The 53,540-nt window shown below is 60.3% G+C and carries 59 protein-coding genes (2 of these 59 cut by a window edge); 38 read left to right on the plus strand and 21 right to left on the minus strand.

Going from position 1 to position 53,540, the window contains the following annotated elements; all coding sequences use genetic code 11:
- On the minus strand, positions 1–1,071 hold the 5' portion of the coding sequence (locus SERRSCBI_RS04410; RefSeq protein WP_042783749.1) for an ABC transporter substrate-binding protein. Its footprint begins 531 nt before the window's first position; only the first 1,071 of its 1,602 coding nucleotides appear in the window; its start codon is at positions 1,069–1,071; the stop codon falls past the left edge of the window.
- A 128-nt stretch (positions 1,072–1,199) separates the two neighbouring features.
- Positions 1,200–1,580, minus strand: coding sequence for a helix-turn-helix domain-containing protein (locus SERRSCBI_RS04415; protein ID WP_042783750.1), 381 nt, complete (start codon positions 1,578–1,580; stop codon positions 1,200–1,202).
- Between the two features lie 84 nt (positions 1,581–1,664).
- Between SERRSCBI_RS04415 and SERRSCBI_RS24990 the strand changes: the two genes are divergently transcribed.
- Positions 1,665–1,766 carry an NAD(P)H-dependent oxidoreductase gene (locus SERRSCBI_RS24990; RefSeq protein WP_232230738.1) on the plus strand — a complete coding sequence of 34 codons (102 nt, stop codon included), beginning with the start codon at positions 1,665–1,667 and terminating at the stop codon, positions 1,764–1,766.
- Positions 1,763–2,431 (plus strand): NAD(P)H-dependent oxidoreductase, encoded by a 669-nt coding sequence (locus SERRSCBI_RS04420; protein WP_232230739.1) that lies wholly within the window; start codon positions 1,763–1,765, stop codon positions 2,429–2,431. The genes SERRSCBI_RS24990 and SERRSCBI_RS04420 overlap by 4 nt, the downstream gene beginning before the upstream one ends.
- On the opposite strand, the gene SERRSCBI_RS04425 is transcribed toward SERRSCBI_RS04420, so the two are convergent.
- Entirely contained in the window at positions 2,428–2,676 is a 249-nt protein-coding gene (locus SERRSCBI_RS04425) for a hypothetical protein (protein WP_004940639.1), read from the minus strand. The two genes, SERRSCBI_RS04420 and SERRSCBI_RS04425, sit on opposite strands and share 4 nt — an antisense overlap.
- 192 nt (positions 2,677–2,868) lie before the next feature.
- Between SERRSCBI_RS04425 and SERRSCBI_RS04430 the strand changes: the two genes are divergently transcribed.
- The 3 genes from SERRSCBI_RS04430 to feaR all read left to right on the plus strand — a co-directional run bounded on the left by SERRSCBI_RS04430 (position 2,869) and on the right by feaR (position 5,062).
- Entirely contained in the window at positions 2,869–3,273 is a 405-nt protein-coding gene (locus SERRSCBI_RS04430; protein ID WP_042783751.1) for an Exc2 family lipoprotein, read from the plus strand.
- A gap of 108 nt (positions 3,274–3,381) precedes the next feature.
- Complete coding sequence (locus SERRSCBI_RS04435; RefSeq protein ID WP_033651040.1) at positions 3,382–4,023, plus strand: DsbA family protein; 642 nt, start codon at positions 3,382–3,384, stop codon at positions 4,021–4,023.
- Between the two features lie 139 nt (positions 4,024–4,162).
- A complete protein-coding gene (gene feaR, locus SERRSCBI_RS04440) occupies positions 4,163–5,062 on the plus strand; it encodes a transcriptional regulator FeaR (RefSeq protein ID WP_033651181.1) in 900 nt (299 codons plus the stop codon).
- Between the two features lie 33 nt (positions 5,063–5,095).
- Here the strand turns inward: feaR and SERRSCBI_RS04445 are convergent, their stop codons facing one another.
- Entirely contained in the window at positions 5,096–6,595 is a 1,500-nt protein-coding gene (locus tag SERRSCBI_RS04445; protein ID WP_042783752.1) for an aldehyde dehydrogenase family protein, read from the minus strand.
- Between the two features lie 159 nt (positions 6,596–6,754).
- Complete coding sequence (gene leuE, locus SERRSCBI_RS04450) at positions 6,755–7,393, minus strand: leucine efflux protein LeuE (protein ID WP_033641999.1); 639 nt, start codon at positions 7,391–7,393, stop codon at positions 6,755–6,757.
- A 238-nt stretch (positions 7,394–7,631) separates the two neighbouring features.
- Here leuE and ada point away from each other — a divergent pair, with 238 nt between their 5' ends.
- Positions 7,632–8,687, plus strand: a complete 1,056-nt coding sequence (ada, locus tag SERRSCBI_RS04455; RefSeq protein ID WP_042783753.1) for a bifunctional DNA-binding transcriptional regulator/O6-methylguanine-DNA methyltransferase Ada — start codon at positions 7,632–7,634, stop codon at positions 8,685–8,687.
- The gene (locus SERRSCBI_RS04460) at positions 8,684–9,397 is read left to right on the plus strand and encodes a 2OG-Fe(II) oxygenase (RefSeq protein ID WP_042783754.1); all 714 of its coding nucleotides are present in this window, start codon (positions 8,684–8,686) and stop codon (positions 9,395–9,397) included. The genes ada and SERRSCBI_RS04460 overlap by 4 nt, the downstream gene beginning before the upstream one ends.
- Here the strand turns inward: SERRSCBI_RS04460 and tehB are convergent.
- On the minus strand, positions 9,392–10,255 hold the full coding sequence (gene tehB / locus SERRSCBI_RS04465) for an SAM-dependent methyltransferase TehB (RefSeq protein ID WP_042783755.1): 864 nt from the start codon (positions 10,253–10,255) through the stop codon (positions 9,392–9,394). The genes SERRSCBI_RS04460 and tehB overlap by 6 nt on opposite strands.
- Positions 10,256–10,433: 178 nt before the next feature.
- Between tehB and SERRSCBI_RS04470 the strand changes: the two genes are divergently transcribed.
- Positions 10,434–11,537: a DUF1615 domain-containing protein gene (locus SERRSCBI_RS04470; RefSeq protein ID WP_042783757.1), complete on the plus strand. Its 1,104-nt coding sequence runs from the start codon at positions 10,434–10,436 to the stop codon at positions 11,535–11,537.
- Positions 11,538–11,589: 52 nt separating this feature from the next.
- Here the strand turns inward: SERRSCBI_RS04470 and SERRSCBI_RS04475 are convergent, their stop codons facing one another.
- On the minus strand, positions 11,590–13,269 hold the full coding sequence (locus tag SERRSCBI_RS04475) for an alpha-keto acid decarboxylase family protein (RefSeq protein WP_042783758.1): 1,680 nt from the start codon (positions 13,267–13,269) through the stop codon (positions 11,590–11,592).
- 1,048 nt (positions 13,270–14,317) lie between these two features.
- Between SERRSCBI_RS04475 and pagP the strand changes: the two genes are divergently transcribed.
- The 3 genes from pagP to SERRSCBI_RS04490 all read left to right on the plus strand — a co-directional run bounded on the left by pagP (position 14,318) and on the right by SERRSCBI_RS04490 (position 15,838).
- Positions 14,318–14,908, plus strand: a complete 591-nt coding sequence (gene pagP, locus SERRSCBI_RS04480) for a lipid IV(A) palmitoyltransferase PagP (protein WP_033642007.1) — start codon at positions 14,318–14,320, stop codon at positions 14,906–14,908.
- Positions 14,909–15,034: 126 nt separating this feature from the next.
- Positions 15,035–15,523, plus strand: coding sequence for a DUF2501 domain-containing protein (locus SERRSCBI_RS04485; RefSeq protein WP_033651046.1), 489 nt, complete (start codon positions 15,035–15,037; stop codon positions 15,521–15,523).
- A 51-nt stretch (positions 15,524–15,574) separates the two neighbouring features.
- Positions 15,575–15,838 carry a DUF333 domain-containing protein gene (locus SERRSCBI_RS04490; protein ID WP_019454261.1) on the plus strand — a complete coding sequence of 88 codons (264 nt, stop codon included), beginning with the start codon at positions 15,575–15,577 and terminating at the stop codon, positions 15,836–15,838.
- A 35-nt stretch (positions 15,839–15,873) separates the two neighbouring features.
- Here SERRSCBI_RS04490 and SERRSCBI_RS04495 read toward each other — a convergent pair whose 3' ends face one another.
- Together SERRSCBI_RS04495 and SERRSCBI_RS04500 are read right to left on the minus strand one after the other, a co-directional pair.
- Entirely contained in the window at positions 15,874–16,491 is a 618-nt protein-coding gene (locus tag SERRSCBI_RS04495) for a hypothetical protein (RefSeq protein WP_042783759.1), read from the minus strand.
- Between the two features lie 106 nt (positions 16,492–16,597).
- Positions 16,598–17,287, minus strand: a complete 690-nt coding sequence (locus SERRSCBI_RS04500; protein WP_033651048.1) for a hypothetical protein — start codon at positions 17,285–17,287, stop codon at positions 16,598–16,600.
- Between the two features lie 138 nt (positions 17,288–17,425).
- Here SERRSCBI_RS04500 and SERRSCBI_RS04505 point away from each other — a divergent pair, with 138 nt between their 5' ends.
- Together SERRSCBI_RS04505 and SERRSCBI_RS04510 are read left to right on the plus strand one after the other, a co-directional pair.
- The gene (locus SERRSCBI_RS04505; RefSeq protein WP_033642011.1) at positions 17,426–18,208 is read left to right on the plus strand and encodes a DeoR/GlpR family DNA-binding transcription regulator; all 783 of its coding nucleotides are present in this window, start codon (positions 17,426–17,428) and stop codon (positions 18,206–18,208) included.
- Positions 18,209–18,210: 2 nt separating this feature from the next.
- Positions 18,211–18,594 carry a VOC family protein gene (locus SERRSCBI_RS04510; protein ID WP_033642012.1) on the plus strand — a complete coding sequence of 128 codons (384 nt, stop codon included), beginning with the start codon at positions 18,211–18,213 and terminating at the stop codon, positions 18,592–18,594.
- Here SERRSCBI_RS04510 and SERRSCBI_RS04515 read toward each other — a convergent pair whose 3' ends face one another.
- The gene (locus tag SERRSCBI_RS04515) at positions 18,595–19,503 is read right to left on the minus strand and encodes a LysR family transcriptional regulator (RefSeq protein WP_004940584.1); all 909 of its coding nucleotides are present in this window, start codon (positions 19,501–19,503) and stop codon (positions 18,595–18,597) included. It abuts the gene before it with no gap.
- A gap of 125 nt (positions 19,504–19,628) precedes the next feature.
- Here SERRSCBI_RS04515 and SERRSCBI_RS04520 point away from each other — a divergent pair, with 125 nt between their 5' ends.
- The 6 genes from SERRSCBI_RS04520 to SERRSCBI_RS04545 all read left to right on the plus strand — a co-directional run bounded on the left by SERRSCBI_RS04520 (position 19,629) and on the right by SERRSCBI_RS04545 (position 24,177).
- Positions 19,629–20,510, plus strand: coding sequence for a pirin family protein (locus SERRSCBI_RS04520; RefSeq protein WP_016928920.1), 882 nt, complete (start codon positions 19,629–19,631; stop codon positions 20,508–20,510).
- Between the two features lie 116 nt (positions 20,511–20,626).
- Positions 20,627–21,253: an isochorismate family cysteine hydrolase YcaC gene (gene ycaC / locus SERRSCBI_RS04525; protein WP_004928476.1), complete on the plus strand. Its 627-nt coding sequence runs from the start codon at positions 20,627–20,629 to the stop codon at positions 21,251–21,253.
- A 313-nt stretch (positions 21,254–21,566) separates the two neighbouring features.
- On the plus strand, positions 21,567–22,742 hold the full coding sequence (locus tag SERRSCBI_RS04530) for a type I restriction endonuclease (RefSeq protein ID WP_033651051.1): 1,176 nt from the start codon (positions 21,567–21,569) through the stop codon (positions 22,740–22,742).
- A gap of 239 nt (positions 22,743–22,981) precedes the next feature.
- A complete protein-coding gene (locus SERRSCBI_RS04535) occupies positions 22,982–23,311 on the plus strand; it encodes a hypothetical protein (protein ID WP_042783760.1) in 330 nt (109 codons plus the stop codon).
- A 75-nt stretch (positions 23,312–23,386) separates the two neighbouring features.
- A complete protein-coding gene (locus SERRSCBI_RS04540; RefSeq protein WP_042783761.1) occupies positions 23,387–23,839 on the plus strand; it encodes a thiol-disulfide oxidoreductase DCC family protein in 453 nt (150 codons plus the stop codon).
- An 86-nt stretch (positions 23,840–23,925) separates the two neighbouring features.
- The gene (locus tag SERRSCBI_RS04545) at positions 23,926–24,177 is read left to right on the plus strand and encodes a hypothetical protein (RefSeq protein WP_033642017.1); all 252 of its coding nucleotides are present in this window, start codon (positions 23,926–23,928) and stop codon (positions 24,175–24,177) included.
- Here the strand turns inward: SERRSCBI_RS04545 and SERRSCBI_RS04550 are convergent.
- The 3 genes from SERRSCBI_RS04550 to SERRSCBI_RS04560 all read right to left on the minus strand — a co-directional run bounded on the left by SERRSCBI_RS04550 (position 24,168) and on the right by SERRSCBI_RS04560 (position 26,454).
- Entirely contained in the window at positions 24,168–24,716 is a 549-nt protein-coding gene (locus SERRSCBI_RS04550) for a GNAT family N-acetyltransferase (RefSeq protein ID WP_042783762.1), read from the minus strand. The two genes, SERRSCBI_RS04545 and SERRSCBI_RS04550, sit on opposite strands and share 10 nt — an antisense overlap.
- A gap of 95 nt (positions 24,717–24,811) precedes the next feature.
- A complete protein-coding gene (locus SERRSCBI_RS04555; RefSeq protein WP_033642019.1) occupies positions 24,812–25,543 on the minus strand; it encodes a DUF2076 domain-containing protein in 732 nt (243 codons plus the stop codon).
- Positions 25,544–25,650: 107 nt separating this feature from the next.
- Positions 25,651–26,454, minus strand: a complete 804-nt coding sequence (locus SERRSCBI_RS04560) for a helix-turn-helix transcriptional regulator (RefSeq protein ID WP_042783763.1) — start codon at positions 26,452–26,454, stop codon at positions 25,651–25,653.
- A 117-nt stretch (positions 26,455–26,571) separates the two neighbouring features.
- Here SERRSCBI_RS04560 and SERRSCBI_RS04565 point away from each other — a divergent pair, with 117 nt between their 5' ends.
- On the plus strand, positions 26,572–27,342 hold the full coding sequence (locus tag SERRSCBI_RS04565) for a class I SAM-dependent methyltransferase (RefSeq protein WP_042783764.1): 771 nt from the start codon (positions 26,572–26,574) through the stop codon (positions 27,340–27,342).
- A 57-nt stretch (positions 27,343–27,399) separates the two neighbouring features.
- On the opposite strand, the gene aqpZ is transcribed toward SERRSCBI_RS04565, so the two are convergent.
- Positions 27,400–28,095, minus strand: coding sequence for an aquaporin Z (gene aqpZ / locus SERRSCBI_RS04570; protein ID WP_033642023.1), 696 nt, complete (start codon positions 28,093–28,095; stop codon positions 27,400–27,402).
- A gap of 426 nt (positions 28,096–28,521) precedes the next feature.
- Between aqpZ and SERRSCBI_RS04575 the strand changes: the two genes are divergently transcribed.
- Positions 28,522–29,883 carry an esterase-like activity of phytase family protein gene (locus SERRSCBI_RS04575; RefSeq protein ID WP_042783765.1) on the plus strand — a complete coding sequence of 454 codons (1,362 nt, stop codon included), beginning with the start codon at positions 28,522–28,524 and terminating at the stop codon, positions 29,881–29,883.
- 199 nt (positions 29,884–30,082) lie between these two features.
- On the opposite strand, the gene SERRSCBI_RS04580 is transcribed toward SERRSCBI_RS04575, so the two are convergent.
- Positions 30,083–31,258 carry a low temperature requirement protein A gene (locus SERRSCBI_RS04580; RefSeq protein ID WP_042783766.1) on the minus strand — a complete coding sequence of 392 codons (1,176 nt, stop codon included), beginning with the start codon at positions 31,256–31,258 and terminating at the stop codon, positions 30,083–30,085.
- A 310-nt stretch (positions 31,259–31,568) separates the two neighbouring features.
- Here SERRSCBI_RS04580 and SERRSCBI_RS04585 point away from each other — a divergent pair, with 310 nt between their 5' ends.
- Positions 31,569–31,853, plus strand: a complete 285-nt coding sequence (locus tag SERRSCBI_RS04585) for a YdgH/BhsA/McbA-like domain containing protein (RefSeq protein WP_033634035.1) — start codon at positions 31,569–31,571, stop codon at positions 31,851–31,853.
- 240 nt (positions 31,854–32,093) lie between these two features.
- Positions 32,094–32,651 (plus strand): class I SAM-dependent methyltransferase, encoded by a 558-nt coding sequence (locus tag SERRSCBI_RS04590; protein WP_033642027.1) that lies wholly within the window; start codon positions 32,094–32,096, stop codon positions 32,649–32,651.
- On the opposite strand, the gene SERRSCBI_RS04595 is transcribed toward SERRSCBI_RS04590, so the two are convergent.
- Positions 32,652–33,113, minus strand: coding sequence for a GNAT family N-acetyltransferase (locus tag SERRSCBI_RS04595; RefSeq protein ID WP_033651058.1), 462 nt, complete (start codon positions 33,111–33,113; stop codon positions 32,652–32,654).
- A gap of 216 nt (positions 33,114–33,329) precedes the next feature.
- Here SERRSCBI_RS04595 and SERRSCBI_RS04600 point away from each other — a divergent pair, with 216 nt between their 5' ends.
- The 4 genes from SERRSCBI_RS04600 (at position 33,330) to aroL (ending at position 37,767) form a co-directional block, all read left to right on the plus strand.
- Positions 33,330–34,445, plus strand: coding sequence for an ABC transporter substrate-binding protein (locus SERRSCBI_RS04600; protein ID WP_042783767.1), 1,116 nt, complete (start codon positions 33,330–33,332; stop codon positions 34,443–34,445).
- The gene (locus SERRSCBI_RS04605; RefSeq protein ID WP_042783768.1) at positions 34,438–36,561 is read left to right on the plus strand and encodes a TonB-dependent siderophore receptor; all 2,124 of its coding nucleotides are present in this window, start codon (positions 34,438–34,440) and stop codon (positions 36,559–36,561) included. The genes SERRSCBI_RS04600 and SERRSCBI_RS04605 overlap by 8 nt, the downstream gene beginning before the upstream one ends.
- A gap of 53 nt (positions 36,562–36,614) precedes the next feature.
- Positions 36,615–37,133 carry a GNAT family N-acetyltransferase gene (locus tag SERRSCBI_RS04610; RefSeq protein WP_042783769.1) on the plus strand — a complete coding sequence of 173 codons (519 nt, stop codon included), beginning with the start codon at positions 36,615–36,617 and terminating at the stop codon, positions 37,131–37,133.
- A 109-nt stretch (positions 37,134–37,242) separates the two neighbouring features.
- Positions 37,243–37,767 carry a shikimate kinase AroL gene (gene aroL, locus SERRSCBI_RS04615; RefSeq protein ID WP_042783770.1) on the plus strand — a complete coding sequence of 175 codons (525 nt, stop codon included), beginning with the start codon at positions 37,243–37,245 and terminating at the stop codon, positions 37,765–37,767.
- 36 nt (positions 37,768–37,803) lie between these two features.
- Here the strand turns inward: aroL and SERRSCBI_RS04620 are convergent, their stop codons facing one another.
- On the minus strand, positions 37,804–38,547 hold the full coding sequence (locus SERRSCBI_RS04620; protein ID WP_042783771.1) for an AraC family transcriptional regulator: 744 nt from the start codon (positions 38,545–38,547) through the stop codon (positions 37,804–37,806).
- A gap of 96 nt (positions 38,548–38,643) precedes the next feature.
- Between SERRSCBI_RS04620 and SERRSCBI_RS04625 the strand changes: the two genes are divergently transcribed.
- From SERRSCBI_RS04625 to ppnP, 3 genes are all read left to right on the plus strand, one after another.
- Positions 38,644–39,048, plus strand: a complete 405-nt coding sequence (locus SERRSCBI_RS04625) for a nuclear transport factor 2 family protein (protein WP_033651063.1) — start codon at positions 38,644–38,646, stop codon at positions 39,046–39,048.
- A 47-nt stretch (positions 39,049–39,095) separates the two neighbouring features.
- On the plus strand, positions 39,096–39,296 hold the full coding sequence (locus tag SERRSCBI_RS04630) for a YaiA family protein (RefSeq protein WP_015376810.1): 201 nt from the start codon (positions 39,096–39,098) through the stop codon (positions 39,294–39,296).
- A 273-nt stretch (positions 39,297–39,569) separates the two neighbouring features.
- A complete protein-coding gene (gene ppnP, locus SERRSCBI_RS04640; RefSeq protein WP_004940463.1) occupies positions 39,570–39,860 on the plus strand; it encodes a pyrimidine/purine nucleoside phosphorylase in 291 nt (96 codons plus the stop codon).
- 63 nt (positions 39,861–39,923) lie between these two features.
- Here the strand turns inward: ppnP and rdgC are convergent, their stop codons facing one another.
- On the minus strand, positions 39,924–40,835 hold the full coding sequence (gene rdgC / locus SERRSCBI_RS04645) for a recombination-associated protein RdgC (protein ID WP_004940461.1): 912 nt from the start codon (positions 40,833–40,835) through the stop codon (positions 39,924–39,926).
- Between the two features lie 216 nt (positions 40,836–41,051).
- Here rdgC and mak point away from each other — a divergent pair, with 216 nt between their 5' ends.
- The 3 genes from mak (at position 41,052) to SERRSCBI_RS04660 (ending at position 42,685) form a co-directional block, all read left to right on the plus strand.
- The gene (mak, locus tag SERRSCBI_RS04650) at positions 41,052–41,966 is read left to right on the plus strand and encodes a fructokinase (RefSeq protein WP_042783773.1); all 915 of its coding nucleotides are present in this window, start codon (positions 41,052–41,054) and stop codon (positions 41,964–41,966) included.
- A 102-nt stretch (positions 41,967–42,068) separates the two neighbouring features.
- Positions 42,069–42,302 carry a type II toxin-antitoxin system Phd/YefM family antitoxin gene (locus SERRSCBI_RS04655; protein ID WP_004940455.1) on the plus strand — a complete coding sequence of 78 codons (234 nt, stop codon included), beginning with the start codon at positions 42,069–42,071 and terminating at the stop codon, positions 42,300–42,302.
- Positions 42,299–42,685: a type II toxin-antitoxin system VapC family toxin gene (locus SERRSCBI_RS04660; RefSeq protein ID WP_033651066.1), complete on the plus strand. Its 387-nt coding sequence runs from the start codon at positions 42,299–42,301 to the stop codon at positions 42,683–42,685. Before SERRSCBI_RS04655 ends, SERRSCBI_RS04660 begins: the two co-directional genes overlap by 4 nt.
- On the opposite strand, the gene licT is transcribed toward SERRSCBI_RS04660, so the two are convergent.
- The 3 genes from licT to sbcD form a co-directional block, all read right to left on the minus strand.
- Positions 42,682–43,530 carry a BglG family transcription antiterminator LicT gene (gene licT / locus SERRSCBI_RS04665; RefSeq protein ID WP_042783774.1) on the minus strand — a complete coding sequence of 283 codons (849 nt, stop codon included), beginning with the start codon at positions 43,528–43,530 and terminating at the stop codon, positions 42,682–42,684. The two genes, SERRSCBI_RS04660 and licT, sit on opposite strands and share 4 nt — an antisense overlap.
- A gap of 231 nt (positions 43,531–43,761) precedes the next feature.
- On the minus strand, positions 43,762–47,013 hold the full coding sequence (sbcC, locus tag SERRSCBI_RS04670) for an exonuclease subunit SbcC (protein ID WP_042783775.1): 3,252 nt from the start codon (positions 47,011–47,013) through the stop codon (positions 43,762–43,764).
- Complete coding sequence (gene sbcD / locus SERRSCBI_RS04675; RefSeq protein WP_042783776.1) at positions 47,010–48,242, minus strand: exonuclease subunit SbcD; 1,233 nt, start codon at positions 48,240–48,242, stop codon at positions 47,010–47,012. Before sbcD ends, sbcC begins: the two co-directional genes overlap by 4 nt.
- Positions 48,243–48,457: 215 nt before the next feature.
- Between sbcD and phoB the strand changes: the two genes are divergently transcribed.
- From phoB to proY, 5 genes are all read left to right on the plus strand, one after another.
- On the plus strand, positions 48,458–49,147 hold the full coding sequence (gene phoB, locus SERRSCBI_RS04680) for a phosphate response regulator transcription factor PhoB (RefSeq protein WP_004940438.1): 690 nt from the start codon (positions 48,458–48,460) through the stop codon (positions 49,145–49,147).
- 24 nt (positions 49,148–49,171) lie between these two features.
- On the plus strand, positions 49,172–50,488 hold the full coding sequence (phoR, locus tag SERRSCBI_RS04685; RefSeq protein WP_042783777.1) for a phosphate regulon sensor histidine kinase PhoR: 1,317 nt from the start codon (positions 49,172–49,174) through the stop codon (positions 50,486–50,488).
- Between the two features lie 14 nt (positions 50,489–50,502).
- Positions 50,503–51,465 (plus strand): PstS family phosphate ABC transporter substrate-binding protein, encoded by a 963-nt coding sequence (locus tag SERRSCBI_RS04690; protein ID WP_042783778.1) that lies wholly within the window; start codon positions 50,503–50,505, stop codon positions 51,463–51,465.
- Positions 51,466–51,949: 484 nt separating this feature from the next.
- Positions 51,950–53,266: a branched-chain amino acid transport system II carrier protein gene (brnQ, locus tag SERRSCBI_RS04695; RefSeq protein WP_021504688.1), complete on the plus strand. Its 1,317-nt coding sequence runs from the start codon at positions 51,950–51,952 to the stop codon at positions 53,264–53,266.
- A gap of 73 nt (positions 53,267–53,339) precedes the next feature.
- Positions 53,340–53,540: the 5' portion of a proline-specific permease ProY gene (gene proY, locus SERRSCBI_RS04700; protein ID WP_033651183.1), read on the plus strand. The gene runs 1,206 nt beyond the window's last position; 201 of the gene's 1,407 nt are visible here — the first part of the coding sequence; the start codon lies at positions 53,340–53,342; the stop codon falls past the right edge of the window.

Consider the following 53,540-nt stretch of genomic DNA (forward strand, 5'->3'; position numbering starts at 1 on the left):
CTGCGGATCGTAGGCGTACTCCGGCAGTTTATCGTTGTAGCCCAGCATGCCCGGCGGCAGCAGCGAATTGGCCGGCGTGCCGCTGTCTTTGAACACCGCGGCGACGATCGCTTTCTTGTCCACCGCATAGCTCAACGCCTGGCGCACCAGCAGGTTGTCGAATGGTTTTTTCTGGGTGTTGAACGCCAGATAGCCGACGTTCAGCCCGGTAATGTCGTGCAACTGCAGGTTGCCGTCGGCCTTGATGGCGGCGAACTGTTCCGGCAGCGGCGCGGGGATGATCTGGCATTCGTTGGTTTTCAGCTTGGCCAGCCGGGTCTGCGGATCCGGCGTGATGGAGAAGATGAGGTGCTTGCTGGCCACTTCGCCCTGCCAGTAGTGCGGGTTGGCGATGTAGCGGATCAGCGAATCCTGCTTGTACTGCTGCAGCGCAAACGGCCCGGTGCCGATCGGCCAGTTGTCGACGTATTCCGGCGTGCCCTTTTTCAGCATCGCGTCGGCGTACTCGGCGGACAGGATCGAGGCGAAATCCATCGCCCAGTCGGCGACGAACGCGGCGTTGGGCTGGCTCAGCGTGAAGCGCACGTGGTGTTCGTCCACCGCTTCCACCTTGGTGATCAGCTTATCCAGACCCATGTCGGTGAAGTATTCATAGTTGCCGCCGGAGACCTTGTGATACGGGTTGGCCGGATCCTTCTGCCGCATCACGGTGAACACCACGTCTTCGGCGTTGAAGTCGCGCGTTGGGGTGAAGTATTTGTTGCTGTTGAATTTTACCCCCTGGCGCAGGGTAAAGGTGTAGGTCTTGCCGTCCGGGCTGACGCTCCACTCGGTGGCCAGCGACGGGGCGGGCGTTTTATCGCTTTCGCGCAGCGTCACCAAGCGGTTGTACAGCACCTGCGAGGTGGCGATAAAGGTCGGCCCGGAGCTGGAGAGCTGCGGGTTGAACGATTCCGGCGAGGCAACGGTGCAGTACACCAGCGCATCGGAAGCGGCCAGCGCGCCGCCCGCCGACAGCAGGCCGCAGCCAGCCAGCACCAGCGCGGCGATTGGGTGTTTTAAAAACGTCAAGGCAAGATCCTCAGGTGGAGTGGGCCGTTACCGGCGAATTGAATTAACTATAGATAACGGATGGCGAGACCGGGAACAAGCGTCTCACCTGCGCATTCTGTGCGCCGCGCGTTGCTTGCCAAACCGCTTTACTCGCTCTCGCGCTTGTGGTCGGCATCATAGCGCTCGCGAGCGGCGTCCAGCTCGGGGAAATGGTATTCCGCCCAGCGGTCCAGCGCCGTCAGCGTCTCGACCAGCGAGCAGGCGACGGCGCTGAGCCGATATTCCACATGTGCCTGATTTTTTTCACTGAAATCCAGCCGTTCGAGCAGCCCGTTGCGTTCCAGCTGGCGCAGCGTTTGCGTCAGCACCTTCTGCGAAATGCCGTCGATGCGGCGCAGCAGTTCGCCGTTGCGCATTGGCCGCTGCGCCAGCGCAGGCAGGATCAGCATCACCCACTTGCCGGAGATCAGCGCCAGCGCATCGCGCGCGGAGCACTTGCTCGAATAGACGTCGCCGGGATAAGCCATTGGGGGTTACCTTCAGGTGCGTAATTGCCAAGGGTGCGATAAAGCCACAGCATAGCAGCACCACCTTACAACGGGAGAAACAGGATGAACGTGCTGATTGTGCTGGCTCACCCCGAGCCGCATTCCTTCAATGCCCATTTGGCCGAACAGGCGCGGCAGGCCTGCCTGGCGCAGGGCATCAGGTGAAGACGGTCGATCTGTATCAGGAGGGATTTGATCCGCGCGAGGGCGCCGGCCATTACCCCAGCAGAAAGCAGGCGGACAGATTTGATGCGATGCAGGAGCAGCGCCATCACTGGACGACTCAGGCGCTGCCGGCGGAGATCCGGCGGCATATCGAGCTGCTGCACTGGGCGGATACGCTGGTGCTGCAGTTTCCTTTCTGGTGGTTCGGCGCGCCGGCTATCATCAAGGGCTGGATGGATCGGGTGTTCGTTTACGGCGGGATCTACGACAGCCGCCACCGCCATGAGAACGGCGTAATGCGCGGCAAACGGGCGCTGCTGACCGTCACCGCCGGCGCTTCCGCACAGGCCTGCGCGCCGAACGGGCGCGACGGCGATATGCGGCTGATGCTGTGGCCCATCATGCATGCGTTGCACTATATCGGTTTTAGCGTGCTGGAGCCGTTCCTGGTCTATGGCGTGTGCGGCGGGTTGGCGGGCGAGGCTCTGCAGGCGCAAAACGCCGCTTTGGCGCAGGTGACGCAGGCGTACCGGGACGGTTTGAACGCGTTTTCCGCCTGGCCGGCGGTGCCGTTCAACCGCAATGAAGATTTTGACGCCGATCTGGCGCTGAAGCCCGGCGCGCCGGTGTACAGCCCGTTCGTGCGGCATTGCGATCCGGATTAGAATCCGGCCTTCAGCAGTTCCTCGCGCAAATCGTCGATAATCGCCGGTTCGATGTCGGGGAACTGCTGCTGAATATCGGCGATGGCTTCGGCCACGCTCGGGCCGGCGAAGGTGCCGGAGAAGGGCAGCAGCGGCAGGTTCGCGTCGCTGTCCGGCAGTTCGCCGCGGATGGTGCCGGTGATCATGCCCGCTTTTTTTTCCGCCGTGAGGTCGTACTCTCCCACGCTTTTGTCGATCGGTTTCATTGGCCGCCTCGCTGTCGGTGAGTGTTTATCCTGTCTGTTAAAGCATAGTGTTTCAGGCAATGAATACCAATCAATGTATATAATATTAATATAAAACAATGTGATGCGCGTTTTGTCGTTTGACGTTCGCCGGGGGCCGGCGCTATGCTCTTGGCGCTAAAGGAACCTTCCTCACTGACAGGGACAGACGACATGAAAAGACTGAAAAGCGCGGCGCTGTTGTTGCCGCTGTTGGCGCTCAGCGCCTGCACCCATCACCTCAGCAGCGCCGAGCGGCACGCCAAGCACTACATTTATCAAACCCGCGACGATTTCGATCCGCAATTCCGCACCGATGTGAACGGCAGTATTAAGAACGCCGTGCCGATGTTCGAACAGTTCTACCAGCTGGGGAAAAAGGATCGCGCGGCAGGCGTGGCGCGCAGCGAGGCGCAGAAAAAGGCTGACTATCTGGCCAGCCCGGAATTCCAGCAGAACATGGAACACAAAACCATTTTCATCAACCGCACTTACAGCGGCTCCGACAACCCTAAACGCCGCCAGGTGTTCTCGCAGGAAGCGGTGGGCGCGTACTGGGACGGTTACGAAGGGCGCTGAACATAATCCCTCACAAATAGAAGGTAATAAAAACTGGTCTTCTGGCGGTTATTTGATTATAAAAACCGCCGCTAAGGACGATGTTCATAGATGAAACCAGGAGTGTTTATGTTGGCAAAAGTTAAGCGTTCGTTCGCCGCCGCCGTCGTATTGATGTTGGCGCTGCCCGCGGTTCAGGCCGCGGATTACCGCGCGGGCGAGCAATACACCCGGCTGGATAAGCCGGTGGCCGCCGCGCCGGCGGTGGTGGAGTTCTTCTCCTTCTACTGCGGCCCTTGTTATCAGTTCGCCGAAACTTACCGTGTGGGCAGTACCGTGGCGCAGGCGCTGCCCGCGGGCGAGAAAGTCACCAAATATCACGTCAGCCTGATGGGCAAACTGGGCAATGCGCTGACCGAAGCCTGGGCGGTGGCGACGGTGCTGGGCGTGGAAGACAAGATTGAAGGGGCGATGTTCGACGCGGTGCAAAAACAGCGCGCCGTCAACAGCGCCGACGATATACAGCGGGTGTTCACGGCGGCCGGCATCGATGCCGCCACCTATGAAAACGCGCGCCACAGCCTGCTGGTCAAAGGGTTGATCGCCAAGCAGAATGAAGCGGTGAAAGCGTTTGACGTGCGCGGCACCCCGTCGTTCTACGTGGCTGGCCAATACAAGATAGACAATGCCGGCATGGCCGCCACCAGTGTTGAAGGCTACGCCAAAGAGTACGCGGCGGTGGTGCGTTACCTGTTGGACAAACAGCCTTAAGGTGGTTCTCCCTTCGGCACCCGATGATCTGTGATCGCGGTGCCAAATCCCCCGCTCGCCATTGATTGTGTGTTAACGGATTGTTATGGTGATTTTCTGTTCAACGGCGCAGCGACGCCGGCGTTTGAAGGGAGAGATCATGACGGCATTGGCAACGCTCCGCGACGCCGGCTTCGAAGAGTGGCTGGGCAAAATCAACACCGCCTGCGGCAGGTTCTGCGCGAAAACGCTGGGGCCGGGTTTCAGCGGGGCGATGCAGGAGTTCCGCGCCCATGCGCTGCGTCTGAGCGTGGTCGACGTGGCCCAGGCCCGGCTGTATCGCACGCCGCGTGACATAGCCCGCAGCGACGGCGCACACTTTTTTACCGTCTTCCAGCTGCGCGGCAGTGCGTTGATGGAGCAGGGAGATCGCCAAACGATGCTCTCTCCCGGCGACATGACGCTGATCGACGCCTCACAGCCCAGCAGCTTCACCTTCCAGCGCGATTCGCGCCAAATCTCTTTGCTACTGCCGCGCGGCTGCCTGCCGCTGCTGCCGCCTTGCGCGCAGCGTCTGGGGGCGGAGCTGAGCGCGGTGCGCCTCAGCCGCCAGCTGGTGCTGAGCAGCATGCAGGATCCTCAGCTCGCCGCGGCGGAAAGCGAGGCGGTGCTGAATGCGCTGGCGGCGCTGCTGCGCCCGGCTCTGGCGCTCGAACAGGCGCGGCCGGAGGGGCAACACCCGGTCTTTGACAAGGCGCTGGCGCTCATCGACAGGCATATTCAGTCGGCGCAGTTGCGTCCTGAGTGGGTAGCGGCCGAGCTGGGGGTATCGTTACGCAGCCTGTATCGGCTGTTCGCCCGTCAGGGGCTGGTGGTGGCGCAGTACATCAGGAACCGCAGGTTGGATCTGTGCGCGCAGGCGCTGCGCAGCGCCGCCGGGCAGGAAAAGCTGGCCGGCATTGGCCTTGACTGGGGCTTCGCCGATCACAGCCATTTCTCGACCGCTTTCAAGCAGCGTTTCGGCATGTCGCCGAGCGAGTACCGTCGACAGTATCAATAAGTCAGGGCGCGGGCCAGGCCCGCGCCGCTGCACTCAATAGCGGATGCAGACCGATTTCGACTCGGTGTAGGCATCCAGCCAATCCGGGCCGAAATCACGGCCGCTGCCCGACTGTTTGAACCCGCCGAACGGCATGTTCGGGTCGATCAACGTATGGGTGTTGACCCACACGGTGCCGGCCTGAATGCGCGGCGTAAACGCCATCGCCTTTTGCAAGCTGGTGGTCCACAGGCTGGCGGTCAACCCGAAGTCGGTGTCGTTGGCTTTGCTCAGCGCCTCTTCGGCGCTCGCCACCCGGATCAGGTTGACCACCGGGCCGAACACTTCCTCGCGCGTCAGGTTCAGCCGGTCATCCGGGTTGATCACCAGCGTCGGCGGAATGTAGAAGCCGTTGGCGTCCGGGCCGGCCGCGCCGCCGATAAGCTCAGCGTTTTTCGCCCGGGCGTCGTCCAGGTAGGCCGCCACCTTGTTGCGGTGCGCGAGCGACACCAGCGGGTTGATTTGTGCCCCGGTATCCATCCCCGGCCCGACTGACAGCGATTTCACCGCCTGTTCGAATCCGGCCACCAACCGATCGTAAATCGGCGCTTCGATATAAATTCGCGAGCTGGCGGCACACACCTGCCCCTGGTTGAGGAAGCTGCCGAGCATCAGGCCTTCGATCACCTGCTGCGGATCGGCATCTTGCAGCACGATGGCCGGGTTTTTACCGCCCAGCTCGAGCGTCACGCGGGTCAGGCGATCCGCCGCCGCGCGCGCGATGCTTTTGCCCACCGGCGTGGAGCCGGTAAAGCTGACTTTGGCGATCAGCGGATGTTCGGTCAGTGCCTTGCCGCACACGGTGCCGCGGCCGGTGACCACGTTGAACACGCCCGGCGGTACGCCGGCTTCGCTCGCCAGTTCGGCGATGCGCAGCAGGGTGAGCGGGGTGGTTTCCGACGGCTTGATGACGATGGAGCAGCCCGCCGCCAGCGCCGGCATGACTTTCCACATGCCGATCATCAGCGGGAAGTTCCAGGGCACGATGCCGGCGACGACGCCGATCGGCTCTTTGCGGGTGTAAACCTGATATTTGGCGCCCGGCGGCATCGGAATGGACACGTCCAGCGTCTGACCGGTGATTTTGGTCGCCAGCCCGGCGGTGTAACGCATCCAGTTCAGGGTGCTGCCGACTTCGAAAGCGCGGGCGATGTTGATGGATTTGCCCTGCTCCAGGGTTTCGAGCTGCGCCAGCTCTTCGGCGTGCTGCTCCACCAGATCGGCGAAGCGCAGCAGGATGCGTTCGCGCTCTACCGGCAGACGCTGCGCCCAGACGCCTTCGCTGAAGGCTTTGTGGGCGGACTCCACCGCCTGCGCCACGTCGTGTTCGTTGGCGTCGGCGGTGGTGGCGATTTGCTGCCCATTGGCGGGGTTATACACCGCCAGGCGGCCTTCCGCGGCGGACGCGCGCCACTGGCCGTCGATATACAGCCCATGCTGACGATCGAGAAAACGCGACACGCTATCCAGCACGGCTACGGTATTGTCAGACATACATCCTCCGATCAGATTCATCAGGTTATCGTTAACCCTGAGAGTCTAGATCAGCGGTAAAGCGGCGGCTTTGCTCTGCCTGACATTCGATTTGTCCTGCGTGTCATTTTGCCGTGACGGAACAGTAAACCGCGGCCGGCGGGCGCCGGCCGGGAAGGATTACGAACTCAGGGTTGCCAGACGGGTGGCGAAACCGAGGAACAGCAGGCCGATCAGGCCATTGCCGAGCTTCGCCAGGCCTTTCTTGTGGTTGAAGAAATGCGCCAGCATCGCGCCGGAGAAGATCAGCGTGCTCATGTAGATAAAGCTGACGGCTTCAAGGATCAGCGCCAGAATGGTGAACGACAGCCCGGTGTGCGCGTAGTTGAAATCGATGAACTGCACGAAGAACGACACGTAAAACAGAATAGCTTTCGGGTTGGTCAGGCTCAGCGTCAGCGATTTGCGCAGAATGCTGTTGCCGCCCTCAATCTGTTGCTGTTGCGCCTGCGCCTTCTGCACGAAGGTGGCGTAGAGGATTTTTGCGCCAAGGAACAGCAGGTAAATCGCGCCGAGAAAACGCACCAGGGTAAACAGGAACGGCGTGGTGCGGATCAGCGAAGCCACGCCGATATAGGCGCAAAAGATCAGGATCGCATCGCCGATAAACACGCCCAGCGCCGCGGTATAGCCGGCGCGCACGCCGCGCGATATGCCGGTTTTCAGCACGTACAGCGTATTCGGCCCCGGCAGAATGATGATGAAGACCACCCCGGCCAAATAGGTCCATAAATTCAGGACGCCAAAACTCTCTAACACAATAACCTCTCCATGCGCGCAACTAACAGGCAGAAACACTGGCCACGGCCCGTGGCCGGCCGCGATCCTAACGCCGTGCAACCGGGTTGGCAACGTAATAAACTTCATGTTGTTGGTTAAAAATTGTCGAAAGATTGTTGAAAACGTCGGCGACGAATTAAAAAGCAAGAGTCGGCGTGTTTCGCCAACGGCCCGTCACTATGCTGGTTAACATCGAAACCGCAGTGAGGAACGGATGATGAAAAACGTAATCGACAGCGCCGATCCGCGCTGGCTGGCGATTGTCAGCCGCGACAAGCACGCCGACGGCCGCTTTATCTACGCGGTGAAAACCACCGGCGTGTATTGCTCGCCTTCCTGCCCGTCACGCCAACCGAATCGGCAAAACGTGGAGCTGTTTGACGACGCGGAGCAGGCGGAGGCGGCCGGCTATCGGCCCTGTAAACGCTGCCGGCAGGGGCTGACGCCGCTGACGGAACAGCATGCGCGGCAGATAGCGGAGGCCTGCCGCTATATCGAGCAGGCGGAAAAAGCGCCGTCGCTGCAGACGCTGGCGCGCCATGTCGGGTTGAGCCAATACCATTTCCACCGGTTGTTCAAAGCGATCACCGGCCTGACGCCGAAAGGCTACGCCGACGCGCAGCGCAGCCAACGCTTACGCGCCGGTCTTACGCAGCGGGAAACGGTGACCGACGCGATCTTCGACGCCGGTTATGGCGCCAACGGCCGCTTCTACCAGCAGGCCAACGCCGCGTTGGGCATGACGCCGAAGGCCTATCGGGCGGGCGGCAAAGGCATGCGCATCCATTTCGCCGTCGGGCGCTGTTCGCTGGGCGAGATCCTGGCGGCCCAGAGCGAGGTGGGCATCTGCGCCATTCTGCTGGGGGACGATGCGCAGCAGCTGGTGCAGGATCTGCAGGACAAATTCCCCAACGCCGAGCTGATCGGCGGCGACGCGCAGTATGAAGCGCTGATGGCGCAGGTGGTGGGCCTGATTGAAGCGCCGGAGAACGGGTTGGCGCTGCCGCTGGATATTCGCGGCACCGCGTTTCAACAGCGGGTCTGGCGGGCGCTGCAGGCGATACCGGTCGGCGAAACCGTCAGCTATGCCGATATCGCTCGGCGCATTGGGGCGCCCAAAGCGGTGCGCGCGGTAGCCGGCGCCTGCGCCGCCAACATGCTGGCGGTGGCGATCCCCTGCCACCGGGTGGTGCGCAACGACGGCACGTTGTCCGGCTACCGCTGGGGCGTCGATCGCAAGAAAGCGTTGCTGGAAAAAGAGGCGCAGCGATGAGCGGCGCGCTGGCGACCCGGCTGGCCGAATTGGACTGGGCAGCAATTGAACGTGAACTCGATGCGCAGGGCTGCGCGCGTCTGCCGGGCGTGCTCAGCCAAGACCTGTGCCGCGAGCTTTCGGCGCTTTACCCGCAGGATGCGCATTTTCGCAGCCGCATCGTGATGGCGAAGCACGGTTTTGGCCGCGGCGAGTACCGCTATTTCGCCTATCCGCTGCCGCCGCCGGTGGCCGAAGCGCGCAGCCTGATGTATGCGCGGCTGGCGCCGGTGGCCAACCGTTGGAACGCCTTGTTGGGGCTGGCGGCGTGCTATCCCGCCGCACATGAAACCTACCTGGCGGAATGCCACCGGGCCGGCCAGCGGCGGCCGACGCCGCTGCTGTTGCGCTACGAAGCGGGGGATTACAACTGTCTGCATCAGGACCTGTACGGCGAGCGAGTGTTTCCGCTGCAGGTGGCGTTTCTGCTCTCCGCCCCCGAGCAGGACTTCACCGGCGGCGAGTTCGTGCTGACCGAACAGCGGCCGCGGATGCAGAGTCGGGCGGAGGTGGTGCCGCTGCAGCAGGGCGACGCAGTGGTGTTCGCCGTGCATCACCGGCCGGTGGAGGGAGTGAAAGGCTACTATCGGGTCAATCTGCGCCACGGCGTCAGCCGAATACGCGCCGGCCAACGCCATACGCTGGGGGTGATCTTTCACGACGCGCTATAGCTTGCGCGCCAGCAGGGTGGCGAAGCGCAGCGAGATGCGGTTGCCGGCGGCGTCGGTCTTGTGCAGTTGGCCGACGTCTTCGTTGTATTTGAGGATCTCCCAGCCGCGATAATAATGCTTCAGCTCACCCGGCCGGAAGGTAAACGGGAACGGCAGCGGGCAGGGATAATCCTCGGTATCCATCGCCGCCACGATCAGGTTATGGCCGCCGCGCACGGTGCTGTCCTGCATGTCTTGCACGATATGCGGGATCTGTTGCCGCTCGAGGAACATCAAGACCACGGTGGACAGGATAAAGTCGTATTCGCCGCTGAAGCGGTGGGTGTTGAGATCCTGCACCCCGGCGCTCAGGCGGGTTAATTGCTCGGCGTCGATGATCTGGTTGAGGCGGGCTATCGACGGCGCATGCTTGTCCCAGGCGGTGACATCGAAACCTTTCAGATTGAGGTAGAGCGAATTGCGCCCGCCGCCGCAGCCCAGATCCAGCGCTTTGCCCGGCGCGATGCGCGCCGCCGCCTCAACCACTTCGGAGTGAGTGCGCGTCAGTTCGTATTTCTTGTGGTAGTAATCTTCCGGCGTGCAGTAAAACGCCAGCCGGCAGGTCATGTCGGCCGAGAAGGAAACGATGCGGTGCCACTGCTGCGGCGCGATAAACGGCGGCTGGCTTTCAGGGCTAAACTGCCAGGTCTCGGTGGTGGCGCCGTCTTCGGTCATCATGGCGAACGTCAGGCTGCCGCTCAGCACGGTGAGCTTCGCCCAGGTGCCGCTCTGGGTGTTGTGGCGCTGACGAAAGGCTTCCGGCAGCGTTTCGCTGTTCCATTCCGGCAGGGTTTTATAGCAAAGCAACTGCTGCTCCATAGGGGACTCCTCTGGCTGGGCAAGCAAAGTGATTTATATGATGTATATAAAATACATCTTTATCGATCGTTTGAACATAGCAGCCTGAAGGAAAGGCGCGGCGAGATCTTTATACTGGATTGTGCGCGGCGGCTGGGCTAATTTCAGTGCTGTTCATGTCATCACGTTCAGGGAAAAGATGCCGATACGCCGTTTATGCCACCCGAAGCCTCTCCGTTTGCTGAGCCTGGCCGCGCTGCTGGCGCTGGCGGGTTGTACCAGCAAAACCACCACCACCTCGCCGGCGGCGCGCCCCGCCGATGTCAAAGCGCGACTGATGACGCTGATCCCGGCCAATGCCGGCGATCGTCAGGGTTGGGCCACCGATATCACCGCCGCGTTCGCCGCGCAGGGCATCGAGCCGAGCGATGAGAACCTGTGCTCGGTGCTGGCGGTCACCGAACAGGAGTCGACGTTCCAGGCTAACCCGCAGGTGCCGGGGCTGCCGAAGATCGCCTGGAAAGAGATCGACCGCCGCGCCGATCAGATGCACATCCCGAACTTTTTGGTGCATACCGCGTTGAAGATCTCGTCGTCGAACGGCCAGAGCTACAGCGAGCGCCTGGATAAGGTGCGCACCGAAAAGGATCTGAGCGATATCTTCGATGACATGATCGACCGCGTGCCGATGGGGCAGAAGCTGTTCGGTCATTTGAACCCGGTTCATACCGGCGGCCCGATGCAGGTGAGCGTCGCCTTCGCCGAGGCGCATGCCAAAGGGTATCCTTATCCGGTTGACGGTTCGATTCGGCGCGAAGTCTTCAGCCGACGCGGCGGCATGTACTTCGGCATTATGCATTTGCTGGGGTACCCGGCCGACTATAGCCGGCCAATTTACCGTTTTGCCGACTTCAACGCCGGCTGGTACGCCAGCCGCAACGCGGCGTTCCAAAACGCGGTCAGCCGGGCGAGCGCCATTCCGCTGGCGCTGGACGGCGATCTGATCGACTTTGGCAGCGACAAGCCCGGCTCCACCGAGCTGGCGGTGCGCACGCTCGGCAAGCGCCTGAACATGAGCGACAGCGCCATTCGCCGGGCGCTGGAGAAAGGCGACACGGCCGGCTTTGCCGATACCGACCTGTATAAGAAGGTCTATGCGCTGGCGGGCGGCAAGCTGCCGCGCGAGATGCTGCCGGGCATCCAACTGGAAAGCCCGAAAATCACCCGTAAGTTGACTACCGCCTGGTTCGCCAAGCGGGTGGATGAACGCCGCCAGCGCTGCATGGCGCGCGCCGGCGGGTAACGGCATGAAAAACGCCGCCGGTGGCCTGAGTCACCGGCGGCGCGATCGCGCATCAGGCGCTGCGGCGCGGGTTGGTCAGGCCGAAGTTAAAGCTGTTGCAACGGTTGCAGAACTCTTTCATCACCGGCGGCGTGTCCATCATCGGCACTTTCACCTCGATAAACGCCAGCCTATCCTGCCGCGAGGCGTGTTCCAGGGCCATTTCCAGCTGTTGCGTGGTTTCCACCGCCACGCTGAACGGCTGCGATCGAGTATTCAGCACCGCCGGCAGTTTGGCGTAGTCCCACGGGCTGATGTCGTTGTAGGACGAGCTTTCGCCGAGGATATAGCGTTCGATGGTGTAGCCGTCGTTATTGATCAGGAAGATGATCGGCTTTTGCTCGCAGCGCAGCAGGGTGGACACTTCCTGCGCGGTCAACTGGAAAGAGCCGTCGCCGATGAACAGCAGGTGGCGGCGTTCAGGGGCCGCCATCAGGGTGCCGAGCAGCGCCGGCAGGGTATAGCCGATCGAGCCCCAAATCGGTTGGTTGACCACCTTGACGCCGTCCGGCATGCGCATGCCGCCGATGGCCGCGCCGGAGGTGCCGTTTTCCACCACCACCACGTCATCCGCCCGGATGAAGCGCTGGATGCGCCGCCACAGATAGGCCTGGTCTATAGGCGCGTCGCTCGGCGTCGCCAGCTTCTCATGCGGGCTGGCCAACGGAGTCAGGGGCTGCGCCGACGCGTCTTCGCTCAGATCCAACAGCGCCTGCAGCAGATCCGCCGTCGACACCGCCGGGTAGGAGGTGTTGTCCAGCTTCATTGAGAACGGTTGGATGTCCACCTGAGCGGCGGCGGGAATGTGCTGGGAGAAATAGCCGGTGGTGGAATCCACCAAACGCACGCCGAAGCTCAGCACGCAGTCCGAGTGGGCCATGTGTTCATACAGTTCGGGGCGCGACAGATTGCCGCTGTAGCCGCCCATCCAACCGGCGGTGTTTTCCGGGATAATGCATTTGGCGGTGGGCATATTGGTCAGCGGAATGGCGAAGCGGTGAGCGACCGCGATGACCAACTGCTGCAACTGGTAGCGATCCACCATTTGATCGACCAACATGATTGGGCGCTGTGCGCGTTTGATTTTGGTTAACAGCGCCATCGCCGCTAATTGCACATTGTATTTATCGCTGGCCGGTAATTGCGGTGCCGTCGCCGCCGCGGCGATTTCAATTTCCACATCGCAAATATCCGACGGCAGCTGTAAATACACCGGTTTCTTCTCTATCCAGGCGCGGGAAATAACGCGTGGGATTTCTTGTGCGGCATTTTCCGGCGTAATCAAGGCTTGCGCAACGGTGAATTGTTTAAAGCAGTTCATGACGTTGTCGAAATTGCCATCGCCCAGGGTATGGTGCAAGAGCTGGTGATTTTTCATTGCATGCAGCGGCGGCGTGCCGGCGATGCAGATAACCGGCGAAGATTCGGCATAGGCCCCGGCGATGCCGGACAGCGCGGCCAGATCGCCGACGCCGTAGGTGACGATCAGCGCGCCGGCGCCTTTCATGCGGGCGTAACCGTCGGCGGCGTAGGAGGCGTTCAATTCATTGCAGTTGCCGACAAACGCCAGCCGCTCGTCGTTTTCCAGCAGCTCCAGCAGGCTGAGATTATAGTCGCCGGGCACGCCGTAAATACGATCGACGTTCAGGGCGTGAAGCTGTTGCAGAATGAATGACCCGATAGTTATTTTCATTGATTGCTCCGAATTATTTATCTTTATTTTGTCAGGCGAAAATCAGCAAAAATAAATTGCTGGCGATGTTGTGTCGTTAGCATTAACAGTTATTTAAAGTGTCGGCTTGTTCAAGACAGGCGTGGCAGCTGATGAATCGGCGGTTTGTATTCGGCGCTTTACGCGATTGAATAATGTATAAATAGTGTGGTTATTATGCAGGAGGACGGTGCGGTATTTTTCCCTGGCGGTATATCGACAGAAAAATGGCGGCGTATTGGCATTTATCATGATGCAGGGCGAATCATCCGGTACTTTTGACGCCGCGTTAAATCCCATCGGGTGGCGTAACGCTCTTTTGCTGGTAAATAAAGGCAGAAGCCGGCGCAAAGGGGCATTTTGGTGATCCGCCGCACGCTTATTTCATGAAACCATCGCGCAACCAATCAAAAAACAAAAAATTAACAATGTCGCTTTTTTATTCGCGTCGTGTTGTCAGTTTTACTTTACGGGGCTGCAATGCGCGCCGCCTCGGGCCGGCGTAAAAAAGCGTCGTTACGGGCGCTAATATAACGTGGCGACCATCACATTCCTTGGGGCCGATACGTAAACTTTTCTTTACGTGTGCCTGGATGGCGTATACCTACCAAAGGGCCTGCGTCCCAGCTGGGCTCGTCTGAGGGGGAAATAGCCATGAAAAGCTATCGACAGGCGCTGGTACTGATTCATGAGGAGCGTGATGGGTTGCCGTTGCCGCGCGTCACCCTTCGGCGTTTTAAAATCGACTGTTCGGCCTTATTCTCTGGCGTTCGTGAACCGCCTCGATGTCGATGTGTTGGTCAAGCACCTGGCCCGCGAGTAGCGAACGACAAAGCGGACTTTTCCCACGGTTTTGCCGTCCGAAAGGCGCTAACATGCAGATGTCGGTGCAACCCGTTATAAACCAATGCGAATTTTCCGATGCTAAGCTTAACCAAGGCGAAACGGGCGTTGGATAAATTGGATACAGCTTGATCTTGCCTGGGCTATCGGTAAAAATCTTCGGCCGTATTTTTACAGGAGCTTTACCATGTTTCTCAAACGGACTCTGTTGGCATGTTCTCTGGCGTTGATATTTCCTGCACTGCCTTCTTACGCTGAGGTTAGTACAGAAAGTGGCAATACCGCGCAGGCCGAAAAACCGGGTCTATGGCAGCGCTTTACCCATAACGTGTCGGAGACCTGGAACAATTCGCCGAACCACGATCTCTATATTCCGGCCATCACCTGGCATAACCGTTGGACTTACGATGACGAACATATCGATAAGTACAACGAGCGCCCGTGGGGCGCCGGTTACGGCATCTCCCGCTACGACAGCGACGGTGACTGGCACGGCATCTACATCATGGCGTTCAAGGACTCCTTCAACAAGTGGGAGCCGATCGGCGGCTACGCCTACGAGAAGATCTGGCGTCCGTTGGATGACAAGGATTTCCGCCTGGGGCTGGGTTTCACCGCCAGCGTCACCGCGCGCGATAACTGGAAATATATCCCTATCCCGGCGCCGCTGCCGCTGGCTTCTATCGGCTATCAGCGGCTGACGTTCCAGGCGACCTACATTCCCGGCACCTATAACAACGGCAACGTGTTCTTCGCCTGGCTGCGCTGGCAGTTCTAAACTTCCTGAATTCCGAAAAACGGCGCGGCGGCGAGATAAAAGGAACTTGTCGCCGCAGGCGGCGTCGGAGAGGTATCCCGGCGCGCTGCGCCGATTGCATGCCGTTCTTACAGGAGTTTTATCACTATGATCACCAAACATCGTTTACTGCTGGCTTTGGCGCTGTCCGCGACCCTGGCCAGTGGCGCCACCCAGGCCGCCGGTCTGATGGATTCTCTCAACAGCGCGGCGGGCGAACTGAGCAAGTCTGGCGGCGAAAGCGGCGGCGGCATGTCGCTCTCCTCGTTGACCGGCCTGCTGAACGGCGGCGACAAGGCGTTAAGCTCCAGCAGCATGACCAACGCCGCCGGCATCCTGCAGTACTGTGTGAAGAACAACGTGCTGTCGGCTAACGGCGCCGAAGGGGTGAAAGATCAGTTGCTCAGCAAACTGGGCATCACCAGCACTGAAAACGCCAAGAGCCAGGATTATCAGCAGGGCCTGGGTGGCTTGCTGCAGACCGGTGAAGGCAAGAGCCTGGATCTCAACAGCCTGGGCACCTCGCAGATCACCGAGAAGGTGAAACAAAAAGCCTGCGATCTGGTGCTGAAACAGGGCAAATCCTTTATTTCATGATCAACCCACGGCGGAGCGTTCCGCCGTGGGTATTTTGCATAAGCTGGAAAAATGAAAAAAACGTTGATGCTTTCCCTGTTGGCAGGGATGACGATGTTGCAGGGGTGTTCCGTGAAATCCAACGATGCGCCGCCACCGCCGCAGGTGAAACCGATCGGCATGGCGAATCCGGCCGACGTGTATTGCACCAAAATCGGCGGCAAGCTGAACGCCAAAGAAAACGCGGCGGGCCAGTATTCGACCTGTACGCTGCCGAATGGGCAGGAAATTGAAAGTTGGGAGCTGTTCCGCCGCGATCATCCGGTGAAAAAGTAACCTCTGCGGCGCCGGCGACTCTGCCCGGCGCCCGATCAGAATTGCCGATCGCCTATCGACTGCAGCTGCAGGCTGCCGTCCTTTTGCAGCGATAACGGTATGCGCCAATCGCTCCGTTTATCCAGGTTGAACGGCCTGGAGCGGAACATGCAGCCGGTCTTGATGTTCTTGATTTTCATCACGTGTTCCGCATCCGCATTCATTTTAACCTCGAAGCTGCCGGCGGCCGGAATAAAGACTTCCGCCAGCTGCTGCGGCGCGGCGGGCGTTTCCATTTTGACCAACACCGCGAAATCGTTGCCTTGATTGTCCAGCGTCAGCCGATGCAGGCCGGTTGCGGGCAGGCCGGTCGGCTGATGCAGATAGCCGGCTGACGCGGGCCAGGGTTGCCCGGCATTATCGTGCAGCGGCCCGCCGCACTGTTCACGCGCTTCGCGCTGCGGCATTTCGCGCTTGATGGCGCGGTTGTGATCGGTGGGAGCGGCGAGGCTGAATTCGTCGTCATACTGGTGGGTGAGCAGATAGCGCTTGACGCCGAGCACCCCGAGGGCGACCAGCATGAAGAACAGAAATACCCTCAGGCGATTTTTAAAAATCAGCCCAAACAGCTTCCCGGGTAATTGAAACAGCCACCTTGCGATCGTCAATAACATCGTTTTCCCTTTACGCCCAAGCCGTTACGTCTGCGGTAACTTCGCTTGCCTCAGTATAGCCAAAGCGTCGCCACCGGGCGGCATGCGCCATGAAATTCCTGTTTTTTTATCCTAAACCTTCTTCCAACAGCAACAGCAGCAGGAAGCCGGCAAAGAACATCGCGGCGGCGAACGGGGTTTCCTTTCCGCCTTCATGCGCTTCGACCAGCAGCTCTTCGGTCACCAGGTAGAGCAGGGCGATCAGGCCAAAGGCCAGAAAGGCGGTCAGCCAAAATGCGCCCAGCATGGCCACCGGCGCCCCCAGCAGGCCGCCGATGGGCAACAGCAGCGCCAGGCCGACTATCGCCGCCATGACGCGCAGCCGCCTGCCGAGAAAGTCTTGCAAATCGCCGACGATCGACAATCCCAGGAACAGCACTTCCAGCGTTAACGCCAGCGTCAACAGCAGGCCGGCTTTGGCGCCGGCCGCGAAGGCAATGCCCAGCACCAGCCCATCGATAAAGATATCGACGCCGACCGCGGCGATAAAACCGACCGGCCCCTGCGCTTTTTCGCCCAGACGCCGAACCAGCAACATTAACAGCACCCCCACAGCGCCGCCCAGCAACACCGCCAAAGGCGACTGCTGTTTGAGATCGGGCAAGATTTCGGTGGCGGCGGCGGCGAACACGATGCCGGCGGTAAAGTGATGGATGACGCGCATCGCGGCGTCGCCGGGGCGGCGATAGAGCGCCACCGCTGCGCCGACGACGGTGGCTGCGGCGGGAAACAGCGTATAAAGCACGGCGGAGGTCATCGCGTCATAATCCCTTATCTGTGATGTCACTTTCAGTCTAGACGAGCGCCGCCGCTTGAGTGTTGCCAAAAAAGTGTTTGTCCGATTTTGTACGTTTGTGTACATTTATGATTACTTTAGCATCACCGGATTGACATGATGTCCAAACTGTTACCGAATGAGCGCCATCAGGCCATTCTCGACACGCTCCGCCAACAGGGGCGAGTGCTGGCTCTGGAGATGGCGCAGCGGCTGAATACCACCGAAGCGACCATCCGCCGCGACCTGCGTCAGCTGGCGGCACAGAATCTGTGCAAACGCATCTATGGCGGTGCGCTGGCGCCGACGCCGGCCGAAGGCCCCGTTGCGGCGCGCATTGCCCTCAGCGGTGATGAGAAGCTGGCGCTGGCGCAGACCGCGCTGGGGGTGATCGGCGAAGAACAGCTGATCTTCCTCGATGCCGGCAGCACCCACCTGTATCTGGCGGATCTGTTGCCGCGCGATCGGCGTTTGACGGTGGTAACCAATGCGTTGAGCATCGCCGGCAAAATGCTGGAACGGCCGGGGATCCGCACCATCCTGATCGGCGGCGAACTGGATGCGCAGGTCGGCGGCTGCGTGGACGCCAAGGCGGCGGAAGAGATCGACGGATTTCATTTCGATCTGGTGTTCACCGGCATTTGCGCCTACGACCCGGCCGGCGGCTTCTCCGCGTTGAGTTACCAGGACGCCACGTTCAAAAAGCGGTTGCTGACGCGCGCCGGCAGCGTGGCGGTGCTGTGCACCCGCGACAAACTCAATACCTACGCCCCTTACCCCTTCCTGCCCGCCGGGCGGGTGGATCATCTGGTGACGGCGCGCGGCGCGCACCCGCAGCTTGAGCAGCAGGTGGCGCAGGGCGGCGGCCAGATCTGGCACAGCGATTTATCGACCGGAGAATGATGATGAAAATAGCCCATGTTGCCCTGTGGACCCGTGACATCGACGCGCAGCTGGCGTTCTGGCAGCGCTATTTCAACGGTGAAGCGGGAGAGGAGTACGTCAGCCGCAATCGGCCGGGGTTCGTTTCCCGCTTCGTCAGCCTGGCGGCCGGGCCGACGCTGGAGATCATGCGCGTGCCGACGTTGCTGCCGGCGCAGGCGCAGGAGGAGCGGGTGGGCTGGGCGCACATCGCGCTGTCGCTGGGGGATGAGCGGCAGGTCGATCGGTTGGCGCAGCGCGCACGGCAGGAGGGCATCTTGCTGTCCGCGCCACGCTGGACCGGCGACGGCTTCTACGAGGCGGTCATTCGCGATCCGGACGGCAACGCGATCGAAATCACCGCCTGATTACTCTTCTTCAATGCTGGCGAACTGCTCACCCAGATAGTCGAGCAGCAGCCGCACCGCCGGCAGCAGGCCGCGGCGCGACGGGTAGACCGCGTGCACCACGCCGCCCTGCGGCTGCCAGCCAGGCAACAGTTGCACCAGCTCGCCGCGCAGCATGTCGTCGCGCATCATCATCGCCGGCAGTTGTACGATGCCGGCGCCGGCGATGGCGGCGGTGCGCAGCATCAGCATGTCGTCGGTGACCAGCCGCGGCGTGTGTTCCCACTCCACCCGTTCACCCTGCGGGCCGGTCAGCCGCCATTGGTGCTGAGCGCGCGCCGGGCCGAGATCGAGCGTCGGGTATTTACGCAGGTCTTCCGGCGTTTGCGCCGGCCCGAGGGTGCGCACCAGCGCCGGGCTGGCGGCGACGCACCAGGTGCGCTGCGCCAGGATCTTCAGCACCAGATCGCTGTCCTCCAGCGGCGGCGGCCGCACGCGGATCGCCAGATCCAACCCTTCCCCCACCACGTCCACCCGGCGGTTGGTGGCCTCCAGATGCACCGTCACCTTGGGATAATCGGCCATAAAGGCCGCCACCATGCTGCCGACGCGAGTGTGCAGGATCGCCACCGGGCAGGACATGCGCACCGTGCCGCAGGGCTCGGCGCGCGTCTGCTCGATCGCCTGCTGCGCGGCTTCCGCTTCCACCAGCATCGCCTTGCAGTGCGCGTAATAGGTTTGGCCGACCTCGGTCACCGAGAAGCGCCGCGTCGAGCGTTGGATCAGGCGCACGCCCAGCCGCTCTTCCAGCAGCGCCACGCGGCGGCTGAGTTTGGATTTGGGAATGCCCAGCGCCCGGCCGGCGGGGGCGAATCCCTGGTGATCGACCACGCTGGCGAAGAAAAACAGGTCGTTCAGATCGGTCAGCATCGCATCCCTTATCGTTCTACCAGTAGAACGCTGAGTGTACATCTTGCCTACTACTGCAGCAAACCCCGGCGGATTAAACTTCTGACATCAACTTAAGGCCGTGAGGTCTGAAACGGGAGTTCAAGATGAAAAAAATCCTCGGTATTCACAACAGCCCGGAAGCACATTGGGTCGGTAACGGTTTCCTGGTGAATTCGCTGTTCTCTTATAACGATTTGGGAGCGGAAATGAGCCCGTTCCTGCTGCTGGATCACGCAGCGCCAACCAAATTCCGCTCCGCCTCCGGCACCCGTGGCGTGGGTCAGCACCCGCATCGCGGGTTTGAAACGGTGACCATCGTCTATCAGGGCGAAGTGGAACACCGCGACTCGACCGGCAGCGGCGGGGTGATTGGCCCCGGCGACGTCCAGTGGATGACCGCCGCCTCCGGCATTCTGCACGAAGAGTTCCATTCGCGGGACTTCTCGCGCAAGGGCGGCACCATGGAAATGGTACAGCTGTGGGTCAACCTGCCGGCCAAGGACAAAATGGCCGAGCCGGGCTATCAGACGCTGCTGAACGCCGATATTCCGGTGGTTCCTCTGGCGGACGGCGCAGGGCAGGTGCGGGTGATCGCCGGTGACTTTGGCGGCCACGCCGGCCCGGCGCGCACCTTCAGCCCGCTTAACGTGTGGGACATGAAGCTGAATGCCGGCCATACCACCACGCTGACGGTGAAAGAAGGCCATACGCTGGCGCTGGTGATGCTGCACGGCGCGATCCTGGTTAACGGTGAAGACGTGGTGCGCGAAACCCAAATGGTGCGTTTCGACCGGGCGGGGGATTCGATCACCATCGAAGCCAACAACGACGTCGCGTTGTTGGTGCTGAGCGGCGAACCGATCGATGAGCCTATCGTCGGCTACGGCCCGTTCGTCATGAACAGCGACGCGGAAATCCAGCAGGCGTTCCGCGATTTCAACAGCGGCAAGTTCGGCAGCATGAACGCCGAAGCGAGCGCCGGTTGAACCTTGGCGCCTGGGGCGGACAGTGTTCCCCGGCTCAGGCGCTACACTTAAACCTCAACGCCCCGCCCTGCGGCGGGGCGTTTCATCCGCAACATCAACCCCACAGGAGTAAAACCATGACTGCAAATTACAAGCGCCTCGACAAAGACCAGGCCGCCGTATTGCTGGTGGATCATCAGGCAGGGCTGCTTTCGCTGGTGCGTGATATCGATCCCGATCGGTTTAAAAACAACGTGCTGGCGCTGGGTGATTTAGCGAAGTACTTCAACCTGCCGACCATTCTCACCACCAGTTTCGAAAACGGCCCCAATGGCCCGCTGGTGCCGGAACTGAAAGCCCAATTCCCCGATGCTCCCTTCATTCCTCGCCCTGGCCAGATCAACGCCTGGGACAACGACGACTTCGTCAAGGCGGTGAAAGCCACCGGCCGCAAGCAGCTGATCATCGCCGGCGTAGTGACCGAAGTGTGCGTGGCATTCCCGGCGCTGTCGGCGCTCAATGAAGGTTTCGAGGTCTTTGTGGTGACCGACGCCTCCGGCACCTTCAATGAGCTGACGCGTCAGTCGGCCTGGAGCCGCATGGAGGCCGCCGGCGCGCAGCTGATGACCTGGTTCGGCGTCGCCTGCGAGCTGCACCGCGACTGGCGCAACGACATCGAAGGCCTGGGCACGCTGTTCTCCAACCATATCCCGGACTACCGCAATCTGATGACCAGCTACAACACGCTGACGAACGGCAAGTAACGCGATAGATGGGCAGTATTTGCTGCCCATCATTTGTATTTGGATTCTGTATAAATACCAGTACCAGCAATGGTTCACTCGCTATAAATTCCCATCTGTTAATACTTCTCTCTTTTTTTATTGTGATCGACTTTAGGTCTTTTTGTTCCCATTTTGATTAAGGCTATTTGTTCTGCTATATAACTAATAATTAATGCTAATTCTATTAAATATTGACGGAGTTCTATTTAAGAGCCCCGCTTTGTTGCAAGAAAAGCGCTTTTGAACGTGTAATTTAAGACTACAGCGATTTAACACAGCAGAGGGATGGTTGATGAATGCATTCAGAGATAAGCTTAAGGCCCATGTTCTTCATGTGGCCTCGGTAGGTCAGCATTGCAATACTGAGGAAACGACTAAGCAGGCATTAATTTTGCCGTTATTAGAAACCCTAGGCTTTCATCCATATGATCCTACTAAGGTGAAGGCAGAGTATGGTGCTGATTTTCCAGGTGTTAAGGTGGGTGAGCGCGTTGATTACGCCCTTTTTTGCCATGCGGTTCCCGTCATGTTCATCGAGGCGAAGTCCTTCAATCAAAATTTGTCAAATCATAGCCCCCAGCTATCTCGCTATTTTAATGCGACACCGGAGGTTACGGTTTCTGCAATAACCAATGGGAAAGAATGGCGATTTTTCACCGATCTGAAAGATAAAAACATCATGGATGACACACCATTCTTGAAGATAGATTTTAATAATCTAAACGATTCTGATATTGATCAGCTCTATCGATTTAGGCACGACCAATTTCAGCCGGAAGCGCTGCGGACATTAGCTGAAGAAAGCATCTATCTGACTTCATTTACAAAAACTATCAGCGCCAGTCTTCGAGATGTTGATTCTGATTTTGTTCGCTATGTAGCAAGTCGCTCTAACGTTCAGCGTCAGCTAAACCAACGATTTTTGGACACAATAACGCCATTGGTTCGTTTGGCTGTTGAAAAAGCGGTGAGTGCGATGGTCGTTTCTGGTCTGTCAGTGACGTCGGAAAATGTTGTAGCGTCTGAGTCACCTGATGAAGGTGAAGCGCAAAACAGACCGGATCCGCTCGCCCCGATCGTTGATCCCGATAATAGTAAAATAGTGACGACCTTTGCAGAAAGGTGCTTGTTTGACAATGTGGCGATGATCTTGGGCACTGAGGCAGAGCTGATTGCAAAAGACACGGAAAGCTATTACAGCATCCTCTTTCAGGGGAAGACGACGCGATGGGTTCTGCGTTATTTCGACAATAAGCAACGTCCAACCATTTTGCTTCCGCTTGAGATAGACGAGGCCAGACAGGCTGAGATAACTCGCGCCGGCCTGGAGTTGGCTGCAGGGGGGCATATCATTATCGACCGCCCGGAAAATATTTTGCGGCTAACGGGTTTGATCGTTGATTCTTACCAATATTGTATTAATGACGAAAACTTTAGGCAGAAGAGAAAAGATAAGCAGGAAAGTTAGTCCATACTCACTTTAAGCCTTTGATTGGCAAAAGAACATGAAGGGCTTTCCACGCAGGGTGGCATGTGCCGTGCGGAAAGTGGGAAAGATCGGAATGCTTACCAAATCTTCTGTTTTCATCACGTTAGACGCGGGATGTAAGCAAAGCGCAGCGGGGCGAAAAGGTAGCGAAAAGCGGCTTTCTCATGGGCCGGGGGCGGGGTAGCGTAATCCCGAACCCGGCAAATGAGGCTAATTCAATGAAACAAGCAATCAAGATCCTGGCGCTGCCCTGCATGGGCATGGCGCTGTTGTTCAGCGCGAGCGCGATGTCTGCCCCCGAGGCGCCTGCGGCCAAAGCGTTGCCGCCTGTGGCGGATGAACCGATGCGCATGCCGCCTTTCCCGGGCGGGCACCCGCCCAAGCCGGGGTTCTGCCGCGGCGGTGAGCTGTTCTGCGCCACCTCGGCCAGCGACAATCCGGTGGAAACCATCAACAAACTGACGGCGGTGATCCCGGCGGGCAGCGCCAAACATTACGAAGTGCGCGTCGCGGTGGTGGCGGTGCCTGACGCACCGCCCGGGCCTTAACACGCCCCGTCATCCCGCTCTGGCCTGGGCGCACCAGGCGCGTTAGGCTAAGGCGAGCATTTTTCGGGAGGCGGGATGACCCCTTTATCACAGTTGCCTTATCTGCAGCCCGGCGATCGCGCGTTGTTGTTCGACGGCGAATGCAACCTGTGTCATGGGCTGGTGAGATACCTTGTTCGCGCCGATCGGCAGCGGCGCATTCTGTTGGCGACGGTGCAATCCGTCGAAGGGCAGGCAATCCTGCAGGCGCTGGGATTGCCGACCGACCGTTTCGATTCCGTGGTCTATGTGGAACAGGGGCGCTGTTGGCTGCGTTCGGCGGCGTTGTTTCGGGCGCTGCGCCAAGTGGGATGGCCGTACCGCGCGCTGGCGCTGGCGCGTTTCCTGCCGCCGCGACTGGCGGACAAGATCTACGATGCGGTCGCCGGCAATCGCTACCGGCTGTTTGGCCGCAACGACGGCAGCGGCCTGCCGGGTGCCGACCAGCCCGGGCGCTATCTGCCTCGGCGGCGGGAGCCGCCGGCCTGAGCTTTACGCTTCTTTACCATCCAACCGCTTGAAATATCAGCACTCCAGCTCCATATAATGGGTCATTCAGCCAACAAGGAGCGCGTATGGGAATCAGTGAAGAAGAGCACATCCGCCGTTTGACCCAAGAGAAAAACGACATGGGCAATACGGCGAAATGGGTGGCGATCGTTTCCGCCGTCTACTTTGCCTTGATGGTGTTTTATGGCCATCCAACCGGCGTATTGGCGATGTCGGGCGCGGTATTCATTGTCTCTACCGCCACCTGGTTGAAAAAGCGCCAGAAGGTCAAATCTTACCGCATGGCGTTGGCCAAAATCAGCGACGATCAGCCCTGATAGTCGCAGCGCTTTAGCGTATACACCAGGCTCGGCGCCGCGCCGGGCACGTCATCCAGCGTATCCACCCGCTGCATGCCGATCTTTTCCAGCACTCGCCACGACGCCTGATTCTCCGCACGCACAATGGCGGAAATCTCCCCCAGCGCCAATCCGACAAAACCGTATTGCAGCGACGCCCGCGCCATCTCGGTGGCCAATCCCATGCCCCAGACGCGAGTATCGAAGCGATAGCCGAGGTTCACGGTGCGCTGCGCCCCGAGCGGTTTCCGGGACAATCCGCCAAAGCCGATAATCCAATCCGGCCGTTCGCGCAGAGCGATCGCCCAGGAACCGTAACCGTGTTGTTGCCACCCGGAAATCCTCTCTTGCAGCGCCGATGCGGCCTGCGCTTCGCTGGTGAGTGGGCCGGCGGGATTGAAACGCTGCGTTTGCGGATCGCCGAAGATGGCGTAGAAACGCGCGAGATCCGCCATCACCGGTGGGCGCATCTGCAGGCGTTCGCTGAAGAAAGGAGTGGAAGGATTAAAGCTTGTCATCGTTTCTCTCTGCTGGATAAATGAACAGTGTTCACTGTAGACCAGAATGGCGAAACGGGAAATCCCCCTCTGCGGGTGAGAGGGGGCGAAGGGAATTACAGGAAGGAGTCGTCGTCGTCGCTGTAATCGTCGTCGGCGTAGTCCGTGTCGTCCTGATAGTTGGCGTTCTGGAAGCCGTTGTCCTGGTTGAGGAAGCTACCGCCATCGCCGTTGTTGAAGGTATCCAGGTTGTTGGAGGCGTCGAAATTGCGCATTGCGCTGTCGTCCAGCGGCGCCGGGGTTTCCTCGATAATATTTACGATTTCCTGTGGTTGTGAATGTCGGAACATACCGGTCAGCATGTCGGCCAATACCACGCCGCCGGCGACGCCCGCCGCCGTTTGCAAGGCGCCTCCCAGGAAGCCGCCGGCGCGTGAAGGCGCCGCCTGCTGCGGTGGGGCATAGGCCGGTTGCTGCGGCTGCTGCGCGTTGTTCCAGGCCGCCGTATTTTGCTGCTGCGCCTGATACTGTTCGCGCGGGCTTGGCGTACTGCGGCTGCCGCCGCCGAACAGGCCGGCCAGGAAGCCGCCGCTGCTCTGCTGGCCGTTGGCGGTTTGCTGCAGCTGCGCCACCTGGGCCTCCAGCTCTTTGACCCGCTGATCCATCTGCTTGAGCGCCGCTTCCTGAATAATCATCGCCTGCGCCATGTAATAAGGGGCGGAAGGCTGCTCGCGAATATGCTGGTTGATTTGCTGCTCTGCCTGGAGATCCCGTGGGCCCGTCTTGGTCTCGGCTTCTTTCAGGCGGCCAAACAGACCATCGATAAGGCGTTGTTCTTCGGATTGCATAGGAGTACCTCAGGAGATAAATAACGGTGCTGGATGATCACTATCATCGGTATCAATTACCCTAGCGCGTTTACATGAACCAATAAATAAATGGCGGGTAAACCTGCCTATGAATTTGTTACCAATTGCGGCAGCGGGATCAGCATCACCAGCTTCAGACCGGCGTGCTCCGCCGGATGGAAGGTGAGTTGGCGATAGCGCAGCGCGCCTCGCTGAGGATGCTCGAACGCTCTTTCGCCGCCTTCGCGCGCCATGACGTCATGTTGCTTCCACCAGTGATTAAAGTCCGCGCTGTTGTGCGTCATGTTGCGCACGAAGGCGCGCATCTCTTCGGTATTTTGATGATGGCTGGTCTCGGCGCGAAACTCGGCCACCACGCGGCGCGCGCGCTCTTCCCAATCGCTGACCAGCGTTTTCGCCAACGGGTGGAAGAACATGAAGTGCAGCAGGTTGGGGCTGTTGGCCACATCCAGCCAGCCGCTGAACAGCTCCGCCGCCTGCGGATTCCAGGCGACGACGTTCCATCTCACGTCCAGCAGATAGCAGGGCACCGTCATCTGATGCACGCTTTGCAGCACCGTGTCATTGGCGGTTTCTCGGTGCGCTTCCTGCTCGGGGTCGGCGATACGCGCCAGGGTAAACAGGTAGTGGCGTTCGGCCGGGCCGAGCCGCAGCGCTTTGGCGATGCGCGCCAGTGTGAAAGGGGAAATGGACACCTCGCGGCCCTGTTCGATCCAGGTATACCAGGTGGCGCTGATGCCGCTGATTTGCGCCAACTCTTCGCGGCGCAGGCCGCTGGTGCGGCGGCGCGAAGAGCTGGGCAGGCCGATCATTTCCGGCGTGATGCGTTCGCGGTGCGCGCGCAGAAACGCGCCGAGGGCTTTTGGCCCGGATAAGGCTTCTGATGACATAGCATGGTACCTATTTATACCAGGATAACTGCTCATATTGTACCCGTATAGTAGCCTGATTATAGTAGCCGAAAGCCTTCAGGCACAGGCGCAAGCCGGATAATAACAGGAGCAAACATGAGCAACAGCAACAGCCATAACAATGCGGTAGACCGGCAGTTCGGCGAGCAGGCCAATGCCTATTTAACCAGCGCGGTGCATGCGCAGGGCAAGGATTTGCAACGTCTGGCGCGGTTACTGGCGCCGCACGCCGAAGCGCGCCTGCTCGATCTGGGCTGCGGCGCGGGGCATGCCAGCTTCACCGCGGCGGCCAGCGTAGCGCAGGTGGTGGCCTACGATCTGTCGGCGCAAATGTTGGCGGTGGTGAGGCAGGCGGCGGCGGAAAAAGGCCTGAACAATATTCAGCAGCAGCAGGGCGTGGCGGAGTCTTTGCCGTTTGAGGACGCCAGCTTCGATCTGGTCATCAGCCGCTATTCGGCGCACCACTGGCGCGATGTCGGCCAGGCGCTGCGCGAGGTCAGGCGGGTACTCAAACCGGGCGGCAGCGCGATCTTTATGGACGTGGTCTCGCCGGGGCACCCGCTGCTGGATATCTACCTGCAAACCGTGGAAGTGCTGCGCGACACCTCGCACGTGCGCAACTATGCGCCGGGCGAGTGGCTGACGTTGCTGACCGAGGCCGGGCTGGTGGTACGCGAGGTGACGGCGGATCGATTGACGCTGGAGTTCGGCAGTTGGGTGGCGCGTATGCGCACGCCGGCGCATTTCGTCACCGCGATCCGCGCGCTGCAGCAAAGCGTGTCGCAGGAGGTGGTGGAGCATTTCGCCATCCAGCCGGACGGCTCCTTCACCAGTGATATCATGATGTTTGAAGTGACGAAGGGCTGAAAGCAACGGGGCAGCCGATGAAGGCTGCCCCGTGAAACGCGATCGACTGCGATACGCTTATTTTTTGTCTTCCAGCAGGCAGCGGTAGATCAGGCCGCCGATAATGCCGCCGACCAGCGGCACCAGCCAGAACACCCACAGCTGCTGCAGCGCCCAGGTGCCCTGGAAGATCGCTACGCCGGTGCTGCGCGCCGGGTTGACGGAGGTGTTGGTCACCGGGATGCTGATCAGGTGGATCAGCGTCAGCGTCAGGCCGATAGCCAGCGGGGCAAAGCCTGCCGGCGCGCGCTTGTCGGTCACGCCATGAATAACGATCAGGAAGAAGGCGGTCAGCACCAGCTCAATCACGATTGCGGCTTGCAGAGAGTAACCGCCCGGTGAGTGTTCGCCGTAACCGTTGGAGGCGAAACCGCCTGCCGTGGCGTCGAAACCGGCTTTGCCGCTGGCGATCAAATACAGCACCGACGCTGCGGCGATACCGCCGATCACCTGTGCGATAACGTAAGGGATCACGTCTTTCGCCGCGAAACGGCCGCCGGCGAATAAGCCGACGGTGACCGCCGGGTTAAAATGCCCGCCGGAAATATGGCCGACGGCATAGGCCATCGTCACTACGGTCAGACCGAAAGCGAGCGCGACGCCGAGGAAACCAATACCCAGCTGTGGGAATGCCGCTGCCAATACTGCGCTACCACAACCACCAAACACCAACCAAAATGTGCCAAAAAATTCAGCAAAAAGTCGCTTTGACATAGATTCCATCCTGCGGAATAGACTAACGGGCGTTAGCACTAAAAACTATAGAACAGCTTTTTTAAGTTCATGCAGATATTCTATAGAATTTTCTTAATGAACCTTGAATAACGGCGGTATTAAATCCCTGACATTTTATTTTGTCTATGAGAAAAACACCGTTTTTCGCCGTGTTGACGCGCGTTTGCCGATTTTTTTATCTTTGTTATAAGAATTTACCCTAAGCAAAACGACGGGCTATTTCCGGGCGGTTTTTTCCAGCGGTTTTCTCCATTCAATACGCTCAGGTTAATTGCTCATTTCTATTTGCCAGCCAACCTTATTGCCTGATGTGCATTTGACGAATTGCCTATTGTCATCTAAGTGTCATGCTAAATTAATATCGTCTTCTGCCTGACAACGCTCCATTTAACCTCGGGTAAAAATATGAAAATAAAATCGCTCTCCCTGCTGTTGGCTTCACTGTTTCCGGTATTGGCTCACGCTGCCGACATTGAGGTGGCGCGTTATGTGGTCGGCTTCCCCGGCGGGGAACGCGTCGCCTATCAGGGGGCGTCCGCCAAGCATTTCCCGCAGGGATTGCCGGTAGGGATCGGCTCCGGGTTGATGTTCAACAAGAAGCAGGGCGACGATTTGGTGCTGACGACGCTGACCGATCGCGGTCCTAATGCCGATGCCCCGGCGGTAGGCAAGCAAGAGGCCAAGATTTTCGCCAATCCGCAATTCACGCCTCTGTTGATGGACATTCGTATCGGCGGCGGCAAGGCCGTAGCCGAGAATGCGCGGCCCTTGTACGACGAAAAAGGGCCGATCGGCGGGCTGCCGTTGCCGGGCGAGCTGATTGGTTCTACAAACGAAGTGGCGTTGAACGACGCGTTGCAGCCGCTGTCCGGCGATCGCCGCGGGTTGGATACCGAAGGGGTGACCGGTGACGGCAACGGCGGCTATTGGCTGTGTGATGAGTACGGCCCGTTTCTGATCCATATCGACGGCAAAGGTAAAATCCTCGCCAAATATGGCCCAACGCCGCAGGCCGGCGAACAGGCGGTGGCGGGCGGTTTGCCGAACATCCTGAAATGGCGTCAGCCCAACCGCGGTTTTGAAGGATTGACCCGGATGCCGGACGGGCGAATTCTGGCGGCGGTGCAGAGCACGCTGGATGTCGATGGCAAAAGCAAAAACAAGGCGCAGTTTACCCGGTTGGTGAGCTTCGATCCGCGCAGTGGCAAAACCGCCATGTACGGCTATCCCATCGATATCGACAGCTATAAAAAAGCCAAAGACGCCAAAATTGGCGATGTCGTGGCGTTGGACAACCAGCGCATCCTGTTGATTGAACAGGGAACCGGTAAAGATAAGTCAATGATCAACAAGATCTATCTGGTGGATCTCGCGCAGGCCAGCGATCTGAGCGCGTTTGACGGCCAGGGTAAAGCGCTGGAGTTCGACGATGCGAAAGATCTGGCTAAACGCGGCGTGAAGCTGGCGCAGAAACGGGAAGTGGCGGATCTGCGTCAGTTGGGCTGGCGCCAGGAGAAAGCGGAAGGGTTGGCGCTGATCGACGATCGCACGCTGGCGGTGATCAATGACAACGATTTCGGCTTGCAGGCCACGCTGGTGGATGCGTCACCAAAGAGCAAGAAAATCGGCGACTATCAGTTGGAGAAAGGAGGGCGGTTGAGCCTCGACGGTGACAAAACCGACGCCCGCATCGAATTGCGCCCTCTGGAGCAGCCGGAATCGCTGAGTGAGCTCTGGGTGCTCACCTTGCCGCAATCCTTGAAGTGACCGACATCGGGGGCGATGCGCCCCCGTCAGACCGTTGACAAAGGAGGAAAAAACGTGGTTTTTCCTCCTTTGTGGCCATCAGCCGAAAATCAATAAATTGATTTTCCTTGTTTTTTTATCCGCTGCTCTCTGCAAACCCGGTAATGGCATGAGGTTTGTCATCAATCTCACAGCGGGGGCGGTGACGCCCCCGTTTGCTTCAGGCTTGCGCGTGCCGCTGCGGCGCTTTGCCGCGCGAGATGCTCTCCCACGCCGCCACCACCACCATGATCAGCGTCGTCAGGCCATTGACCATCAGCAGGTCGGTTAAATAGGCGATCGGGGCCAATGCCGCCAGCGCCAGCAGCCCGACCAGATGCGACAGCGGGAAGCGGCGATACACCAGCCGTTTGTACAGCGCGTTGGCGAACAGGTAAATCGCCGGGCCGAGCAGCAGCACCGCCGCCGTGGCGTGTTGGATGCGGCCGTCGGGATGGGCGATCACCAGCTCGTTGGCCACGGCGCAGACGATGATCGCCCCCACCAGCGCGACGTGCACATAATGGAAATAAGCGCCCAGCTGGCCGGGATTTTCCGCCTGGGTGATGGCGTGGCTGCCGGCTTTGCTGCTGGTGTCGAAGTAAACCCACCACATCGCCAGGCTGCCGAGAAAGGCCACCAGCGAAGCGATGAGCACCGGCAGGCTCCAGCTTTCCATTTCGCTCAGGGTGGCGCCGGTGATCAGAATGGTTTCCCCCAGCGCCACGATCACGAACAGCTGGCAGCGCTCCGCCAGATGGTGGCCTTCGATGGTCCATTCGCTGCTGCTGTCCGAGCGCCCCAGCACCGGCAGGTGAAAACCGAACATCGGCGAGACGTACTCGCACAAGACGGCGATCGCCCACAGCGCCAGGCGAACATGGCCTTCCGCCAGCCCGCCGGCGATCCAGAAGACGGCGGAGATGCACAGCCAGCCGAGAATGCGGCGAAAGTTTTGTTTTAACGGATGATCGGGCGCCAGCAGGCGCAATACCGTGGCGGAGCGCCCGACCTGAATGGCGACGTAGAACAGGGCGAAGATCAGACCGCGTTCGCCAAACGCCTGCGGCAACGCGGCGGCGGCGAACAGCTCCAGCAGCATGATCGCGAACAGCAACAGGCGGATCTGGCGGGTATCCGGATTGAACCAGTTGGTGACCCAGGCGGTGTATTGCCAGGCCAGCCAGACGGCGAACCACAGCAGCAGGGTTTCCAGCGCGCCGGTCAGCGTCAGGTGATGCAACAGATAGTGGGAAAGTTGGGTCACGGCGAAAACGTAGATCAGATCGAACAGCAGCTCGGAAAATGAGACCGACGCGCCCTGACCGTCACGCACGCGCAGCAGGTTTTGCGACATAAGCGTTCTTCCTTAAAAGGGTAAGCCACAAAATTCAGCGTAGCTCAGCGCGCTCCGGCGGGTAAAAAATCTTAAATAGACGCGGCGCGCATTCTTTATCACGCGCCGTCTTTAATTGTTCATCAAATAGGGGTAAGGTGAAGCCTATAAAGTTATTCTCGCCTGAAAATACACACCCGCTCTCACTTCCTCCTTATTCTCCTCACAATGATTGATGTTCTTTACGTTGCATGACGTCCGTTTTCATTGGCTAGCGGATAATTAACATCACTGACAACGAGCTAATAAACAAGAACACCTGGAGTCAATCATGAAACTTATCCCAAGCATCGCAGCCGTATTGATCGCCGCCGCTTCATTTTCCACTTTCGCCGCGCCGCTGTCGTCGGTAAAACAGGTCAACAGCGAGCAGGCTGCCAATCTGCAAAGCCTCGGCGTCGTGTCGGTTTCCGGCGTTAGCGGCTCACCGCATGACGCCATCACCGCCCTGAAAGAAAAAGCCGCGGCGGACGGCGCCAGTCATTATCGCATTATCGGTCTGGACACCCCCGGGGACTCCAGCAACTGGCGCGGCAATGCGGAAATTTATCGCTAAGCGTTAGCTTTTTACCCTCTGGCCGCGGCAACGCGGCCAAAAAAATAAACGGTCGCAATAATTATCTGAACGGTCGGCGCATAAACCGCTTATTCTCAGATCATTATTGCGACCGTTTTTCTTTGCGCGCCGCTGATAAGGTTGCATTTTATTACAACTGTGTCCGCCGCTTTCGGAATCATGTTAATGATTACTTAAGAAATTCGGCTCACATTGAGGGCTTAACCCAAGGAGGCCTCAATGTTAAATGCGACCCGACTGCAACTGATGAATCACTTCGCTTACCTGCAGCAATTTATGGCTTCACCGCGCACCGTCGGTACGCTGGCGCCTTCTTCCCCGTGGCTGTGTCAGGCGATGCTGAATCAGGTTGAATGGACCCGGGCGCTGTCGATCGCGGAACTGGGCGCGGCGGACGGCGTGCTGACCAAACGCATTCTGGGGCGGATGCGCGCCGATGCGGCGCTGGAGGCCTTCGAGATCCAACCCCATTTCGTGCATCGGCTGCGCGGGATTGACGATCGGCGGCTGCAGGTGATGGGCCATTCGGCGACCCGGATGGCCACGGATTACGACGTGGTGTTTTCCTGCCTGCCGCTGCTGTCGATCCCGGTCAGGATCAGCGTGCGCATTCTTCAGCAGGCCCGGCAGCGGCTGCTGGCGCGCAACGGCACGCTGGTGCTGTTCCAATACAGCCACCTGTCGGAAAAATTGCTGTCGCGCTATTTTCACTGGAAGCGCCTGCGGGTAGTGCGCAACTTCCCGCCGGCGCTGGTGTATGTCTGTACGCCGCGTTAGCTACAGTTTTTTCTCCATCACCACCACCTCTTCGTCATGCTGCCGCCGGCGCTCCAGAGGTTGCCAACCCCAGCCGGCGTACAGCGCTTCCGATTTGTCGGTAATGAGATGCAGAACCGAGTGATGGCGCTGCCGTGCCGCCTCGACGATGGCCATTTCAAGACGGTGGGCGATGCCCTTGCGGCGGTGATCGGGATGCACGAAGACGCCGGCCAGCCACGGGGTGAGATCCTGGCGCTGATGGTCGTCGCTGGGCCACAGGCTGGCCATGCCCACCGGACGATCGCCGTCGATCATCATCAGCGTCAGGTGGTCGTCGCCCGGTCGGCTGCATTGGGCGAAACGCAGCTGGGTGCGCTCCAGCGAGCCGCCGCGCTGTGAACCCCACTGGCCGAATGCCCAGGCGGCGCACACATCGGCAAACTGCGGGCAATCCGACAGCGGAATGATGCGTTGAGTCATGGAGGTCTCCCGGTTTTTAGCTGTTTCCTCGTTCTATTTAACCGATTTCCCCGCCATTTTTTTAACTTTTTAAAGCCGTTATTTTAGCGGTTTCGCCGTGTTTGCCGCGCGCCCGGCGCCGTTTCCCGGATTTCTTTTGGCAATGGCGGCGCGGGATTGCAAGTGCTAATGAGAGTGATTATCATGCGCACACTATTTCCCCCTTTCGGCTCAATCATGCGCAATTTCCTCATTTTACTGCTGCTTTCTCTGTGGTTCGGCGTGTTCTCCGCCCAGGCGAAGACGGTGACCGATATCACCGGCCGTCAGGTTGTGGTGCCGGACAATCCGCAGCGCATCGTGGTGGGGGAGAGCCGCATGTTGTATACGCTGGCGCTGCTGGAGCCGGGCAACCCGGCGCAGCGCATCGTCGGCTGGCCGGCGGATCTGGCGCGTTTCGATGCGCAAAGCTGGCAGCTTTATACGCAGCAGTTTCCGCAGATAGCCCAGATCCCCGTCATCAGCGGCAATAACTTTCGCCAGGTCAATGTCGAAAGCCTGCTGCAGCTGAAGCCGGATCTGGTGATCCTGGCGCGCTATGCGCGTGAAGATGGCGACAACGATCGGTTGGTTTCTGCGTTGAACAAGGCCGGCGTGGCGGTGATCTACGTCGATCTGCGCATCGATCTGCTGAACAACACCGTGCCGAGCGTGCGGCTGCTGGGCGACGTGCTCAATCGCCGGCAGCGCGCCGAGCAGTTCATCCAGTTTTATCAGCAGCACATGGCGGTGATTCAGCAACGCCTGGCGGGCTATCAGGGGCCGAAGCCCAAAGTGATGCTGCACCTGCATCTGGGGCGGCGCGACACCTGTTGCACCACCGCCGCGCACGGCAACCTCGGCGATCTGCTGACCTTCGCCGGCGGCGACAACATCGCCAACGCCAGCGTCAAAGGGGTGTATGGCGAGCTGAACCCGGAAACCATTCTGAGCGCCAATCCCGACGTGTACCTCGCCACCGGCATGGCCGGGCCGCAGGGCAAACGGCTGTCCGATCTGCGCCTCGGGCCACAGGTCAGCCGCCAAGAGGCCACTGACAGCTTCCGCCGGCTGATCGCCAAACAGCCGATGCTGACCAACCTGCAGGCGGTGAAAAACCACCGCGCCTGGAGCGTCTGGCACAACTTTTACCTCAGCCCGTACCACGTGGTGCTGGTCGAGGTGTTCGCCAAAGCGTTTTACCCGGATCTGTTCGCCGACATCAACCCGCAGCAGACCTTCCAACAGCTTTATCAGCAGTTTTTGCCGTTACCTTTTTCAGGGACCTATTGGAGTCAGTTAGATAATGAATAACAACAAACGCGGTTGGTGGTGCGCATTGCCGTTGGCGGCCTGCGCGACATCGCCGACGTGGGCGGCGGAAAAAACCGCGTCGCAGGAAGAAAGCCTGGTGGTGATCGGCCGCAAAGACGTCGACGGCGTGCAGAGCTATCAGCCGTTGACCAGCGTCACCGGCACCCGCAGCGAAACCAATCTGCTGAACGTGCCGCAGGCGATCGACGTGGTGCCGCAGCAGGTGATTGCCGATCAGGCGGTCAGCAGCCTGGATGAAGCGCTGTACAACGTCAGCGGCATTACCCAGGCCAACACGCTGGGCGGCACCCAGGACGCGGTCATGAAACGCGGTTTCGGCGACAACCGCGACGGCTCCATTCTGCGCGACGGCGTGCGCTCGGTGCAGGCGCGCAACTTCACGCCGACCACCGAGCGGGTAGAGGTGCTCAAGGGGCCGGCTTCGATGCTGTACGGCATGGGGGAACCGGGCGGCATGATCAACATGATCACCAAAAAACCCCAGCTGCAGCAACATACCCACGTGGAAGGCTGGGGCAGCAGCTTCAACGGCGGCGGCGGTCAGCTCGACGTTACCGGGCCGCTCGGCACGTCGGGCTTCGCCTATCGCATGATCGTCGATCACGATGAAACCGACTACTGGCGCAACTTCGGCCGCAACCGCCAGACGGTGATCGCGCCCTCGTTGATGTGGTATGGCGAGAACACCACCGTGCGGCTGGCCTATGAACATATGGAATATCGGGTGCCGTTCGATCGCGGCACCATTATCGATTCGCGCACCGGCAAACCGGTGAATACGCCGCGCGATCGCCGTTTCGACGAAGCCTATAACGCCACCCGCGGCGATCAGGACAGCGTCACTCTGCAGATCGATCAAACGCTCAACGAGCGCTGGAAAAGCTCGCTGACCTACGCCTACAGCCGCAACAGCTACAGTGACAACCAGGCGCGCGCCACGGCGCTGAACCCGGTGACCGGCGTGTTGAGCCGCCAGGCCGACTCGACCGCCCATGCTGTCAGCCACGCCAGCGCGGTACAGTTGACGCTCAATGGCGACGTGGACTGGGGGCGCATCAACCACCAGATGCTGTTCGGCTTCGATTTTGAAGATAACCGCACCTACCGCGGCGACATGATCCGCGGCAAAAAGAACAGCGATTTCAATATCTATCATCCGGTATATGGCCTGATGCCGCCCTCGACCGCGGTCAGCGCCAAAGACAGCGATCAGCGGGAAAATCTCACCAGCTACGGCTGGTTTATGCAGGATTCCATCCAACTGACCGATAAATGGCTGGTGATGGGCGGGCTGCGCTACGACGCTTTCGACGTCTATGCCGGCAAGGGGCGGCCGTTCCAGACCAACACCGACAGCTCGGACGGCAAGCTGGTGCCGCGCGCCGGGGTGGTGTACAAGCTGACGCCTTACGTGTCGCTGTACAGCAGCTATACCGAGTCGTTCAAGCCGAACTCTTCCATCGCCACCCAGATTGATTCGCTGCCGCCGGAGCAGGGCAAGTCGTGGGAAGTCGGCGGCAAGCTGGCGCTGCCGAACGGTGTTACCGGCACGTTGGCGCTGTTCGACATCACCAAGCGCAACGTGATGGTCAGTGAGCTGGTGGAGGGCGAAACCGTGACGCGCACCGCCGGGCGCGTGCGTTCGCAGGGCGTGGAGCTGGACGTGGCCGGTAATCTCACCGACTCGCTGAGCCTGATCGGTTCCTATGCGTATACCGACGCGCGCGTGGTGGACGATCCGGACAACAAGGGCAAAGAGATGACCAACGTGGCGCGCCATACCGCCTCGCTGTTCCTGACCCAGAACCTGGGCAGCCTGGGCCTGTACAGCGGCGATGAGGTGCGTATCGGCGCCGGCGCGCGCTACGTGGGCCGCCGCCCGGGCGATGCCGCCAACAGCTTCAATATGGATAATTACACCGTTGCCGATGCGTTCGCCGCTTACACTATGCCGATCAACGGCTATCGGGTGAAATGGCAGCTGAACGTGAAGAACCTGTTCGATAAAACCTATTACCCGTCCAGCGGCGGCAATTTGCGCGTGGCGGTGGGGGAACCGCGTGAGGTAGTGCTGCGCGGCAGTATCGATTTCTGAGCCGCGGGCGGTGAAATTTGCTTAAATAACCGCCCCAACGTTAAGGAGAACCCATGAGCCTGCAAATTCGTTTGGCGCAGCAGCGGGATATCGCGCATCTGATGGCGGTTGAACGCTCGGCGGCGCAGCTGTTTCGCCAGCAGCCGGCGTGGCGCTTTATCGCCGAAGGCGAGGTGATGAGCCCGCAACAGCACGCCGCGTTTATCGTCGAACGCCGTGAATGGCTGGCCGAAAGCGACAACGGCGAGTGCGCCGGTTTTATCGCCGTGCAGGCTCAGGGGAAAGACTGGCATATCGCCGAATTGTCGGTCGCCGGTGCCTGGCAACGGCAGGGCGTCGGCCGCCACCTGATCGGGGCGGTGGCGGAAGAAGCCAAACGCCAGGGCGCCGCTCGCCTGACGCTCACCACCTTCATTGAGGTGCCGTGGAATGCGCCTTATTACCGGCGGCTGGGGTTCCGGCCGCTCGACGACGCGCGGCTCACGGCCGCCTTGCGGCGGCATCTGGATGAGGATCTGGCGCACGGCTTTGCCGCTGGCAGTCGCTGTGCCATGGAATTTACACTATCGTAAATATTGAAATACAGAGCGGGCGGGGTATGATGCTGCCACCACGCCATCGCACCCGCTCGGTATTTTGGTATGCAATGCACTCAAGTCACCGCATAAGGGACAACCCGTAATGACACAAACCCTGTTCATGATAGGCGCTCGCGGAGCCGGCAAGACCACGGTAGGCAGCGCATTGGCGCTGGCGTTGGGCTATCAGTTCGTCGATACCGATCTGTTTATGCAGCAGGCGGCGCAGATGAGCGTGGCGGAAATGGTCGAGCGCGAGGGCTGGCTGGGGTTTCGTCGCCGCGAGACCATCGCGTTGCAAACCGTGACCAAGCCGTCAACTATAGTTGCCACCGGCGGCGGAGCGATCCTGGCGGAGGAAAACCGTCAGTTTATGCGCCAGCATGGCACCGTTATCTACCTGCGCGCGCCGGCCAGCGTGTTGGCGCAGCGGTTGGAAGAGTACCCGGAAGATGCGCAGCGCCCGACGCTCACCGGCAGGCCGATCGCCGAAGAGATGTTCGAGGTGCTGGCCGCGCGTGAAGCGTTGTATCAGGATGCCGCGCATTACGTGATGGACGGCGCCGCCGATCCTCAGCGGGTGGTGGAACAAATCCTCGCGGTGCTGCCGCGCGAGACGGTGAAATAACCTTTTCTTCTCTTCGGGCGCTGGGCGCCCGTTTTCTTATTCCCTTTGCCGAGCGGCTGCAAAGTACGCGCCGGGCGTGACGCCGAAGCGGCGGCGAAAGGCGGCGATGTAGGCGCTGACGTTGTCATAGCCGTAGGCGTCGGCCACCTCGCTGACCGCTTCGCCGCGTGATAATCCCTCCAGTGAACGCAATACCCGCGCCTGTTGGCGCCACAGCGCGAAGCTGATGCCGGTTTCCTGCAGAAAGCGGCGGCTCAGGGTGCGCGGGCTGAGCCCGGCCCAGGCGGCCCAGTCGCGCTGGCTGTGCTGGCTGGCGGGATCGTTCAGCAGCGCCCGGGCGATGTTCAGCAACCGGGCGTCCTGCGGCAGCGGCAATTGCAACGGCGCGCGGCTTGCCGTGTGCATTTCATCCAGCAGCACCTGCAGCAGCCGCCGTTGCGGCGCGCTCATCGGGCCGGCGGGGAGCTGCGCGATGCGTTCCACCAGGGCCTGCAACAGCGCGGAGGCGGTGAACAGCTGCGGCTGCGGCGGCATCTCCGGCGCGCTTTCCACCGGCAGATACAGACTCCAGCCCGCCACATCGCCACAGGCCAGCGCCTGATGGGGGCACCCCGGCGGCAGCCAGCCCAGCGCACCGCCGGTGATCGCCCATTGCCGGCCAGGCAGTTCCAGCGCCAGCATGCCGCGCGTCAAAAGATAGATCTGGGCGCCGTCGTGCCGGTGCCAGGGCGTCAGGTGCTTTCTTTCATGCTGAAGGCGTTGGCTGCGGATCTGCGTCATATTGGCCGTTTAACGTTATTGAAAGTCTTGATGCGGTTATTATGCCATCGCCCGGCCGGGATAGGATCGCCATTCCCCCCATTTCGGAGAAACGTGATGACTCAACTTACCCCGCTGAACCTGGTGCTCGATACGCTGCAGCAGGTGGTCGCCAGCCCGGAGCATCGGCCGACGCAGCTCGCCGCCCGTTTCAGCGCAGGCTACCGCCAGCAGGTGGATGGCAAGGTGCTGAACTTCGAGCAGTTTGAGCAACATATGGCGCTGCTGAAACGGCAAACCCGCCGCATGACGCTGAAGGTGCTCGCGGCGGCGGCGCAGGATGAGTCGGTGCTGACCCACCATCTGGTCGAGGTGGAAAAGCGTGACGGCACCTGCAGCCGCGTGCGGGTGCTGGCGCACTTCACCGTGCGTGAAGGCCGCATTTGCGCCTGCGATGAACTGACCGAGCTGTTGACGGGCGCCCCCGGCGATCGCGATCTCGGCTCGCGCGTGCCGGAATGAGGGCGGCTGCTATACTTGCTACTGTGTGAAACACACGGGAGAACGGCATGCGCGAAAATGATCAACCTGCTTATCCACGGAGCGCCCGCGTCGTAGAGGTGTTTCGAGGCGACCCGAACCTGCATCTGCGCCGTTTTGAGGTGCGCACCGACGACATTGAGCCGAATACGTTGCTCAGTGAACATGAAACCGAGCAGGAAGCGCTCGACGCCAAGCACCGCTATGAGGACGAGGCGTTAGAGCATTGACCTGCAGCCCAGCGGAAACCGGCGTCAGGCCGGTTTCCTGTTTATGGTTTGGAAATCGACGCCCTTGCTCTCTTTCCCGCGCGGATCGCACCGCTTGTCCCGCCAGACGCTGCGCACCGACTCTATTATGCTGTCCGCCCATTTGCCGGTAAGCGTCCCGGCAGCAGTTTGCTCTGCGCCGCGATCGCATTTCGCGTGAAAAACCAGTGACAGATCAACCGCAATCCCCCAATATGGATTTTCCATACAAGATGATGACGCGGGTGCCAGTCTATGCTGAAAGTGAATGAGTATTTTGCCGGAAAAGTGAAGTCTATCGGTTTTGACAGTAGCAGCATCGGTCTTACCAGCGTGGGTGTGATGGAAGAGGGCGAATACACCTTCTCCACCGCGCAGCCGGAAGAAATGACGGTGATCACCGGGGCGCTGAAAGTGCTGCTGCCGGGCGCGCCGGACTGGCAGGTGTTTACGCCGGGCGAGAAATTCTTCGTGCCGGGGCACAGCGAGTTCAACCTGCAGGTGGCCGACGCAACCGCCTATCTGTGCCGCTACCTGAGCAAATAAGGTTGCTCGTTAGGGGAATGCAGGGCTCAGCGAACGCTGGGCCCTGGTCGTTTCTGAGCGGGATTAACGCTGGGCTTCGCCGCCGAGCGCTTCGATGGTGTTTTTGATCAACGCCGCCAGCTCGCTGGTCATCAGGATAAAGTCGGCGTCAAAGCGCTGGGCGAAGTCGTCGCGATCGATGTCGTCGTTCTGCTCGCGCAGCGTGTCGGCAAACTTCAGACGTTTTAATGAACCGTCGTCCGACAGCATCAGCTGAATGCGCTCCTGCCAATCCACCGCCAGCTTGGTCACCAGTTTGCCGGCTTCGATGTGCACCGCGATTTCGTCGCTGATCAGATTCTGTTTTTTGCAGCGGATCACGCCGCCTTCTTCCAGAATCGCTTTCAATTCCGCTTCATCCTGAATGGCGAAGCCGGCCGGCATCTCGCCGGAACGCACCCATTCGGTCAGCGTCAGTTCGATCGGGCTTTCCATCGTCAGCGGCACCACCGGCAGCGAACCGAGGCTTTTGCGCAGCAGCGCCAGCGTATCTTCGGCGCGTTTGGCGCTGGCGGCATCGACCATGATCAGATCGTTGACGGTGTCGATCCACATGAAAGTCTGGTTGAAGCGGCTGAATGCGCGCGGCAGCAGGCTGTGCAGCACTTCATCCTTCAACGCGTCCTTCTCGGTTTTCTTCAGTTTGCGGTGTTGTTCCGCCTCCAGGCGCTCAATCTTGGCCTGCAGCTCTTGCTTGATGACCGGCGACGGCAGGATTTTCTCTTCCTTGCGCGCGCAGATGACGATTTGGCCGTTGACCGCGTGCGTCAATGCATCGCTGTGCGAACCCATCGGGGAGACCCAGCCGGTCTTCGCCATGTCCTGGCTGCCGCACGGCGTGAAGGCGAACGCGCTGAGTTGTTTTTCCATTTCATCCGCGTTTAGCGCCACTTCGCGGCTCAAACGGTAAACCATCAAATTCTTAAACCACAGCATAATGTTATCCCAGGCTGGGCGTGCGTTCGGCACGCTGATTCGTCAAAAGCAGGGCGGCATGATAACGAATTGACGCTGAAAAATCGCCCCATTCTCTCTGAATTGCGTCGCTTTACGCAGCGAGAAAGGACGCGACGGAGGGTGGGAAACAGGTGATTCATTTGCGCGCTTACATTAGGCTGTGGCAACGCTGCGCGGCATCGAGGAGAAAAATACGTGCGCATTGGCATCGATTTGGGTGGAACGAAAATTGAAGTGATTGCGTTGGCGGACGACGGGCGGGAGCTGTTTCGCCATCGTATCGCCACGCCGCGCCATGACTACCGGCAAACTCTGGCGGCGATCGCCGGGCTGGTGAAACTGGCCGAGGATCATACCGGCGAACGGGGATCGGTCGGGATCGGCATTCCCGGCACGCTGTCGCCGTTTACCGGGCGGGTGAAAAACGCCAACTCGGTGTGGCTCAACGGCCAACCGCTGGACGAGGATCTGTCTGCGCTGCTGACGCGAGAGGTGCGCATCGCCAACGATGCCAACTGTCTGGCGGTGTCGGAAGCCACCGACGGCGCCGGCGCCGGCGCGAAAACCGTGTTTGCGGTCATCATCGGCACCGGCTGCGGCGCCGGCGTGGCGCTGAACGGCCAGGCGCATGCCGGCGGCAACGGCATCGCCGGTGAATGGGGGCACAATCCGCTGCCGTGGCAGGATGACGATGAGCTGCGCTACGCCCGCGAAGTGCCGTGTTACTGCGGCAAGCCGGGTTGCATCGAAACCTTTGTTTCCGGCACCGGTTTCGCCACCGACTATGTGCGCCTGAGCGGCAATGCGCTGCAAGGGCATGAGATCATGGCGCTGAGCGAGCGGGGCGATGCGTTGGCGGAGCAGGCGATTGGCCGCTACGAAATGCGGCTGGCGAAATCGCTGGCGCACGTGATCAACATGCTGGATCCGGATGTGGTGGTGCTCGGCGGCGGCATGAGCAACGTGGATCGTCTGTATCGCACGGTGCCGCAACTGGTGAAAGGCTGGGTGTTCGGCGGCGAGTGTGAAACGCCGATCCGCAAGGCCGTTCACGGCGACTCCAGCGGCGTGCGCGGTGCGGCCTGGCTGTGGCCGCAACAGCAGCGCTAAGCGTTGCAATAAAGCGCGAGGCTGCTCGCGCTTTAAACCCTTCACTGTACAAAAACTGGACGGCGCTTTATGCTTTAGCTAACTTAGCTAAGGAGGACGCGTATGCCGATTCAGGCCAATATGCACGAAGCCAAATCCAATCTGAGCCAGTTGGCGGACAGAGCCGCGGAGGGAGAAACCGTGATTATTGCAAAAGCAGGGAAGCCGTACGTACAGCTGGTCGCCATCAAGGGGGAAGCGCGCCGCCCTGGCGCCGCCAAGGGCAGGTTCACCGTGCCGGCGGATTTCAACGCCGGGGATGCGGCCATTGCGGCGTTGTTTGAGGGCGATGAATGAAGCGCCTGTTGCTGGATACCCACGCGCTGCTGTGGTGGCTGATCGACGACGCCTGCCTGGGCGTGAACGCCAAAAGGCAGATCGCCGATCCGGGCAATGCGGTGTACGTCAGCGCGGCCAGCATTTGGGAGATCTCGATCAAGCAGGCGCTGGGCAAACTGGCGCTGCCGGAAGACATCTTTGCGATCATCGAGGCCGAGGATTTTCTGTCGTTGCCGATGGACGCCTTTCACTGCCAACAGGCCGGGCAGCTGCCGCCCCATCATCAAGATCCTTTTGATCGCATGCTGATCGCCCAGGCGCAGGCCGAGGGGCTGACGCTGATCTCCGCCGACGCGGTGTTTCCGCAGTACGGCGTGCGGGTGGCGGACGCCCGCCGTTAAGCCGGCTTTTCCTCGCTTTCGCTGCGCACCCGTTCGATATGAATGGTCAGAAACATCATCTCTTCCGTGGTGAGCTGATGCTGATAGTGTTTTTCGATGTGGCGGTTGATCTTACCGGCGCAGGCGAATGACTCGCGGTACTTCTCTTTCACCACCTGATACAGCGAATCATCGTCGCTGTCGACGTAGTTTTTCCCCAGCAGCCGTTGGGCGAAAAATTTCAAGTGGGTCACGAACCGGTGGTAGCTCAGGGATTCCTCGTTGTAATCAAAGCGGAAATGGTACTTGACCAGGTTGAGGATCTCTTGCATCACGCGGGTAATGTGCAGCGTGTTGTGCATCTCGTCGTTAAGCTGGGCGTTGACCAGGTGTAGGGCGATAAATCCGGCTTCGTCCTCCGGCAACGCGGTATCCAGCCGCTGTGCGATCAGGGCCAGCGCCTCCAGCCCGACGGCGAATTCGGCCGGATAGAGTTTTTTAATCTCCCACAGCAGCGCATTTTTGATATCCAGCCCTTGCGCATGGCGCTGCAGGGCGAAGTGGATGTGATCGGTCAGCGTGATGTAGACGATGTTATGCAGCTTGCCCGGCAGGCGTTCGCGGGCGAGGGTGATGATTCTGTCGGCGGTGGTGACGCAGGCCAATGGGATCTCGGCGAGCAGCTCTTTATAGCGCTCGGCGATTTCTCCGCCGTTATGGGTGAAGACCTTTTCGATCAGGCTTTCGTCCAGCGTATCGCCGGGCTTCTTTTTAAAGCCGATTCCTTTTCCCATCACCACCGTCTCTGCCTGACGGTCGTCCAGCGTAATCACCACGTTATTATTGAGTATTTTAGCGATTTTCATGGTTTTTCCCGGTGTTTCAGCATCCTGAAAACGAAAAAACCTGACGCCCGGAAGCGATCCCGGGCGTCAGGTTTTGCCTGTATTTTTTCTTTCTGCCCTGCGGCCTGAGCGGCGGAGGGGATACAGTAACAATCCTGTTATGCTGGCATAATAACCCGTGCCCGCCGCGGCTCAACGCTTTTCACCGCGGAGTGCCGCCGCGGTCACACTTCTGCGCCGCGAGCCGCAGGATCATTCCAGCCTGAAGTGCGCTTCCAGCCGGCTGACGCCAAGCCCGTTGACCTTTTTCACCTTGATCTGCACCGGAATGCGTTCTTTCATCGCCTCGACGTGGCTGATCACGCCGATGGTTTTGCCGGAGGCGTTCAGGCTGTCCAGCGCATCCAGCGCGGTGTCGAGGGTTTCGGCGTCCAGCGTGCCGAAGCCTTCGTCGAGGAACAGCGAGTCGATGCTGGTTTTATGGCTGACCAGATCGGACAACGCCAGCGCCAACGCCAGGCTGACCAGGAAGCTCTCGCCGCCGGACAGGGTGCGGGTATCGCGCAGCGCGTCCGCCTGCCAGGTGTCCACCACCTGCAGCTCCAGCGCATCGCTGGTCTTGCGCTGCAGCAGGTAGCGCCCGTGCAGCCGGCCGAGCTGCCGGTTGGCCAGATAGACCAGATGATCGAGCGTCAACCCCTGAGCGAAGCGGCGGAACTTGTCGCCTTCTTTCGAGCCGATCAGCTGGTTGAGGTAGCTCCAGTCGTCGTAGTCTTGCTGGCTGCGGGCGATTTGCTCGAACAGCGCCTGCTGATTGAGGCGACGAGCGGCATCGCTTTCCAGCTGATTGCGCAGTTCGCCCTGACGCAGCTGCAACGTTTTCAACTGCTGTGCCAGCTCGGCCAGCGATTGGGTGAGCGCATCGATATCCGCATTGGCCTCATCCAGCCCTTCAGGACGGTGCTGCCGATGCTGCTCCAGCGTTTGCGTCGCCTGTGTCAGCAGGGCGGCGGCCTCCACCTGTCGCTGTTGCAGCCGCTCTTTGCGCTGCTGCAATTCGCGACGCAGGGTGTCGTCCAGCAGCGCGGCGGCGAAGGCAGTTTCATCGGCGAACTCGCTGTCGGCCAGCGCCTGCTGCCACTGCTGCTGCGCCTGCTGCAGCCGCTCCTGCATCTGGGTGAGCTGTTGTTGCAGCCCGGCCTGCTGGCCGGCCAGGCGTTCGCGCAGTTCCTGCGCCTTTTGCCACTGCTCGGCGGCCTGAACGCTGGCCTGTTCGCAGGCGATTTGTTTGGCGCGCAGCTGTTCGCGCACCTGAGCCACCTGCTGTTCGCCGAACAGCGCCAGCCGCTGCGCACGTCGTTCAGCGAGGGTTTTCTCGCCTTCTTGCCAGCGTTGTTGCAGCTCTTGCTGCTGTTGCAGGCTGTCGGCGTGGGCTTTCTGCAGCAGCGTAAAGCGTTCTTCGAGCAACGCCAGTTGTTGCTGCGTCTGCTGCTGCTGCGTTTGCAGAGCGATGAGCGCGTCTTTCGCCTGCTGTACCGCCTGCGCCGCCTGTTCATGCTGCTGCAGCGCTTGTTGCCCGCGCCGTTCTTCGTCGTCGCAGCCGTTCAGCCAGGCGCTGAGTTGCTCGCCATCCGCCAGCGTAAAGTCGAACGCCAGCGGTGCGCTGAGCTGCCGCCACTGCTGCTGTTGGGCAGCCAGCTGCTGTTCATCCTGCGCGATGGTTTGCTGTTGGCGCTGCAACTGCTGTTGCAGGTTGTCGTAACGGGCTCGCAGCTCGACGCCTTGTTTTTGCAATGCTTCGGTCTGGACTTTCATTTGCTCCAGACGTTGCGCAGTTTCTGACAGTTTTACCTCTTGGTATTGCTCTACCGCCGGGTGCTCGCATGAGCCGCACAGCGGGCAGGGGGCGCCGGGTTGCAAACGGGCGCGCTCGGCCTCCAGACCCACGATCCGTTGTTCCAGCGCATAGGTTTTTTCAACATCGGCCTGGTGTGCTTTCTGCTGCTTAAATTGCTGACGGATGAGTTCTAGCTGTGGCTCCAACTGGGTCAGTTCATGTTGACCGATGTTTAGCTCTTGCCGCTGCTGTTCCAGCCGTTTAACGATTTGCTGCGACAAAGAGGATAGAGTAAATAGCTGCTGACGCGTTGGGCGCAGATCCGCCAGGGCGCTCAGGCGCTGGCGCAGCGGGGCCAGCGGCGTTTTTGCCTCCAGCGCCTGCTGCTGTTGCTGTTGAGCGGCCAGCGCTTCACTCAGCGCATTCAACTGCTGCTGAAACTGTGCGGCCTGCGTCGTCAGCTGGCTGCGCTGAGCGGTGAGCTGCTCCAGCGTAGTTTGCTGCTGGGCGCACTGCTGCGCTGCGGCATCGCCGGCCTGTCGCCGCTCGGCCTGGGTCGATAGCAGTTGGGCTATCTGGTGATCGAGCGGGGCGACCTGTTCGTCAATCAGCTGTTGCTGTTGCCGCATATGCTCGGCATGGGTTTGCTGCGCCTGGCGGGTTTTCTCCACCGCCTGCTGCAGCGGGGTCAACTGCGCTGACTGCTGTTCCTGCTGTTGCGCCAACAGAGCCGCTTGCTGCTGTATCGTCTGCAGCTCGGCGCGGCAGCGATCGCGTTCACCGCGCAGCGGCCGCAATTTCTCGGCCGGCTCGCTGAGCGCCAGCCGCTGCAGCTGTGGGGCGGCCTCTGTCTGCTCGCGCTGGGCGGTGTCCAGCCGCAATTGCCCCTCGTTTTGCTGTTGCCGGAGGCGTTGCCATTGTTGCAGCCAGCTCAGCGCCTGTTGCTGCCGCTGGGTTTGCTCGCCGAGGGCGCTTTCCTGCGTGCTCAGCGCCGCCAGCTGTTCGGTCAGAGACTGGCGCTGCTCGTCGTTCAGCAGTTCGATGCCGCTGGCGCGTTGGTGCAACGCATCCAGGTCAGTTTTGGCTTGCTTGTGCGACTCGAACACCTGCTCGGACAGCCGCCCATAGATTTCGGTGCCGGTCAGCTCTTCCAACAGCTCGGCGCGATCGTTGGCGTCGGCGTTGAGGAAGGCGGCGAACTGCCCCTGAGACAGCATCATCGATTTGGTGAAGCGGCCGAAGTCCAGCCCGGTGATGGCGGCGGTAAGTTCCAGCTTGTCGCGCACTTTGTCCGCCAGGATCTTGCCGTCCTCGCGGCGCGCCAGTTCGACCTTCGGCGCCTGCAGGTTGCCGTCCGGCGCATTTTTGGCGCGGCGCTGGCTCCAGAAGGCGCGATAGCCGACGCCCTTGACCTCAAACTCGACCTCCGCCAGCGACTCGGCGGTGTGGCGGGTCATCAGCTCATTCTGGCTCGGCGTGACGTTGAGGCGCGGCGTTTGGTGATACAGCGCCAGACAAATGGCGTCCAGCAGGGTGGTTTTGCCCGCGCCGGTCGGGCCGGTAATGGCGAACAGGCCGTTGCTGGCGAAAGGCTCGGCGGTGAAGTCAATTTTCCATTCGCCCTGCAGCGAGTTGAGGTTTTTTAACCGCAGGCTGAGGATCTTCATGAATTTGTCTCCTCGGCGTTGTGCTGCACCGCCTCGACCACCTGGCGGAACATCTGGCGCATCCGCTGTTGGCGCGTTTCGGGCATCTCAGCCTCCTGCGCCAGCCTGCGTTCGAACACCTCGTTGACGCTCAGCTCGTTCAGCGTTTCCTTATCCTGCTGCGCAATCGCCTGGCGGCGCTGCTCTTTGCTGCGCCGCAGCAGCACCACTTCCACTGGCAGCTCATCCGCCAGCAGCTGGATGCGGCGCTGGATGTCGCTGAGGTAGTCCTGCGTCGCCACTTCGATATCCAGCCACACCGGCCGCTCGCCGGCATAGTCGGCAAATTGCCGCAGCTGCCGTTCGATCTCGGCCAGATCGCCTTTGATCAGCTGCATGGGCTGGAACTGCGGGATCGTTAATGCGTCAACCCGCTGCAGGGCGCCGTCGGCGAAATCCACCAGGAAGACGCTTTTGGCTTTGCCCAGCTCATCGAAGCTGAGCGGGATCGGCGAGCCGCTATAGCGAATATGCTCCGATTTGGCGACGTTCTGCGCGCGGTGAATGTGGCCCAGCGCGATATAGTCGGCGGGCGGGAAGGCCTGCGCCGGGAAGGCGTCGAGGGTGCCGATATAGATGTCGCGCACCGAGTCGGAGGTGGTGACGCCGACGGTGGTCAGGTGGCCGGTGGCGACGATCGGCAGCGGCAAGCCCAGCTGGTCGCGGCGCTCGCAGGCCGCCTGATACAGCGTCTGATAATGTTCGGCGATGGCTTCCTGCAGCGCCTGCTGTTTCTGCGCGCCGGATTCGCCGGCGCGGCTGGTGAGCAGATCGCGCGGCCGCAGGAACGGAATGGCGCACAGCACCGCGCCCGGCTGGCCGTCGCGCCGGTTCAGCACCACGATTTGCTGTTCCGGGGCGCCCTGCGCGCTGGCGATCACTGTGGTGTTCAGGCAGGAGAGCAGCTCCCGCGATTCGTTCAGCGTCGCCACCGAGTCGTGGTTGCCGCCCAGCACCACCAACTGGCAGCCGGTGCGCTGCAGTTCCACCACGAAGCGGTTGTACAGCTCGCGGGCATAGCTGGGCGGTGAGCCGGTATCGAACAGATCCCCGGCGACGATCAGCGCATCCACCTGTTGCTGTTCGATCTGTTCGATCAGCCAGTTCAGAAAAGCCTGGTGCTCGGCGGCGCGGCTTTTGGTGAAAAAGTACTGGCCAAGGTGCCAGTCAGAGGTGTGGATCAGGCGCATGACACTCCCGGATGCAAAGATAATGGCGATGATTATAAAGGCCGCGACGGCGGCTGTCCCGGCGCAATGATGATGACAAGCGGATGATTTTTCTTTACTGCAGGAAATAATCGCTATGCTTACAGCCTATAACAGCCGGTTTTTTTCATAAAAGTGTCACAAAACTGACGCATAATGGCGCCCGAAAAGTCGCTAACACATTGGCAGGATTGACGATGGCAAGACGCATACTGGTGGTGGAAGACGAAGCGCCGATCCGTGAGATGGTGTGCTTTGTGTTGGAACAAAATGGTTACCAACCGTTGGAAGCCGAGGATTATGACAGCGCCGTGACGCGTCTGTCTGAGCCGTTCCCTGATTTGGTGTTGCTTGACTGGATGTTGCCCGGGGGTTCCGGCATTCAGTTTATCAAACATATGAAGCGCGAAGCGCTGACCCGCGATATCCCGGTGATGATGTTGACCGCGCGCGGCGAAGAAGAAGACCGGGTACGCGGCCTGGAAGTGGGGGCGGATGATTACATCACCAAGCCGTTCTCGCCCAAGGAGCTGGTGGCGCGCATCAAGGCGGTCATGCGCCGCATTTCGCCGATGGCGGTGGAAGAGGTGATTGAAATGCAAGGGCTGAGCCTGGACCCGTCCTCCCACCGCGTGATGGCGAACGATCAGGCGCTGGACATGGGGCCGACCGAGTTCAAGCTGCTGCACTTCTTTATGACCCACCCGGAGCGGGTTTATAGCCGTGAGCAGTTGCTTAATCACGTCTGGGGCACTAACGTTTATGTGGAAGACCGTACCGTTGACGTGCATATCCGTCGGCTCCGCAAGGCGTTAGAAACCAGTGGGCATGATAAAATGGTTCAAACCGTTCGGGGCACCGGCTACCGGTTCTCAACGCGCTACTGATCGCGCCGCGCTGGAGAATATGCCGTGTTAGAACGTCTGTCGTGGAAGAGGCTGGCTCTGGAGCTGGCTCTTTTTTGTTTGCCCGCCTTACTGCTGGGGCTGATTTTCGGTTATCTGCCCTGGTTCCTGCTGGCCTCCGCGCTGGCTGCGCTGGTGTGGAATTTCTACAACCAGCTCAAACTCTCCCATTGGCTGTGGATCGACCGCAGCATGACGCCGCCGCCCGGCCGCTGGAGCTGGGAGCCGCTGTTTTATGGCCTGTATCAGATGCAGCAGCGCAACCGCCGCCGCCGGCGCGAGCTGGCGCTGCTTATCAAGCGTTTTCGCAGCGGAGCCGAATCGCTGCCTGACGCGGTGGTGATGACCACCGTCGAGGGCAACATCTTCTGGTGCAACGGGCTGGCGCAGCATCTGCTCGGCTTCCGCTGGCCGGAAGACAACGGCCAGCACATCCTTAACCTGCTGCGTTATCCGGAATTCAGCCACTATCTGCAACAGCAGGAGTTTTCGCGTCCGCTGACGCTGCAGTTGAACAACGAACACTACGTCGAATTCCGCGTGATGCCGTATTCCGAAGGGCAGTTGCTGATGGTGGCGCGCGACGTCACCCAGATGCGCCAGCTGGAGGGCGCGCGGCGCAACTTCTTCGCCAACGTCAGCCATGAGCTGCGCACGCCGCTGACGGTGCTGCAGGGCTACCTGGAGATGATGGGCGACGAAGAGCAGGGCGGTTCGCTGCGCAGCAAGGCGCTCAGCACCATGCAAGAGCAGACCCGCCGGATGGACGGGCTGGTCAAGCAACTGCTGACGCTGTCGCGCATCGAGGCGGCGCCCAATGTCGACATGAACGAGCGGGTGGATATCCCGCTGATGCTGCGGGTGTTGCAGCGCGAGGCGCAATCGCTGAGCGGCGGCAATCATGAGATCACCTTCCGGGTGAACGAACAGCTCAACGTGTTCGGCAATGAAGACCAGTTGCGCAGCGCGGTGTCTAACCTGGTGTACAACGCGGTCAACCACACGCCGAAGGGCACCCATATCGAAGTGAGCTGGCAACAGACGGCGCATGGCGCGCAGTTCCAGGTCAGCGACAACGGGCCGGGCATCGCCGCCGAACACCTTCCGCGCCTGACCGAGCGTTTTTACCGCGTCGACAAGGCCCGCTCGCGCCAGACCGGCGGCAGCGGGCTGGGGCTGGCGATCGTCAAGCACGCGCTCAGCCATCACGACGCGCGGCTGGAGATCCTCAGCGAACCGGGGATCGGCACCCGCTTTATCTTTACCTTGCCCAATCGGTTGATTGTTCCCGCCGCTTTATCAGAGAATGCGGTGAAAAATTAACGCGAGACACCGGTATGACCCGAATAACCCGAGGGCTGTTGCTTTGCCTGGCGCTGCTGGCCGGACGCGGCGCGCTGGCGCAGCCTGACGGCATGTTGGCGGGCAACCTGTCCAGCGTCGGTTCCGACACGCTGGCGAATCTGATGGCGCTGTGGGCGCAGGATTTCAGCCAGCATTATCCCAACGTCAACCTGCAGATCCAGGCCGCCGGCTCCTCGACCGCGCCGACCGCGTTGGCCGCGGGCGCCGCGCAGCTCGGCCCGATGAGCCGGCCGATGAAGGCGGCCGAGATCTCGGCATTCGAACACCGTTACGGCTATGCGCCGCTGGCGGTGCCGGTAGCGGTAGATGCGCTGGTGGTATTGGTGCATCAGGATAATCCGCTGCGCGGCCTCAACCTGCAGCAGCTCGATCGCATTTTCTCCGCCACCCGGCGCTGCGGCGAAAGCCAGCCGCTGACGCGTTGGGGCGAGCTGGGTCTGCGCGGCGACTGGGCGTCGCGTTCGCTGCAGCGCTTTGGCCGCAACTCGGCGTCCGGCACCTATGGCTACTTCAAACTGCGCGCGCTGTGCGGCGGCGATTTTATGCCGCGCGTCAATGAGCTGCCCGGCTCGGCCTCGGTGGTGCAGGCGGTGGCCGGTTCGCTCAACGGCATCGGCTACGCCAGCATTGGCTTTCGCGCCAGCGGCGTGCGGCTGCTGCCATTGGCGGAGTCGGGAGAGGACTATGTCGCGCCTACCGCCGCCAACGTGCGCAACGATCGCTACCCGCTGTCGCGCTATCTGTATATCTACATCAACAAAGCCCCCCATCAACCGCTGGAGCCGCTGACCGCCGCGTTCCTCGATCGCGTGCTGTCGACACCAGGCCAAAGCCTGGTCAACCACGACGGCTATCTGCCGCTGCCGCCGGCCACCCTGCAGAAGACCCGTCAGGCGCTGGGGCTGCCACCGCTCGCGCCGGCCATGGCGCAATAAGCGACAAAAAACGGCGTAATTTTCACCTTTTTTTATGGCGAAACGAAGCTCATACCACGCGAAAATCGGCTTTTTATTGGCGATTTCGAGCGGTAAAGCGATATATGCTTCACGTTTTGTGAATTCATTGTTCAAAAATGATACAAATCATGTAGTGTATATTTATTGATAACCAATATGATCGACTGGTGGCTAAAGTTTATATGGTCGATAGCTCTGCTTTTCGCCGTGCGTCTTGCCTTGAAGCGCTATAAACGTTTACCTTAGCCTTCGTTGTCGGATTAAACCTCCATTTTTATAACTCCTAAAATTTTGCCCATCTTTATGAGCGGCCACTTTCGAATAGGGACATAAACGCCGGATCGACTGCGTTTAGGGTGCTTATTTGGCGCGGCGACGATCGGGCATGCCGGCAACCGGGTGGGGCGTCACGCCACCACGCTATCGGACCCTTTTTTTATTTGAACAGGCAACACGACATCGTATGAGTCATCGTTTAACGTCAAAAGATATCCTGGCACTGGGCTTTATGACCTTTGCCTTATTCGTCGGGGCCGGGAACATCATCTTCCCGCCGATGGTCGGTTTGCAGTCCGGTGAACACGTCTGGACTGCGGCGCTGGGCTTCCTGATCACCGCCGTGGGCCTGCCGGTCATCACCGTTATCGCGCTGGCGCGCGTCGGCGGCGGCATCGACGCCCTCAGTTCGCCAATCGGCCGCGGCGCCGGCTTGCTGCTGGCGACCGTCTGCTACCTGGCCGTCGGCCCGTTGTTCGCGACGCCGCGTACCGCCACCGTGTCCTTCGAAGTGGGCATCGCCCCGCTGACCGGCGACGGCGCCATGCCGCTGTTCATCTACAGCCTGGTGTACTTCGCGCTGGTGATCGGCATCTCTCTGTATCCGGGCCGCCTGCTCGATACCGTCGGCCATGTGCTGGCGCCGCTGAAGATCGTCGCGCTGGCCGTACTGGGCATCGCCGCGCTGCTGTGGCCTGCCGGTGCGCCGATTCCGGCGACGACGGCTTATCAGAGCGTGCCTTTCTCCTCCGGCTTCGTTAACGGCTATCTGACCATGGATACGCTGGGCGCGCTGGTGTTCGGCATCGTTATCGTCAACGCGGCGCGTTCGCGCGGCGTGAAAGACGCCGGTTTGTTGACCCGCTACACCATTCTGGCCGGTTTGATCGCCGGCGTGGGCCTGACGCTGGTGTACCTGAGCCTGTTCAAACTGGGTTCCGGCAGCGGCGCGCTGGTGCCGGACGCCACCAACGGCGCGGTGATCCTGCACGCTTACGTTCAGAACACCTTTGGCGGCCTCGGCAGCTTCTTCCTGGCGGCGCTGATCTTCATCGCCTGCATGGTGACCGCGGTGGGCCTGACCTGTGCCTGCGCCGAGTTCTTCGCGCAATACCTGCCGTTCTCTTACAAGACGCTGGTGTTTATTCTGGGCCTGTTCTCGATGGTGGTGTCCAACCTCGGCCTGAGCCACCTGATCCAGATCTCCATTCCGGTGCTGACCGCGATTTACCCGCCGTGCATTGTGCTGGTGGTGCTGAGCTTCACCCTGCGTTGGTGGCACAGCGCGCCGCGCATCATCGCGCCGGTGATGCTTGTCAGCCTGTTGTTTGGTATCCTTGACGCGGTGAAAGCGTCCAGCTTCCAGCAGCTGCTGCCGGCCTGGACCACTCACCTGCCGCTGGCGGAGCAGGGGTTGGCATGGTTGCCGCCTTCGCTGCTGATGCTGGCGCTGGTCGCGATTTATGATCGGGTGTGCACGCGTTCCCAAGTGACCGCGCACTGATAATCCCCCGGCTTAATCTAGGGCCACGGACATGTCCGTGGCTTTTTTACGTTTAAAACTATGGGTCATTTTCATGCAACAACAGTCACCCACCACTGTCCCCGACAATAAGCTGAAACGCGGCCTCAGCACGCGTCATATCCGCTTTATGGCGTTGGGGTCTGCCATCGGCACCGGCTTGTTCTACGGCTCGGCGGACGCCATCAAAATGGCCGGCCCGAGCGTGCTGCTGGCTTACCTGATCGGCGGCATCGTGGCCTTCATCATCATGCGC

Source organism: Serratia sp. SCBI (assembly GCF_000747565.1).
In the GTDB taxonomy this organism is placed as follows: domain Bacteria; phylum Pseudomonadota; class Gammaproteobacteria; order Enterobacterales; family Enterobacteriaceae; genus Serratia; species Serratia ureilytica.

What these genes read in the sequence shown, in the direction of transcription:
- SERRSCBI_RS04565 (WP_042783764.1), top strand. Translation starts at nt 26,572, where the DNA reads ATGAGCAACAGCAACAGCCATAACAATGCGGTAGACCGGCAGTTCGGC.
- ppnP (WP_004940463.1), top strand. Translation starts at nt 39,570, where the DNA reads ATGCTGAAAGTGAATGAGTATTTTGCCGGAAAAGTGAAGTCTATCGGT.
- sbcC (WP_042783775.1), bottom strand. Translation starts at nt 47,013, where the DNA reads ATGAAGATCCTCAGCCTGCGGTTAAAAAACCTCAACTCGCTGCAGGGC.
- aqpZ (WP_033642023.1), bottom strand. Translation starts at nt 28,095, where the DNA reads ATGTCAAAGCGACTTTTTGCTGAATTTTTTGGCACATTTTGGTTGGTG.
- SERRSCBI_RS04500 (WP_033651048.1), bottom strand. Translation starts at nt 17,287, where the DNA reads ATGACCTCCGCCGTGCTTTATACGCTGTTTCCCGCCGCAGCCACCGTC.
- SERRSCBI_RS04655 (WP_004940455.1), top strand. Translation starts at nt 42,069, where the DNA reads ATGCCGATTCAGGCCAATATGCACGAAGCCAAATCCAATCTGAGCCAG.
- SERRSCBI_RS04470 (WP_042783757.1), top strand. Translation starts at nt 10,434, where the DNA reads ATGCCGATACGCCGTTTATGCCACCCGAAGCCTCTCCGTTTGCTGAGC.
- SERRSCBI_RS04690 (WP_042783778.1), top strand. Translation starts at nt 50,503, where the DNA reads ATGACCCGAATAACCCGAGGGCTGTTGCTTTGCCTGGCGCTGCTGGCC.
- sbcD (WP_042783776.1), bottom strand. Translation starts at nt 48,242, where the DNA reads ATGCGCCTGATCCACACCTCTGACTGGCACCTTGGCCAGTACTTTTTC.
- SERRSCBI_RS04575 (WP_042783765.1), top strand. Translation starts at nt 28,522, where the DNA reads ATGAAAATAAAATCGCTCTCCCTGCTGTTGGCTTCACTGTTTCCGGTA.
- brnQ (WP_021504688.1), top strand. Translation starts at nt 51,950, where the DNA reads ATGAGTCATCGTTTAACGTCAAAAGATATCCTGGCACTGGGCTTTATG.
- SERRSCBI_RS04595 (WP_033651058.1), bottom strand. Translation starts at nt 33,113, where the DNA reads ATGACTCAACGCATCATTCCGCTGTCGGATTGCCCGCAGTTTGCCGAT.
- pagP (WP_033642007.1), top strand. Translation starts at nt 14,318, where the DNA reads ATGTTTCTCAAACGGACTCTGTTGGCATGTTCTCTGGCGTTGATATTT.
- rdgC (WP_004940461.1), bottom strand. Translation starts at nt 40,835, where the DNA reads ATGCTGTGGTTTAAGAATTTGATGGTTTACCGTTTGAGCCGCGAAGTG.
- SERRSCBI_RS04545 (WP_033642017.1), top strand. Translation starts at nt 23,926, where the DNA reads ATGGGAATCAGTGAAGAAGAGCACATCCGCCGTTTGACCCAAGAGAAA.
- SERRSCBI_RS04460 (WP_042783754.1), top strand. Translation starts at nt 8,684, where the DNA reads ATGAGCGGCGCGCTGGCGACCCGGCTGGCCGAATTGGACTGGGCAGCA.
- SERRSCBI_RS04630 (WP_015376810.1), top strand. Translation starts at nt 39,096, where the DNA reads ATGCGCGAAAATGATCAACCTGCTTATCCACGGAGCGCCCGCGTCGTA.
- SERRSCBI_RS04605 (WP_042783768.1), top strand. Translation starts at nt 34,438, where the DNA reads ATGAATAACAACAAACGCGGTTGGTGGTGCGCATTGCCGTTGGCGGCC.
- SERRSCBI_RS04520 (WP_016928920.1), top strand. Translation starts at nt 19,629, where the DNA reads ATGAAAAAAATCCTCGGTATTCACAACAGCCCGGAAGCACATTGGGTC.
- SERRSCBI_RS04560 (WP_042783763.1), bottom strand. Translation starts at nt 26,454, where the DNA reads ATGTCATCAGAAGCCTTATCCGGGCCAAAAGCCCTCGGCGCGTTTCTG.
- SERRSCBI_RS04430 (WP_042783751.1), top strand. Translation starts at nt 2,869, where the DNA reads ATGAAAAGACTGAAAAGCGCGGCGCTGTTGTTGCCGCTGTTGGCGCTC.
- licT (WP_042783774.1), bottom strand. Translation starts at nt 43,530, where the DNA reads ATGAAAATCGCTAAAATACTCAATAATAACGTGGTGATTACGCTGGAC.
- SERRSCBI_RS04415 (WP_042783750.1), bottom strand. Translation starts at nt 1,580, where the DNA reads ATGGCTTATCCCGGCGACGTCTATTCGAGCAAGTGCTCCGCGCGCGAT.
- SERRSCBI_RS04620 (WP_042783771.1), bottom strand. Translation starts at nt 38,547, where the DNA reads ATGACGCAGATCCGCAGCCAACGCCTTCAGCATGAAAGAAAGCACCTG.
- SERRSCBI_RS04445 (WP_042783752.1), bottom strand. Translation starts at nt 6,595, where the DNA reads ATGTCTGACAATACCGTAGCCGTGCTGGATAGCGTGTCGCGTTTTCTC.
- SERRSCBI_RS04625 (WP_033651063.1), top strand. Translation starts at nt 38,644, where the DNA reads ATGACTCAACTTACCCCGCTGAACCTGGTGCTCGATACGCTGCAGCAG.
- SERRSCBI_RS04510 (WP_033642012.1), top strand. Translation starts at nt 18,211, where the DNA reads ATGAAAATAGCCCATGTTGCCCTGTGGACCCGTGACATCGACGCGCAG.
- SERRSCBI_RS04535 (WP_042783760.1), top strand. Translation starts at nt 22,982, where the DNA reads ATGAAACAAGCAATCAAGATCCTGGCGCTGCCCTGCATGGGCATGGCG.
- SERRSCBI_RS04435 (WP_033651040.1), top strand. Translation starts at nt 3,382, where the DNA reads ATGTTGGCAAAAGTTAAGCGTTCGTTCGCCGCCGCCGTCGTATTGATG.
- ycaC (WP_004928476.1), top strand. Translation starts at nt 20,627, where the DNA reads ATGACTGCAAATTACAAGCGCCTCGACAAAGACCAGGCCGCCGTATTG.
- SERRSCBI_RS04590 (WP_033642027.1), top strand. Translation starts at nt 32,094, where the DNA reads ATGTTAAATGCGACCCGACTGCAACTGATGAATCACTTCGCTTACCTG.
- SERRSCBI_RS24990 (WP_232230738.1), top strand. Translation starts at nt 1,665, where the DNA reads ATGAACGTGCTGATTGTGCTGGCTCACCCCGAGCCGCATTCCTTCAAT.
- aroL (WP_042783770.1), top strand. Translation starts at nt 37,243, where the DNA reads ATGACACAAACCCTGTTCATGATAGGCGCTCGCGGAGCCGGCAAGACC.
- SERRSCBI_RS04610 (WP_042783769.1), top strand. Translation starts at nt 36,615, where the DNA reads ATGAGCCTGCAAATTCGTTTGGCGCAGCAGCGGGATATCGCGCATCTG.
- SERRSCBI_RS04530 (WP_033651051.1), top strand. Translation starts at nt 21,567, where the DNA reads ATGAATGCATTCAGAGATAAGCTTAAGGCCCATGTTCTTCATGTGGCC.
- feaR (WP_033651181.1), top strand. Translation starts at nt 4,163, where the DNA reads ATGACGGCATTGGCAACGCTCCGCGACGCCGGCTTCGAAGAGTGGCTG.
- SERRSCBI_RS04475 (WP_042783758.1), bottom strand. Translation starts at nt 13,269, where the DNA reads ATGAAAATAACTATCGGGTCATTCATTCTGCAACAGCTTCACGCCCTG.
- SERRSCBI_RS04495 (WP_042783759.1), bottom strand. Translation starts at nt 16,491, where the DNA reads ATGTTATTGACGATCGCAAGGTGGCTGTTTCAATTACCCGGGAAGCTG.
- SERRSCBI_RS04490 (WP_019454261.1), top strand. Translation starts at nt 15,575, where the DNA reads ATGAAAAAAACGTTGATGCTTTCCCTGTTGGCAGGGATGACGATGTTG.
- SERRSCBI_RS04485 (WP_033651046.1), top strand. Translation starts at nt 15,035, where the DNA reads ATGATCACCAAACATCGTTTACTGCTGGCTTTGGCGCTGTCCGCGACC.
- tehB (WP_042783755.1), bottom strand. Translation starts at nt 10,255, where the DNA reads ATGGAGCAGCAGTTGCTTTGCTATAAAACCCTGCCGGAATGGAACAGC.
- SERRSCBI_RS04585 (WP_033634035.1), top strand. Translation starts at nt 31,569, where the DNA reads ATGAAACTTATCCCAAGCATCGCAGCCGTATTGATCGCCGCCGCTTCA.
- SERRSCBI_RS04540 (WP_042783761.1), top strand. Translation starts at nt 23,387, where the DNA reads ATGACCCCTTTATCACAGTTGCCTTATCTGCAGCCCGGCGATCGCGCG.
- SERRSCBI_RS04550 (WP_042783762.1), bottom strand. Translation starts at nt 24,716, where the DNA reads ATGACAAGCTTTAATCCTTCCACTCCTTTCTTCAGCGAACGCCTGCAG.
- SERRSCBI_RS04515 (WP_004940584.1), bottom strand. Translation starts at nt 19,503, where the DNA reads ATGCTGACCGATCTGAACGACCTGTTTTTCTTCGCCAGCGTGGTCGAT.
- SERRSCBI_RS04555 (WP_033642019.1), bottom strand. Translation starts at nt 25,543, where the DNA reads ATGCAATCCGAAGAACAACGCCTTATCGATGGTCTGTTTGGCCGCCTG.
- ada (WP_042783753.1), top strand. Translation starts at nt 7,632, where the DNA reads ATGAAAAACGTAATCGACAGCGCCGATCCGCGCTGGCTGGCGATTGTC.
- SERRSCBI_RS04580 (WP_042783766.1), bottom strand. Translation starts at nt 31,258, where the DNA reads ATGTCGCAAAACCTGCTGCGCGTGCGTGACGGTCAGGGCGCGTCGGTC.
- SERRSCBI_RS04660 (WP_033651066.1), top strand. Translation starts at nt 42,299, where the DNA reads ATGAAGCGCCTGTTGCTGGATACCCACGCGCTGCTGTGGTGGCTGATC.
- SERRSCBI_RS04600 (WP_042783767.1), top strand. Translation starts at nt 33,330, where the DNA reads ATGCGCAATTTCCTCATTTTACTGCTGCTTTCTCTGTGGTTCGGCGTG.
- SERRSCBI_RS04505 (WP_033642011.1), top strand. Translation starts at nt 17,426, where the DNA reads ATGTCCAAACTGTTACCGAATGAGCGCCATCAGGCCATTCTCGACACG.
- SERRSCBI_RS04425 (WP_004940639.1), bottom strand. Translation starts at nt 2,676, where the DNA reads ATGAAACCGATCGACAAAAGCGTGGGAGAGTACGACCTCACGGCGGAA.
- phoB (WP_004940438.1), top strand. Translation starts at nt 48,458, where the DNA reads ATGGCAAGACGCATACTGGTGGTGGAAGACGAAGCGCCGATCCGTGAG.